We start from the raw sequence: 55,215 nt of genomic DNA, 5'->3' as shown, positions 1-55,215 counted from the left end.
GGCACCTGCACGCTGACATCCCCAATCCCGGTCTGGACCGTGCGCTCGGGCAGGTAGCCGTTGCGGACCACGGCCTGACGTCCATCGTCGAGCCGCTGATCGGCATACTGCGCCAGGAAGGTGGCCAGCTCGGCCTCGACAGCCTTGGCGATCAGGTCACGGGCACCTCGTCGCAGCAGCTCGTGCAGCGGGTCAGTGACCTGGGGTTCTGGTTGTGAAAGAGCCCGGAGGGTAGAATCGGTCATGGCGTATCCACTCGTGTTGGTTGAGATCTTGGTCGTGATCAATCAACAGGATACGCCACCCTTCCTACCTCCTCCCATACACCAGACTTGAGCTTAACTCAGCCTGCTATTGAACTATCACGACTTTCGTCGCATCTTAATCATGTCGGTTTTAAAAACACTCCCGTTCCTCGCAGGCCCATTTTAGCGAGAACCTAATAACCGAGAACCTAATAACGTCGTAAAGAGGTGTGTCATGACAAACAATCATTTCAGCCCTGAGTGCCCACAATGCAGCAGCAGACTAAAACGTTTACCTGCCACACGTCGTGATAAAACCCATGTTTACTGTATGGAGTGTGGACACGACTTTGGCCGCTACGAGTACATCGTCGAGCGCTACCGCCAAGAACTTGAGACGCTGGAGGCCAAACTTGGCCTGCCCCCTTTGCAAGCAGATGAGCCGCCTCTTGCCGCTTCTCATACTTCTTAACTGGGCTTAATAGAACACGGCGGCTGAAAGCCGCCGTGACTGCGAATCGACTCGCTTAGTCCATCGCACTAGCCAATGGTTAGTTAAGCCATACACGCGCATTGCGGAATAAGCGCAACCAAGCACCATCTTCGGTCCACTCTGCAGGACGCCAGGAGTTGGTGACTGCTCGCGCCACACGCTCGGGGTGCGGCATCATAATGGTGACGCGGCCATCCGGCGTGGTCAGCCCGGTAATGCCTGAGGGCGAGCCATTAGGGTTTGCTGGGTAACGCGTGGTCACCTGGCCATAGTTGTCGATATAGCGCATGGCAATTTGGCTGCTCGACTGCATGCTGCGTAGATGAGCGCTATCGCGGAATTCTGCCCGCCCTTCGCCATGGGCCACAGCAATGGGAAGCTTAGAGCCTTCCATACCGGCCAATAGAATCGACGGGCTCTTTTCAACGCGCACCATGGAGACACGCGCTTCGAACTGCTCAGACTCATTGCGTACAAAGGTCGGCCAGTTTTCGGCGCCAGGAATCAGCGTTTTCAACTGCGACAGCATCTGGCAGCCGTTACACACGCCCAGCGAGAAGCTATCTTCACGGGCGAAGAACGCCGCGAACTGCTCACGAGCGCGCTCATTAAACAGCACCGACTTGGCCCAGCCGCCACCGGCGCCCAGCACGTCGCCATAGGAGAAGCCGCCACAGGCCACCAGGCCTTTAAACTCATCAAGCGACACACGCCCTTCCAGGATGTCACTCATGTGCACATCCACCGCCTCAAACCCAGCCTTATCGAACGCCCAGGCCATCTCCACCTGACCATTAACGCCCTGCTCACGCAGCACGGCCATGGCAGGCTTAGCAGTATTCACAAACGGCGCGCTGATATCGTCATTGATATCAAAGGTCGGTGTTGCGGAAAGACCGGGATCACGGCTATCGAGCAGATTGTCGAATTCGTTTTTAGCGCATTCCGGGTTATCGCGCAGCGCCTGCATGCGGTAGCTGGTTTCTGTCCAGGTACGCTGGGTAATCTGGCGAGTCGTTTCCAGCAGCGGCTCTTCAAACAGCGTGACGCGCACTTGATCGTCATAACGCGGGCGGGCAATCACGCCGCAGGTTTCAATACCGGCCACGGCAAATTGCGCCAGCACTTCTTCCGTGTCTTTGCGGTTGACCTGAATCACCGCCCCCAGCTCTTCCGAGAACAGGGCATTCAATGCTTCAACAGGTTCATCAATCATCCAGTCGAGCTTGATCTCTAGCCCTGCATGGGCAGCGAAGGCCATCTCCAGCAGCGTGACCAACAAGCCGCCGTCGCTGCGGTCGTGATAAGCCAATAGCTTACCGTCGCGGTTAAGACCCTGAATGACCTCGAAGAACGCTTTAATATCTTCCGGGTCGTCCACATCAGGGCAGTCATTACCCACTTGCCCGTAAACCTGCGCCAAGGCAGACCCACCTAAGCGGTTCTGGCCGTTACCTAGATCGATCAAAATCAGATCAGATTCGTCCTGATCCAGGTTGATTTGCGGCGTTAGTGTTGCCAGCGCATTGGTGACCGGTGCAAAGCCGGTGACGACTAGCGATAGCGGCGAGGTCACACTCTTCTCTTCACTTTCGCCCTCTTGCTTCTCATCCACCCAGGACGTACGCATCGACATTGAGTCTTTGCCCACGGGAATGGCAATGCCCAGCGCAGGACACATCTCCATACCCACTGCATAGACTGCGTCATACAGCGCCTGATTCTCGCCAGGGTGATCGGCCGCACTCATCCAGTTGGCAGAGAGTTTGATATCGCTAAGCTTGGCAATCGGTGCTGCTGCCAAGTTGGTAATCGTCTCAGCGACCGCCAAGCGGGCGCTGGCCGCGGGGTTAATCAACGCTACCGGCGGGCGCTCGCCCATGGCCATGGCCTCGCCCACATGGCTATCAAAACTCGCCGTGGTTACCGCCACATCGGCGACCGGCACCTGCCAGGGGCCGACCATTTGATCGCGAACCACTTGGCCGGTAATCGAGCGATCACCAATGGTAATCAAAAAGCTTTTGGAGGCCACCGTGGGCAGACGCAACACACGATCTAACGCTTCGCGTAGATCAAGGTTATCGAGCATCACGCCAGAAAGCTCGGGCTCGTTACGCTCAAACTCGCGCTGCATTTTAGGCGCTTTGCCGAACAGCACGCTCATCGGCAAATCCACCGGCTTGCTGTCAAAGTGGCCATCGCGCACTTCAAGGTGATGCGCCTCTTGTGCCTCACCGACCACCGCATAAGGGCAGCGTTCGCGTTTGCACAGGGCATCGAACGTGTCCAAATCTTCTGGGGCAACGGCAAGCACATAGCGCTCTTGGGCTTCGTTACACCAGATCTCCAGCGGACTCATGCCCGGCTCGGCATTGGGCACTGCGCGTAGGTCAAAGCAGCCACCGCGGTTACCGTCTTTCACCAGCTCCGGCAGCGCGTTGGAAAGCCCACCGGCACCCACGTCATGAATAAAGCGGATCGGGTTGTGATCACCCATTGCCCAGCAGCGGTCGATAACTTCTTGAGCGCGGCGCTCTATTTCAGGGTTTTCACGCTGTACTGAGGCGAAATCCAAATCAGCACTGGAGGTGCCAGACGCCATACTTGACGCCGCGCCGCCACCGAGACCAATCAGCATCGCCGGGCCGCCCATTACAATTAGCTTGCCGCCAACCGGAATATCGCCCTTTTGAACGTGATGGGCACGGATATTACCGTAACCACCGGCAAGCATAATCGGCTTATGGAAACCACGCCGTTCAATGCCGCCGTCGTTAAGCGACTCTTGCTCGTAAGTGCGGAAATAGCCGGTTAGGTTGGGGCGTCCAAACTCATTGTTAAATGCAGCGCCGCCAATCGGGCCGTCGAGCATAATGTTGAGCGCCGACTGCATGCGCTCGGGCTTACCGTAATCAAACGCCTCCCAGGGCTGCACAAACTCTGGAATGCGCAGGTTGGAAACGGTATAGCCTGAAAGGCCTGCTTTGGGCTTGCCACCAATACCGGTGGCGCCTTCGTCACGTATCTCACCGCCCGACCCCGTTGCAGCCCCTGGGAAAGGGGCAATCGCCGTTGGGTGGTTGTGAGTTTCGACTTTCATCAGAATATGAATCGGTTCCTGATGAGTGGCGTATAGCGCACGCTCACCCTCAGCACCCGTCAGCGGTGTTGCGAAAAACCGCCCCGCCTGGCTGCCTTTAATGACCGCCGCGTTGTCGCTATAAGCTGAAAGAACATTATCGGGAGATGACGCAAAGGTATTCTTGATCATCTTAAACAACGAGTGGCTTTGCGGCTCGCCATCGATCACCCAGTCTGCATTGAAAATCTTATGGCGGCAGTGCTCGGAGTTGGCCTGGGCAAACATCATCAGCTCAACATCGCTGGGATTACGCCCCAACTCGTTGAAAGCATCCACCAGGTAATCAATTTCGTCCTCTGCCAGCGCCAGCCCCAATGCCTGATTGGCCGTTGCCAACGCTTCTCGGCCACCCTCCAAAATATCCACACTTCCCAGCGGCGCAGGGTCGTGTTGGGCAAATAGCTTCGTGGCATCCGCGGCATCCGCCAGCACGGTTTCGGTCATACGGTCATGCAGCAGTGCGGCCAGCGCAGTCAGGCCTTCATCATCCGGGGTCGCGGTGAAACTTACCCGGTAATCGATGCCGCGCTCGATGCGGCTAATCTGACGCAGCCCACAGTTGTGGGCAATATCGGTGGCTTTCGACGACCAGGGCGACTGAGTTCCTAAACGGGGTACCACCAAAAAGCGCTGGGCATGGTCGGGAACTTCCATGCTCGTGTGCGTGCCATAAACGAGTAGCTGAGCTAAATGCTCGTGGGAGGCGTCATCGAGTTGTTCGTTGTGATCATTGGCGTGAACATCGACAAAATGAACATAGTGGGCAGACAGCGCTTCCACCTCGGGCACTCGTTCACGCAACACCGCTAATAACCGAGCATGACGGAAGGCAGAAAGGGCGGGCGCGCCTCGCAGTTCGAGCATATCCTGAAGCCTCTAGAGCAGGGAAATTCGAGCAGGGAAATCACCGGACCGCTGTGCGGCCGTACTTATATGATACCGGAAAGTCCCTATGATACTGGAAAGCGGCGGCCACACGAAATCAACAAGGTGACAGCATGCCCCTGGCTGGGTATCGTGGCAGCTTGTTTTATGCCGACAAGACGCCATGCTGACGTTGATTCGCCGACATTTTGTAGCCCGCGCCAGCGCTTATTATGCGCTAATCGCTATGACGCTCCTGGTCATGTTACCGACCTTTTCCCTTGCCCCCCCTGGCGAGCAGCTTACGCATATCAAAGCAAAAGACTTTATTACCGTTCACACCCGCAATGCTCCTACCACTTACTATGAAGGCCGCCAAGGCCCTACGGGTTTTGAATACGAGCTGATGCACCGCTTTGCCGACTATTTAGGGGTAAGTCTTAATCTTGACGCCAGCCACTACCCCGAAAGTGTGCTTCCTGCCGTGCGTGAAAAAGGTGATTTAGGTGCCGCAGCACTACCACTGCTACCGAATACGCCGGGTATCCACTACACCCGACCGATTATTCAGATGCAGCCTTTGGTGGTCTACAGACGTGGCCTTAACGGCATTCAGGCGCCCAGTGACTTGGTGGGGTTGGAAATTGGGACGCTCAGTGGCGCAGGAACAGGAGAAGCGCTGCGCAACTTACAGCGCATTCACCCTGCCCTAAGCTGGAAAGAGTCAAATGAGCTAGAGGTCGCCGAACTGCTTGCCCGGGTTGAAAACGGCACGCTGGATGCGGCGGTTATTTTCGAGCATCAGTTTCGTTTAAACCGACTATTTTTCCCTAACGTTGAGCGTGGCTTTACGCTAGGCGATCCCCTTTCCATGGCCTGGGCGCTCCCCACTGGACGGGGCCTTGGGTTACTGGAAGCCGCCAATAATTTCCTACAAGACTTACAGGAGAGTGGCACACTCGATCGACTGGTCAGCCGTTACTTTGGCCACGATGACTACCTTGAGTATGTGGGCACCCGCACTTTTTTAGCCCACCTGGACTCTCGTCTACCCGAGTACACGGAGCTATTTAAGCAAGCCGCACGAGAAACGGCATTTGATTGGCAATTGCTAGCGGCAGTGGGTTATCAAGAGTCTCACTGGGATCCGGAGGCAGTTTCCCCCACGGGTGTTCGCGGCTTAATGATGCTAACCCACCCTACTGCCAGTGAAATGGGCATTAGTGATCGCCGCGACCCAGCCCAGAGTATCGACGGTGGTGCCCGTTATCTGCGCAGCATTAAAGACCGCCTGCCGGAAAACATTACCGGTGATGATCGTCTGTATATGGCCATGGCCGCGTACAACGTCGGCCTTGGCCATCTATACGACGCGCGCAATATTGTCGAGATGCGCGGCGGCGACCCTAATAGCTGGGAAGACGTTCGCGCAGCCCTGCCCCTGTTGCAGCAGCGTGAATGGCACAGCCAGACGCGCTATGGCTACGCCCGTGGCGGGGAACCGGTCATTTATGTGTGCAATATCCGCCGCTACTACGAAATGATTCAGTACGTGGAGCGTAGTCGCCAACAGTTTTTTCAACTAGAGCAAACACCGGTCAATGATGATCCGCTGTTCCTGTTCGAACTTGTGCCACCGCTTGATTAGCAAGCCTCTGGATCAGCAAGGGTAGGCCATTACGCTCTCGGCAGTTCTCTGCGAGCGGCAAAAAAACCTTTAAGCAGCTTCTGAGAAGGCGCGGCAAGCACGCCACCGGTCACTGTCACCTGATGGTTAAACCACGGCTGTGCCAGCAGGTTAGCTTTTGATTCGACCATACCCGCGCGAGGTTCAGCAGCGCCATATACCAGACGGCTTAGCCGCGCATGCACCATCGCCCCGGCGCACATCATGCATGGCTCTAAGGTAACGAACAGCGTGCAGCCTTCTAAGCGGTAGTTGCCCAGTTTTTGACCCGCTTCGCGTAGGGCACGAATTTCGGCGTGGCCGCTGGGGTCGCAGCTGGCCACCGGGGCGTTACAGCCGGCGCCAATAATCTCGCCTAGCGGATCAACTACAACCGCTCCCACGGGGACTTCACCCGCCGCTGCGGCCAAATGAGCCTGATCAAGCGCCCGGTGCATGTAAAATTCATCGCTGCGCATAACAGCAAACTCCGCTAAGGTAGCTAAACGATCGTATGAAAGTCGCATCTGCTTTAGCGATGACCCACCTTCATCGTCAGAACCATATTGAGACAGCACCAAGGATACCGAGAATGACAGACGCGCTAAACAAACTGGTGGCGTTACTGGAGCTTGAAACGCTGGAAGAAACGCTATTTCGCGGCCAAAGCCAAGATTTAGGCTTTCCTCAGCTCTATGGCGGCCAAGTACTTGGTCAGGCACTGGCAGCGGCGGCACGTACGGTGCCTGACGAGCGCCGCCCCCACTCTCAGCACGGCTACTTTCTGCGTCCTGGCGACCCTCACCGCCCGGTTGTTTATCAGGTGGATACTATTCGCGATGGCGGTAGCTTTACCACCCGCCGCGTCACCGCTATTCAGAAAGGCCGGCCGATTTTTTTCTGCAGTGCCTCTTTTCAAAGTGACGAGCCAAGCTTCAGCCATCAGCGCGCCATGCCAGATGTGCCATCCCCCGAAGCACTGATCGAGAACGGTGACGCCACGCACGCTCGCTTCCCCGGACACCCGATTGAGTTTGTGCACATCAAGGGTAACCCAGACAACGGCACGCCTGCGGGGCAATGTTTATGGTTCCGTCTATCAGGTACCCTGCCAGACGATCCAGCCCTGCATCGCCACTTGCTCTCTTATGCCTCTGATTTCAACCTGCTGACCACCAGCTTGATTCCCCATGGCATTGAGTACCGTGACCCCAAACTGCGCATTGCAAGCCTTGATCACGCCCTGTGGCTGCACCAGGACACGCGCTTGGACGAATGGCTGCTTTACGTTATCGACTCGCCCTGGGCAGGCGGTGCCCGCGGCCTTGCGCGGGGGCATATCTACAGCCGAGATGGCCGTTTAGTGGCGTCCACCGCGCAAGAAGGACTGACGCGCTATGCAAAGCAGTAACAAGAGCCATTAGACAATCTCGTAAAACACCAACGCCCGGGGCGTTGGTGTTTATAAGCACACAGCGTTTTAGCCGCCGTAAACGTCGCTGATTGACTGCAGCGGGTAATGCGCAGGAAATGGCTTACGCGCCACGCCAGAATCAACGGCGGCCTGAGCAACTGCAGAGGTGATGCGCGCTAGCAGGCGGATATCCACCGGCGTCGGAATGATGTACTCGCGTCCAAAGCTCATTTCAGTACGCTCGTAGGCATTTAGCACTTCTTGCGGCACCGGCTCCCGAGCCAAATCTTTCAGCGCGTGTACCGCGGCCAGCTTCATCTCTTCATTAATGCGTGTAGCGCGCACATCCAACGCTCCACGGAAGATAAACGGGAAACCCAGTACGTTGTTCACCTGATTCGGAAAATCCGAGCGGCCAGTTGCCATAATCACATCGGGGCGTGCCGCTCGGGCAACGTCTGGATGAATTTCAGGGTCTGGGTTGGTGCAGGCAAAAATCACCGGATCTCGCGCCATTTTCTTAACCTGCTCAGCGGAGAGCAGCCCAGGGCCTGACAAGCCGATAAACACATCAGCATTGTCGATAGCATCATCTAAAGTGCGCATCTCGGTATCGCGGGCGAATTCTGCTTTATATTCGTTAATACCTTCGCGTTCCGTGTGGATAACACCACGACGGTCCAGCATGACCAAGTTCTCTTTTCTGGCACCACACGAGAGCAGAAGTCGCATACAGGCAATCGCCGCAGCACCGGCACCCATACAAACAATTTTGACGTTCTCAATGCTTTTACCAGCGATATCCAACGCGTTCAGCATGCCCGCCGCCGTTACAATCGCGGTGCCGTGTTGATCATCGTGGAAGACTGGGATACTGCAGCGCTCAATCAATGCTTTCTCGATTTCAAAGCACTCAGGCGCTTTAATATCTTCCAGGTTGATGCCACCCCAGGTATCTGCAATACGAGCAACGGTATCTATAAACGCCTGCGGGCTTTCCGCATCAACTTCGATATCCACCGAATTGATACCGGCAAAGCACTTAAACAGTACGCCTTTACCTTCCATGACTGGCTTACTCGCCAATGGACCAAGGTTACCCAGGCCAAGAATAGCGCTGCCATCAGTAATAACCGCTACCAAGTTTCCTTTGCCGGTATAGCGGTAAGCATTTTCCGCATCCCTGGCGATCTCAAGCACTGGCTCAGCCACGCCTGGGCTATACGCCAGTGCCAAATCCCGAGCGGTCGCGGTGGGTTTAGTCAACTCCACCGATAGCTTTCCAGGAATGGGTTTCGCGTGATAATCCAAAGCAGCCTGCTTATTTGCATCCGTCATGGTCAGAATCCAGTTAACATAAAGTAGATAAGTCATTTCAGAATATAGAAAAAACCTATGCGCCTCAAGCGCGTCGTCAACTCACAACAAAACGATCGTTTAACCGAATTTTAGCTTCACATTCGTTACTTTTAGTAGATATTTGCTGAATCTTATGCAAAAACCCTTCACCCATAACGCTTTACTTATTGCTGTATCGCAGCATTTATGGAAGGATTTTCCACAAAACCACAAGGTAGAAAACAAAAAACCCACGCCGAGACGTGGGTTTTGCGCGAGTACATAGTGTACCTGCGCGCTAGACCTATCATTAGGGATAAGCCTATGGGGTCTTAACCGCGCTTAACAGCAGCGCCGAAACGCTTGTTGAAGCGCTCTACACGGCCACCAGTAGTCGCTTGCTTCTGCTTACCAGTGTAAAACGGGTGGCAGTTGGAGCACACGTCCAGAGAGAAGTCCTGACCAGAGGTAGAACCGACCTGGAAATTTGCACCACAAGAACAAGTAGCGGTGACCGTGTTGTAATTCGGGTGGATACCTTGTTTCATCTCGAGCCTCACGAAGCTATATGCCGCCACCTGATCTCGTGCCAGGCACCGCATACGGGTTTGGAAAAAAACGACTAACCGGTTAGGCACTCTTTCGTTACGATAGTTCTTTAAGACGGTTCTTAAAGGCAGTCCTTTAAAAATACAGCCCTTAAATACAGGTCGTTAAGATTGAGCGGTCGCATATTCTAGCAAAACTAACGCCGGAGGCCAATTGCCTGATTCTGTTTCTTCGCGGCCACCGACACACGTGTCCACAAAAGTGCTCAAAGTGGCGCTGCCGTCGCCGCTGCGCCGCCTGTTTGACTACTTGCCGTGCAAAACGACTCCCTCCGGAGGCTGGCAACCGGGGTTACGCGTTCGGGTGCCCTTTGGACGCCGTGACGTTGTCGGTGTCATCGTTGAGTTGGCCGACCACAGTGAGCTTGCACCCAACCAACTGCGTGCAATTAGCGAGACCCTAGATGACGCCCCACTGCCGCAAGACTGGCTTTGGCTTTGCCGCTTTGCCGCCCGTTACTACCAGCACAGCCTAGGTGATACGCTGCACCATGCGATGCCCGCAAGGCTACGCCAGGGCCATCCCATGGCGGGCCGCACACAGACGTTATGGCTGCCCCTTGGCGAAGATGCAGACGCAACGCTCAGCAGAGCCCCCAGGCAAGCAGAGCTATATGCACTGCTACGCCAACACCCCCGCGGTTTGCCCAGCCGCGCGGTTAGCGCCCATGGCTTTACCCGTGACCAGTTATTAGCACTAGAAAAGAAAGGCTTGGCATCCAGCCAGGAGCATATTCTCACCGCCCCCAGCCCGCCAAGCGGCAGCCTACTTGCAACGCCAGCCCTGTCCCTTAATCGCGAACAGGCCACGGCGCTGGCAGGGCTGCATGAAAAGCTCGACGGCTACCATCCCTGCTTGCTTGAGGGCATCACCGGCAGCGGCAAAACGGAGGTCTACCTACAGCTTATTGAAGCCGTGGTGGCAAAAGGCAAGCAGTCGTTGGTACTGGTACCGGAAATTGGCTTAACCCCACAAACGCTTGCGCGCTTTCGCAGCCGCTTTCGCGTTCCCGTGGTGGCGCTGCATTCCGGCCTTACCGACCCCGAGCGGCTAGACGTATGGGAAGCCGCTGCCAGTGGTCGTGCGCTGATTATTATCGGCACCCGTTCGGCGATTTTCACACCGCTGGCCAACCCCGGTGCGATTATTGTCGATGAGGAGCACGACGGCTCCTATAAACAGCACGACGGCTTGCGCTACCACGCCCGCGACTTGGCCGTGGCCCGCGCCCACTATCATAAAATTCCGCTGCTGATGGGTAGTGCGACGCCTTCTTTAGAGAGTCTTCATCAAGCGCTTAGCGGTGCTTATCGCCATCTTCGCCTGACCCAGCGCCCTAGCCGCCACCCGCCGGCCAAACTGGAACTGATTGATTTACGTCACCAGCACCGCCAGGGCGGCCTGCTACCCGGTGCGATCAAGGCGATTAAAAGCACCTTGAGAGCTGGCAAACAGGTACTGATTTTTATCAACCGCCGAGGCTTTGCACCGACGCTCGCCTGCCACGCCTGCGGCTGGATGGCGGATTGTGGCCAGTGCGATGCGCGCATGACCTTGCACCGCCACCCTGCGATGCTCGCCTGCCACCACTGCGATAGTCGCCGCGCCCTTCCCGATGCCTGCCCAGAGTGTGGTAGCGGTGATTTGCGCGCCCTAGGGAGCGGTACGGAACGCACGGAAGAGACACTTCAAACGCTGTTTCCAAAAACCACCGTTTACCGCATTGACCGCGACAGCACTCGGCGGAAGGATAGCTTTGAGCAAGTGTTAAAGGAGATACAGCGAGGAGAGCCCTGCGTATTAGTCGGCACCCAAATGCTTGCCAAGGGTCACCACCTACCCCACGTAACGCTAGTGGTCGTCGTCAATGCCGATGGTGGGCTTTACGCCGCTGATTTCCGTGCCCTGGAGCACAGCGCTCAGCTGCTTGAGCAAGTAGCAGGCCGTGCCGGTCGCGCCGCCCACCCTGGCCGTGTGCTAGTGCAAACGCTGCACCCCGATGACCCACATTTGGGCCAGTTGGCGGAACACGGCTACGGGGCGCTGGCGCGCAATATGCTTGAAGAACGGCGCATCGCCCAACTGCCCCCCTTCTGCTTTATGGCACTGCTGCGTATCGAAAGCCCTAAAGAGGAGGCTGCCTTAGCCATGGCGCAACAGGCCGCACAGGCTCTGCGTCAATGGTTAAAAGAGTCAGGCGTGGCTACCCGCTGCCTTGGCCCGGTGCCCGCCCCAATGGAAAGACGCCAAAATCGCTACCATTTACACGTTATGCTGGCAGCAGATAAACGCAGCCAGTTACACCCCACCGTTAGCTGGCTGGTGCAGTGGCTAGAAGCCAATCGCGAGGCACGTAAGGTACGCTGGTCGATTGATATCGACCCTCAAACCCTGGCCTAGTCAGCCAGCAGGTAACGCCTTCACCAAGACACGGCTTTGAAACTGCGGCTCAATTGCTGATAATAGCCGCTTTATAGACGCATCCTTATAGTTGCGCGTTAGCACACGCCGCCACCGACGACACCCGGATACCTAAATGAAAGACACGATAGTTTCACTGCTCGAAGGCGCGGTTACCGCGCTCAAGCACCAAGGCGTGCTGCCGAACGACCTACAGCTCAACATCAAAGTGGACCCGACCAAAGACAAAGCCCACGGCGATTACGCCACCAATTTGGCGCTAATGCTGGCCAAACCCGCCGGCAAAAATCCGCGGGAGTTAGCAAATACCCTCGTTGCTGCGCTTCCGGAAAGCGATGCTATCCAAAAAACCGAGATTGCGGGCCCCGGTTTTATCAATTTTTTCGCGGCGACCGATGCTGCCGCACAAATCGTTGCCCAGGTGCTCGACTGCGGCGATACCTTTGGCCGTAGCTTGATTGGCAAAGGTGTCAAGGTTCAGGTGGAGTTTGTTTCCGCCAACCCCACTGGTCCGTTGCATGTGGGCCATGGCCGCGGTGCAGCGATTGGCGACTGCCTCTGTCGCCTGCTTGAAGCCACCGGATACGACGTTACCCGCGAGTTCTACTACAACGACGCAGGCGCACAAATCGCCAATCTGGCGCGCTCCGTACAGGCTCGTGTGAAAGGTTTGGGACCTGACGATGCCAGTTGGCCAGAAGATGGCTATCGTGGCGAGTATATTGTCGATGTTGCCAATGACTATCTGGTAGGCAAAACGGTGACGGCCGATGACCGCGAAGTTACCGCTAAAGCCGATCCAGAAGATTTAGACGCCATTCAAGAGTTCGCCGTGGCGTGGCTGCGCCGCGAGCAGGATTTAGATTTGAAGGCGTTCGGCGTTGAGTTTGATGTTTATTTCCTAGAGTCATCACTCTACGAAGATGGCAAAGTAGATGCCACGGTTGAAAAACTGGTGGCCGCGGGCCACACCTATGAAGACGACGGTGCTATGTGGCTACGCACGACCGACTTTGGTGATGATAAAGACCGCGTGATGCGCAAACGTGATGGTGGCTACACCTACTTCCTGCCGGATGTTGCTTACCACCTGGACAAGTGGCAGCGTGGCTTTAAAACCGTGATTAACGAGCAGGGGGCCGACCACCACTCCACGGTAACCCGCGTACGCGCTGGTTTACAGGCACTGGAAGTTGGCATTCCCAAAGGCTGGCCCGACTACGTGCTCCATCAGATGGTGATGGTGACTCGCTCAGGCGTCGAGGTAAAACTCTCCAAGCGCGCGGGCAGTTACGTCACGGTGCGTGACTTGATTGATGAAGTAGGCCGCGATGCAACGCGCTTCTTCCTTGCTGCTCGCCGTGCTGACTCCCAGCTCACTTTTGATATCGATCTGGCCCGCTCGCAGTCGAACGACAACCCGGTCTATTACATTCAGTATGCTCACGCACGGGTATGCAGCATGCTGCGCAAAGCGCAAGATGCTGATCAGCCGTTCGATCACGCGTTAGCAATGGCCAATCTTGCCTTGCTGGATAGCGATCAGGAGAAAGCGGTACTAAACCGTTTGGCAAGGTTCCCCGAAGTGGTCGAAACCGCCGCCAAGAACCGTGAGCCGCAGCAAGTCGCTCAATATTTACTTGATCTATCCGGCGATTTCCACACCTGCTATAACGCCGTTAAAGTGATGGTGGAGGACGACACCCTGCGCAATACCCGCTTAGCGCTGGGGCTTGCTACCCGTCAAGTACTGCGCAACGGGCTGGATTTAATGGGGGTTAGCGCCCCAGAGGAGATGTAATTCATGGCTAGCCCACCGCGTAAAAAGCCCACTCGCCGAGGAGCCACCTCGCAGCGCAAGTCTGCTCGTAGCTCAGGCAGCGGCTTTCGCATACCGGGTTGGATCTGGGGCATTGCTGGCATGGCAGCGGGCTTCTTTCTCGCCCAGCACCAGCACGGAACCGCACCGTGGCAGGAGCAGAGCGAACCGCCCCAGGCAACCGTGCTACCCAAGCCCTCTGGCAGTGAGGAGCGTGAGGCCGCCCGCGAAACCGAAGGCGCCGCTCAACCCTCAATGCCCACCTTTGAGTTTTATACACTGCTGCCTGAGACCGAGGTTATTGCGCCCGGCGTTACGCTGCCTTCGAACGTTGTTCGCCCTGAGGTCGCCGAGCAAATAGCGGGTAGTGATCCAGGTGACGATCCCATTGCCCAAGTCATAGCGGCCAATACGCGCCCTGAAGAGCAAGTATCTACTGCACAGGTGAGTGCGGCAAACAGTAGCACGCCTAGCCGCTATGTCCTTCAAGCCGCTTCATTTCGTGATTTAAGCGATGCTGAACAGCTGCGCGGGCGCCTGCGCAACTTAAGTTTGTTGGCCCAAATCAGCGAAGTGCAGGCTGACGGCAACACCTGGCATCGTGTTCAGGTCGGCCCTTACGAGGACACCCGGGAGCTTAATCGAGCGCAGGATTTAATGAGTACTCAAGGCATCGAGCCACTGCTTATTCAACTGCAAAATTGATAAAACCACTCCTTGATGACCTGCGGGCGGTTGATTTTTTATCAGCCGCCCGCATTTTGTTGTGAATGCTTACACAACGGTCGCTTGTTAAGCGACTTACAAGTCATAGGGAGCACGCCTCCCCATAAGGAGTTATCTCCATGACCACCATTGTCTCCGTTCGCCGCGGCAACCAGGTCGCCCTTGCTGGCGACGGTCAAGTATCGCTTGGCAACACCGTGATGAAAGGCAACGCCAGTAAAGTACGCCGTCTCTACCGTGGCAAGGTACTGGCCGGATTTGCCGGTGGCACCGCCGATGCGTTCACGCTATTTGAACGCTTTGAAGCACAGTTGGAAAAGTATCAGGGCCATTTAACCAAGGCCGCTGTCGAGCTCGCTAAAGATTGGCGTACTGACCGTGCCCTACGGCGCTTAGAAGCGCTATTAGCCGTTGCAGACCACAGCGCCTCGCTGATTATCACCGGTAATGGCGATGTGGTTGAGCCTGAACGCGGCATCATTGCGATTGGCTCTGGCGGCAACTTCGCCCAGGCTTCAGCCCGTGCACTGCTGGAAAATACGGAGCTTTCGGCACGTGAAATCACCGAGAAGTCGTTGGCCATTGCTGGTGACATCTGCGTGTTCACCAACCATCACGTGACGCTCGAAGAGCTGATGATCAACGAACGTTGAGGCTATTTTTATGACCCAGATGACACCCCGCGAAATTGTTCACGCTCTCGATCAGCATATTATTGGTCAACAGGACGCTAAGCGCGCCGTTGCTATCGCGCTACGTAACCGCTGGCGCCGTATGCAGCTTGACGACGATCTTCGCCCAGAAGTCACGCCTAAAAACATTTTGATGATTGGCCCCACTGGCGTAGGTAAAACCGAAATTGCCCGCCGCCTCGCCAAACTCGCCAAAGCGCCGTTTATCAAAGTTGAAGCGACCAAATTTACCGAAGTCGGCTATGTCGGACGTGATGTCGAGTCGATTATTCGTGATTTAATGGAAGCCGCGATCAAAATGGTCCGCGAACAGGCCAAAGAAGAAGTCAGTCATCGCGCTGCTGATGCCGCCGAAGACCGGGTGCTGGACGCTCTGCTTCCGCCGCCGCGTGGCCAGGAAGAGAAACAGCGTGAAGATAGCGGCACTCGCCAGACATTTCGTAAAAAGCTGCGCGAAGGTCAGCTGGACGACAAAGAGATCGATATCGAAATATCCTCGCAAGGCCACGGCATCGACATCATGACCCCGCCGGGCATGGAAGAGATGACCAGCCAGTTGCAGAGCATGTTCTCCAACATGGGCCAGCAAAAGCGTGAAAACCGCCGCGTTACGGTCAAAGAAGCGCTGGTACTGCTACGTGATGAAGAAGCTGGCAAATTGGTCAACGAAGAAGAGATCAAAGCCCGCGCTGTCTATGCTGTCGAACAGCACGGCATCGTGTTTCTGGATGAGATCGATAAAGTGGCTAAAGGCAGTGGCCAATCCAGCGGTGGAGAAGTGTCCCGCGAAGGTGTCCAGCGCGATTTACTACCGTTAATTGAAGGATCCACCGTGTCGACCAAGTACGGCATGGTTAAAACCGATCACATTCTGTTTATCGCCTCCGGCGCCTTCCATCTATCGCGTCCATCAGATTTGATTCCTGAGCTTCAGGGCCGCCTGCCCATCCGCGTTGAGCTGGATGCGCTCACCCCTAATGATTTCAAGCGCATTCTTACCGAACCCTCCGCTTCCTTGACCAGGCAGTATCAAGCGCTGCTGGCCACTGAAGGGCTGGACGTTGAGTTTACCCCAGACGGTATCGAGCGCATTGCGCAGATCTCCTGGCAGGTCAATGAAGGCACCGAGAACATCGGCGCTCGCCGCTTACACACCGTGATGGAGCGGTTATTGGAAGAGGCTTCCTTCAAGGGCGGTGATATGGAAAGCCCGTTAATCATTGACGGCGACTACGTCAATGCTCAGCTTGGCGAACTAGCCGTCGACGAAGACCTGTCACGCTATATTTTGTAAGCTGAACCAGTGCTATCAGCATTTCCAGGCAAGTGCCACGTCTAGCGTGGCGCTTGCCTTCACGCATTTGCTAAAGCGTAAAGCGCTGACCCAGCTGCTTTGACAATAGCATGAGTAACGAGGCCCGCTAATGAACGCCCCTACCCCTACTCGAGTGCACTACCACAAGCAGGCCCGCGAGCTGGAGCTCGGCTACGCCAGCGGCGAAACTTATCGGCTACCGGTCGAGTTTTTACGCGTCTACTCGCCGTCTGCTGAAGTGCGCGGCCACGGCGGCGATAGCGCGGTACTTCAGGTGGGTAAAAAAGAGGTCGGCCTGCAAAACATTACCCAGGCGGGCAACTACGCGCTGAAGCTGCACTTTGATGATGGTCACGATAGTGGACTGTTTAGCTGGAACTACCTTTACGATCTGGCCACGCATCAAGAGGCCTACTGGCAAAACTATTTGCAACGTTTGCAGAATGCCGGTGCTTCACGAGAGCCTGCGGGCATCCAGTTCAAGCAACTGTGACCTAACGACTCAGGTAGCCAAGCAAAGCGGGTTGAGCAGACAAACCAGGGCGGACAAGGCTACAATGTCGCTAACCTTTTAAACGCGACGACCGCTACGTCAAAAGACCTAGGTCGTTTTGCCACTGCCTCGAATTCGGGAGCTACGACCCCATGAGCCCCACAGAAAAACGCACCACCCATTTTGGTTTCCAGGAAGTCCCGGTCGACGAGAAAGCCTCTCGCGTAGCCGATGTCTTTCACTCGGTTGCCGCTCGCTACGATGTTATGAATGACTTGATGTCGATGGGTATTCATCGAGTGTGGAAACGTATGACCATTGAGCGTGCAGGCGTACGCCCTGGCCACCATGTATTGGACATTGCCGGCGGCACGGGCGACTTAACCCTTAAATTTTCCCGTTTAGTGGGTCCACGGGGCAAGGTGGTGTTGGCCGACATTAACGCTTCGATGCTCAAGGTTGGCCGCGATAAATTGATGGATAACGGCGTAGGCAGCAACGTTGAATACGTTCAGGCTAATGCCGAAAGCCTACCATTTCCGGATAACAGCTTCGATTGCATCACCATTGCCTTTGGTCTGCGCAATGTCACCGATAAAGACGCCGCTCTGCGCTCCATGACCCGCGTGCTCAAGCCAGGCGGACGCCTGCTGGTGCTGGAGTTCTCCAAGCCCAACAACCCGCTGCTCTCCAAAGCTTACGATGAGTACTCCTTCCGCTTACTGCCCAAGATGGGTGAGTGGGTGGCTGGCGATGGCGAAAGCTACCGCTACTTAGCGGAGTCGATCCGTATGCACCCGGACCAGGAGACGCTCAAAGCCATGATGGAAGCCGCAGGCCTGGAACGGGTTGAATACACCAACCTCACAGGTGGCATCGTTGCACTGCACCGCGGCATTAAATTATGAGCCTGAAGCGCAGCATGCCGCTACCGACCAAGAGGTTCGCATGCTGGTAACCCCGACCTTGTTATTGGCCGGTTGTGAACGCACGCTCAATGCCCTGCTCGCCCGCGACCCGGCAGCCCCTACTCGGCTGGCGGCGTTGGCGGGCAGTCGCCTTCTGGTGCGCTTAGAGCAACCCAACATTGAACTGGTTATTCACTATCATCACGCGGGGCTAGACCTGCTGCGCGGCGAGGGTATTAATGAAGCCGATGTGGATGCAGTAGTCGAGTTAACGCCTGAGACGTTTTCTGAGTGGATCAGTGGTGCCTCGGTTGAACGCCTGATGTTTGACGGCAAGCTGGCCGTGCGAGGTCATATCCATCTGTTGGAAGCCACCCGCCAACTACTCTTCGATTTGGACATTGATTGGGAAAGCGAACTGGCCCGCGGGCTTGGCGATGTGCCCGCACACTCGCTTGCCGAAGGCTTGCGCCGTATGGCGCGTTGGGGATTGCGCGCTAAAGATGAGCTTCTGCAGGATGTGTCTGAGTACGTGTTTGAAGAGGCTCGCCTACTGCCAGGACAGCAGCAGCGCAACGTACTACGCGAGCATTTAACGGAGCTAGAAGTGGCGACTGATCGGTTGGAGGCACGCTTTAAACGCTTACAACGACAGTTAACCCAACGGCAACCGGCATCGCAGCAGAGCCCTTTACAGGAGCCCCATCAATGAGCCTGCGACTGCTGCGGATAAGCTGGGTGATCACTCGACATCGGCTAGATACACTGCTGCCACTAGAACGCTTGCCCTGGTGGTTACGCACCCTGCTATGGCTTTCTCCACTACGCCTTGTGCCTGTCGGCAAGCGCTCACGCGGCGAGCGTCTGCGTTTAGCGCTGGAAGCGCTGGGGCCGATCTTTATCAAATTCGGCCAGATGCTCTCGACACGCAGGGACTTGCTGCCTGGCGATATCGCCGATGAGCTTAAGCGTTTACAAGATCAAGTTCCCCCTTTTCCGGGCCGCCTCGCCGCTGCCCGTGTCGAGAAAGAGTTGGAAATGTCGCTGGTGGAAGCCTTTGCTGAATTCGATAGCGAGCCCCTGGCTTCTGCGTCAATTGCTCAAGTACATGCGGCACGCTTGCACACCGGTGAAGATGTGGTGGTGAAGATTATTCGTCCCGGCATTGACCGTGTTATGCGCCAGGATATGGCACTGATGTACCAAGTTGCCAAACTGCTTTCTAAAGTGCCTGAAGCGCGCCGCCTACGCCCGGTCGAGGTTATTCGCGATTACGAAGCCACGCTGTTTGATGAACTGGATCTTTACAAAGAAGCCGCTAACACTTCACAGCTCAAACGTAATTTTAAAGACTCTCCACTGCTGTTTGTACCGACCATTTACTGGCCGTTTACTCGTCGACACGTCATGGTGCAAGAGCGCATTCGCGGCATACCGGTGGCTGACTTAGACACCCTTATTGCCCGGGGCACCAACCTGAAGAAGTTGGCCGAGCGCGGCGTCGAGCTATTTTTCACCCAGGTATTTCGCGACAACTTTTTCCACGCCGATATGCACCCGGGCAATATCTTTGTTAACTGTGATAATCCAGAAGACCCGCAGTACATTGCCATCGACTGCGGCATTGTCGGGAGCCTTACGCGAGAGGATCAAGACTATTTGGCGCGTAACCTGCTCGCATTTTTCCATCAGGACTACTATGAAGTCGCGGCGCTGCATATTGAGTCCGGCTGGGTGGGTGAGAATACCCGCGCCAATGAATTTGCAGCAGCCATTCGCACGGTATGTGAGCCTATTTTAGAAAAACCTTTGAAAGATATATCTTTCGGCCAAGTGCTGCTGGGCCTGTTTCAAACCGCTCGGCGTTTTAATATGGAAGTGCAGCCGCAGTTAGTATTACTGCAAAAAACGCTGCTGAATATTGAAGGCCTTGGGCGCCAGCTTTACCCTGATCTGGATCTATGGAGCACCGCCAAGCCCTATTTAGAGCAGTGGATGAAAGATCGTGCGGGGGTTAGCGGCTTGTGGGAATCGCTGAAACGACAGGCTCCGGAGCTTTCTCATCAGTTGCCAGAGCTACCCGTACTTGCTCACCAAGCGCTAAGCCGCATGGAGCATGAGCATCGTCAGCGCCATCAACAAGTTGACTCTATCAATGCGATGCGCCTGCACATGGCACGCCAGGGCAAGCGCCTGTATCGCCTGCGCATAGGCTTGATTCTGCTCGCCGTCGCACTCGTCTGGCAGCCGCTTAGCGGTTGGATTGCACTACAGGAGTGGCCGGTACTGGCGGCGGCTGCCATTGGCTTACTACTCTTGGTGTGGCAATAGCGTAGTATGCACTAACGACTACAAGGATTCCCATGGACAGCAAGTCAATATCGCCTAACACTTTAATGGCCGACGTTTCAACAACGAATAATGGTTATGTGCTGGATACGCTTGATGAAGTATTGAAACAGCGGCGCTATGCCAAAGCAGAAGATTCTTATGTTGCCTCCTTGCATCATAAGGGTTTGAACAAGATACTCGAGAAAGTCGGCGAAGAAGCCACCGAAACGCTACTGGCTGCAAAGGATGCTCAACACGGTGGCGAGGCTGAACGCCAAGCGTTGATTTCTGAAACTGCCGATCTGTGGTTTCATAGTTTAGTCATGCTGTCCCATTTGGACATGGGGCATCAGGATGTTTTAAATGAATTAGCACAACGCTTCGGCATTTCTGGTCACGATGAGAAAGCCGGGCGTTCGCAATAACAGGTTTAAATTCAAGCGTCACAACCAACGTTAACCAGCATCGATGAGGAAACGCATATGTTAGGTGGTATCAGTATTTGGCAGTTGCTGATTGTTCTGGGCATCATCATCCTGGTTTTCGGCACTAAAAAACTGCGCAACGTGGGCACCGACCTAGGTGGGGCGGTCAAGGGCTTCAAGAAAGCCATGCACGACGAAGAAAAGAATAAAGAGGACGAGAAAGCTGACGTTGACCAGCCGCATGCCAAAGTGGGCCACGTTGAACCTGGCAATACTTACGACGTTCGCGCCGAAGAGAAACGGGCTGCTGACGTTCACGCTGCAGATGGACGTCCTGCAGACCCCAACGAAGAGCGCAAATAAACCATGCTGGATATCGGCTTTCTTGAACTAATGCTCATTGGCGTCGTCGCTCTACTGGTACTGGGTCCGGAACGGCTGCCACGCGCAGCCCGCACGGCGGGTATGTGGATCGGCAAGATCAAGCGCACGGTATCCGGTATGCAACGTGAAATAAGTGCCCAGTTAGAAGCAGAAGAGCTACGTCAAAAACTGAACGAGCAGCAGAAGAAACTTGATGACAGTTTGAAGAAGGCGAAATTAGACGTAGAGAGTATCGCCGATGTATCACTCTCTAAACGCGCAACGTCGGCCACCCCGGCGGCTCAGAGTGAAACCGAACAGCGAGTGGCTCAGGCCAGCGCTCGCCTAGACGATGCTCTGCAAACAGTGCGAGAAGAAACGCCATCACCAACTTCCGCCCACTCTTCAGTGGATGCAAAGCTTGCTACTGCACAAAAAAATGACGCTGAGCCCGCATCTGCAAAGCCTGTGTCTAACAGTGATGAGCTTAACCAGGCTGAATCTGAAAAGGATCGTAATCACCAATGAGTATGACTGGCGATTCACAGGAGCCGCGTAACGAGCAAAGCCAAGCCCCGCTCATTGAACACCTGATTGAACTACGCACACGGCTAATACGCGCTGTGGTAGTCATTTTGGTGATTTTCCTGGGCCTTTATGCCTTTGCCAATGACATCTACACCTTTGTGGCACAACCATTAATGGATCTGCTGCCTGAAGGCTCACAGATGATCGCTACTGAAGTGGCCTCACCTTTCCTAGCCCCTTTTAAGCTGACACTGGTGGTGGCGGTGTTTATCGCCGTTCCCTTTGTGCTGCATCAGGCATGGGCATTTATCGCACCAGGGCTTTACGAAAATGAGAAGGCGCTGGCAATTCCTATCCTGGTGTCAAGTATTGCGCTCTTCTACGGCGGTGCGGCGTTTGCCTATTACGTTGTGTTTCCGTTGTTATTTGAGTTTTTCACCCAGACAGGGCCCGAAAATGTCGCGGTAATGACCGACATCAATCAGTATTTGAACTTCGTTCTTAAGCTGTTTTTTGCCTTCGGCGTGGCGTTTGAAATCCCCATAGCGACTTTCTTGCTAATACTTTCCGGCGCCACCACAGTGGAGAGTCTGTCTAAAAAGCGTCCTTACATTCTGCTCGGCTGTTTCATCGTCGGCATGCTATTAACACCGCCGGATGTGATCTCCCAGAGCCTGCTGGCCGTTCCAATGTACCTGCTGTATGAAGTGGGGCTGCTTTTTGGACGCTTTGTGCGTAAACGGAAAGACGAAAAAGAAGCTGCTGAAGAGCAAGAAGCCGACGTATAGCGACATCCTGATGCTGTCAAAAAACCGCCATCATATGAAAATATGATGGCGGTTTTTTTACCTACATTCCACCCTGCAACGTGCTACTTGATCATTTCATCAATACGATCAACCAGTTTGAAGATACCGGTGGCAGCCTCACTGATCCGCGTGGCCAGCATGTACGCGGGAGTGCTAACGACGCGATGCTCCAGATCCACGACGATATCTTCCACGCTACAGCTACGGTGCAAACCGCCCATTGCACTAATTGCCCCAGACACCGCTGGGTCATTGCCAATGGTCACCGCAATCCCGTCGCCCAGTAAACGCGGCACCATTACGGGAGCAATACACATTAAGCCAATCGGCTTGGCTTCTTCGCGAAACCCTGCCAAAGCCTCTTTTAACGCATCCAAGACCTGCATACTGTCACTTGCACTGGCAAAGTCTGAAAGATTTTTCGCCACGCCAAAACCACCTGGCACGATCACAGCATCGAAATCGTCAGCCACTAATTCGCTTAATGGGCTTATTTCCCCCCGGGCTAAACGGGCGGACTCTTGCAGCACATTACGGCGCTCACCCTCAACCACTTCCTGATTGAAGTGATTAATGACGTGGTGCTGCTCAATATCGGGAGCAAAACAGCGGTAACCAATACCCAACTGATCCAAGCGCAGCAACGTTAGCGTGGTTTCATAAATTTCTGAACCATCGAAAACGCCGCAGCCAGCTAATACCACTGCTACCTGTTTGGTCATGCCTATCTCCTTATCCCTGGGCCTGCTAATCGCAATACAGAATCAACCGCTCACTTTAGTCAGTCTGTCTTGTTGCCACAAGGCGGCTTTCGCCGTAAGGCATGACTGATATACTCAACCCAGGCCTAATGGCATTCTGGTTTTGCAATTATTAATGGAGAAAGCTTTGAGCATTCCAACTCCCCGCCACTTCCCCGCCACGCGGATGCGCCGTATGCGCCGTGATGATTTCTCACGGCGCTTGATGCAAGAAAAAAACCTCAGCCCATCAGATTTGATCCTGCCGGTGTTTGTACTGGAGAGTGAAAACCAGCGTGAAGCCGTGGCGTCGATGCCCGGTGTAGAACGGCTCTCCATCGATTTATTAATTGAGCAGGCACGCGAAGCCTATGCGCTGGGAATACCAGCACTAGCGCTATTTCCCGTGGTCGGGGCAGAGCAGAAAAGTGAGTTTGCCGAAGAGGCCTATAGCGCCAGCGGGTTAGTCCAGCGCAGCGTACGTGCCCTTAAAGAGGCACTACCTGAGCTTGGCATCATCACGGATGTAGCGCTTGACCCTTACACCAGCCATGGTCAAGACGGCATTCTTGATGAGCACGGCTATGTGCAGAACGACCGCACGGTTGAAACACTGCTCAAGCAGGCGCTCTCCCATGCCGAAGCCGGTGCTGATGTAGTAGCACCTTCCGACATGATGGATGGCCGCATTGGTGCTATACGCCAGGTGCTTGAACAAGAGAACCTGCACAACGTGCGCATCATGGCTTACAGCGCCAAGTATGCCTCACACTACTACGGCCCTTTCCGCGATGCGGTTGGCTCAGCTGCTAACCTGGGCAAAGCGGACAAGCGTACCTACCAGATGGATCCCGCCAACAGCGACGAAGCGCTGCATGAAGTGGCCATGGATATTGCTGAAGGCGCCGACATGGTAATGGTCAAACCCGGCATGCCCTACCTGGACGTAGTACGCCGGGTAAAATCTGAGCTAAAAGTACCTACCTTTGCCTATCAAGTCAGCGGTGAATACGCCATGCATAGGGCGGCCTTTGATAACGGCTGGCTGGAAGCGGAGCCGGTGATATTGGAGTCATTGATGTGCTTTAAGCGCGCAGGTGCTGACGGCATTCTGACTTACTTTGCCCTTGACGCGGCTCGCCTGCTACAGCAGCGCTAAACCATCATGACGAAGATGACAACTAGGTGACACTTGTTTGTCATCTTCTCCCCGCATACTGCACGGATATTCAAGTATCAGGCTATGATACGTTCGAGCCATCGACGCGGGGAGATCCATCATGGACGAGCAACCTTCAGATTTTTTACCTTTGTCGTCTACTGATCAAACCAGCAGCGACGGAGACATGCCGCTTCGTCTCAATCGCACCCCCACCGGGGTTCAGGCGCGTGAAGCACAGCACGAAACCGACCTCGACGATACTCAGCTCTATTTTAACCGGGAGCTCTCACACCTTCAGTTCAACATCCGGGTGCTGGAACAAGCGTTAGATGATGCTCACCCACTCCTCAACCGGCTGATGTTTCTGCTCATTTTTTCATCCAACATGGATGAATTCTTTGAGATTCGCGTGGCGGGCTTGAAACACCAGATTGCCCTGGGTGACGAAACGGTCGCCGCCGACGGACGCTTACCGAAAGCAGTGTTAGCCGAAATTTCTGACATTGCCCATGCGCAGATCGTTCGCCAATACCAAATTCTCAACGAGATGTTACTGCCTGCACTGGAAACCCAAGGATTACGTTTTCGGCGTCGCGATCAGTGGACTGACGAGCAACAAGCCTGGGCAAAGGCATTTTTCGATAATGAAATTATGCCGGTTATCAGTCCAATCGGACTTGACCCTTCACACCCCTTTCCTCGACTGGTTAATAAAAGCCTCAACTTTGTTGTTGAGCTGGAGGGTAAAGATGCGTTTGGCCGTGCCGGTGGTATGGCAATACTACCTGCGCCTCGCTCGCTACCGCGTTTAATAGCGCTGCCTAAACACTTATGTGAAGAGGGCTTTTCAGAATATGTTTTCTTATCGTCGATGATTCACGCCCATGCCGATGAGCTCTTCCCCGGCATGCGTGTACAGGGCTGCTACCAATTCCGGCTTACCCGCAATGCGGATATGAGCGTTGACCCTGAGGAGGTCTCTGACCTTGCCTCAGCGCTGCGCGGAGAGCTGTTGGCGCGTCGCTATGGTAGCGGCGTACGTCTGGAAGTTGCCGACAACTGCCCCGACGACTTAACCCGTTTCTTACTACGTCAGTTTGAGCTTGAGAGCGATGATCTATATCGCGTCAAAGGGCCGGTCAATCTAACCCGCATGATGTCCGCTTTAGGTGATGTCGATCGCCCGGATCTTTTTTATCGCCCTTTTACGCCTAGTATTCCTAAAGCATTAAAAGCGGGCAGCCTGTTTGAAGCCATCGCCAAAAACGACATTTTACTGCACCACCCTTTCCAGTCGTTTACTCCGATTGAAGACCTGCTACGTGAAGCCGCTCGGGATCCACATGTATTAGCCGTAAAACAGACGCTTTACCGCACTGGGGCAGACTCCCCGATTGTAAGCGCACTGGTGGAAGCCGCCAGTCAAGGCAAAGAGGTCACGGTGGTTATCGAGCTGCGTGCGCGATTTGATGAAGCCGACAACCTACAGCTTGCTTCACGCCTGCAAGAAGCGGGAGCCATCGTTATCTACGGCATTATGGCGTATAAAACCCACGCTAAAATGCTGCACATTGTGCGCCGTGAAAAAGGCGAACTGTGCTATTACGCTCACCTCGGCACTGGCAACTATCACTCCAAGACGGCAAAACTCTATACCGATTACAGCCTGCTAACCGCTAATAAAGCGCTATGTGCTGACGTTCATAAAGTATTTCAGCAACTGTCGGGAATGGGCCGGGCGCGCAAAATTGATACGCTGCTCCACGCGCCGTTCACCTTGCATGAAAGGCTAGTGGAAATGATTGACCGTGAAGCGCAGCTTGCGCGCAAGGGCAAACGTGGCCATATCATTATCAAATGCAATTCATTGACCGAGCCTAAGCTTATTAAAGCGCTTTATCGCGCGTCCCAAGCGGGGGTCGAGTGTGACCTAATTATTCGCGGAATGTGCTGCCTGAAACCCGGCATACCAGGAGTTTCTGACAATATTCGCGTTCGTTCAATCATTGGACGTTTTCTGGAACATACCCGCGTCTTCTATTTCCACAACGATGGTAAGTCGGAAACCTGGTGCTCAAGTGCGGACTTTATGTCGCGTAATATGTTTCACCGTGTGGAAACCTGCTTTCCGTTGCTGGACAAAAAGCTCGCTACGCGCGTACGCAAAGACCTTGAAACTTATCTGGTGGATAACTGCCAGAGCTGGCTGCTGCAGACCGACGGTAGCTATCAGCTACAAGACCCTGGTGATGGCGATGCCATCAGCGCCCAGGAAACGCTGCTCTACGCCTATGCCTCGAAAAGCTAGCGTTAAATGCCAAAACCCCGCGCACTAAGCAACGGGGTTCACTCTAATCTTTAACCGATTATGCGTAGCGTTGGCGGAGTACCTTGGCGGCTTTCACCATATTGGCCAACGCAGGTTCTACTTCCGCCCAACCACGGGTTTTTAAACCACAGTCAGGGTTGACCCACAGTCGTTCAGCGGGAATTTTCTCGAGCGCTTTTTCCATTAAATCGACCATCCAACTCACCTCAGGAATATTCGGGGTGTGGATATCGTAGACGCCTGGCCCGATCTCGTTGGGATAGGCGAAGTCCTGGAAGGCATCGAGCAGGATCATATCTGAACGCGACGTCTCAATGGTGATCACATCCGCATCCAGGGCGGCAATCGCGCCGATGATATCGTTGAACTCCGAGTAGCACATATGGGTGTGAATCTGAGTGGTATTGGCAACGCCAGCCGCACTTAGCTGAAAGCTCTCCACTGCCCAATCAAGATAGTGCTGCCATTCGTGCTGGCGTAGCGGTAGCCCCTCACGTAGTGCAGGCTCGTCAATTTGAATAATAGTGATGCCCGCTTTTTCCAGATCCAGCACTTCATCGCGCAGTGCCAGGGCAATCTGGCGACAGGTGGTTTCCCGCGGCTGGTCATCGCGCACAAATGACCACTGTAGAATGGTAACTGGGCCGGTGAGCATCCCTTTCATGGGTTTGTTGGTTAGGGTTTGAGCGTACTCACTCCAACGTACTGTCATCGGTGCTGGGCGCGAAACATCGCCAAAGATAACCGGTGGCTTAACGCAGCGTGAACCGTAGCTCTGCACCCAACCAAAACGGGTGAAGGCAAATCCTTCAAGCTGCTCGCCAAAGTACTCCACCATATCGTTGCGCTCGGCTTCACCATGCACCGGCACATCAATATCTAGTGCTTCCTGGCGCTCAACGGCATAGGCAATCTCGGCTTGCATACGCGCTTCATAATCGGCTAATGCAAGCTCCCCTGCCTTAAAAGCGCGCCGCGCGGCACGGATCTCATTGGTTTGCGGGAAAGAGCCAATGGTAGTGGTTGGGAATAACGGCAGCTTGAGGGCACGCCGCTGGGCGTTTGCGCGCACTGGATAGGGGGCTTGGCGCTGACTATCCTCGGGGCTAATGGCCGCCAAACGCGCGCTGACCGCGAGCTGATGGATGCGGTTAGATTCACGCCGAGCGTCCAGCGCCTGCGTCGCCTCATTTAAACGCTGCTCGTCGGCAGGCGTGGTACGGTTATCAATCAATCGGGTGAGCGTAACCACCTCCTCCAGTTTCTGCTGCGCAAAAGCTAACCAACTAATGAGCTCTTCCCCTAGCGCTGTTTCTTGTGCTAAATCCACCGGCACATGCAGCAGCGAACAGCTTGGCGCCAGCCATAGCCGCTGGCCCAGACGCACTTTTAACGGTAGTAAGCGTTCGCGCAGCGCAGCTAAATCGGCTCGCCAAATATTACGTCCATCGACAAAGCCAATCGATAGCACCTGATGAGGCCCAAGGCGGTCGATTACGCTTTCCACTTGCTGAGGGGCACGCACCGCATCAACGTGTAAACCCGCTACGGGTAAACGCGTAGCCAGTGAGAGGTTGTCGCCCAAGCTTCCAAAGTAAGTCGCCACCAGCAGCTTAAGCGGCGCTGACTGTAAGCGGTGATAAGCACGCTCATAGGCCTGTTGCCAAGCCAGCGGCAAATCCTGCACTAGCGCAGGTTCATCCAACTGGACCCACTCAATTCCTTGAGTAGCGAGCCTAGCGAGTATCTCACTATACACATTGAGCACGCCGTCTAATAACGTTAGACGGTCAAAGTCGCTGCCTTTCGTTTTACCCAGCCATAGCCAGGTTAGTGGCCCCGTTAGCGTTACTTTGGGTGTATAGCCTGCCCGCAAGGCTTCATCCACTTCATCAAACAGTCGATTCGATGCCAGGGTAAATGTTTGCCCCGCATGCAGCTCAGGGACTAAATAGTGATAATTGGTATCGAAGTATTTGGTCATTTCGCACGCCGCGGCAGGTTCGCCGCTAGGTGCACGGCCACGGGCCATACGAAAAGCGGTGTCAAGGTCAATGTCGCCAGCGGTCACTTCATCTTGGGCATTGAAGCGAGCGGGCACGGCCCCTAACGCCACAGAAACGTTAAGCACTTGATCGTAAAAGGCGAAATCACCCACACTAACAAAGTCTAAGCCCGCGTCCTGTTGAGCCTGCCAGTGGCGCAAGCGTAGCTCCCGTCCAGTGCTTTCAAGCTCACTACGCGAGCAATCACCGCTCCAGTAAGCTTCTGTCGCTTTTTTAAGTTCGCGCTGGGCGCCAATGCGGGGATAGCCGAGAATATGAGAAACTGTCATGATGAAATCTACCAACGTGAATGATTTCACACAGTCTGGGCATCACTCACCAATGAATCAAACTAAAGTTTTTAATACCGAAGATGAATAATATTCACCATTACCGAGCTAATCCATGATTGAACTGCGCCATCTACGCACGCTGCTTGCCTTGCGTGAAACAGGCTCTCTAGTAGAGGCGGCTGACCGAGTTCACCTCACCCAATCAGCCTTGTCCCATCAGCTTAAAGACCTGGAAAGCCGAGTGGATAGCGCGCTTTTTGTGCGTAAAACCAAGCCGGTAGAGTTCACCCGTGCCGGGCTTCGCTTACTTGCGTTAGCCGACCAGATCCTGCCAGAAGTGCGTAAGGCGGAGCGTGATTTAGCGCGCCTAGCAGGCACTGAACAGGGCCGTTTACACATGGCCATTGAGTGCCACAGCTGCTTTCAGTGGTTAATGCCAACGGTGGATTACTTTCGTGACCATTGGCCGGAAGTGGAGATTGATATTCCCAGCGGCCATCACTTCGACCCGCTCCCGGCTCTTTCTCGCGAGCAGCTTGATCTGGTAATCACCGCCGACCCTCAACCGATTGAGGGGATCCATTACGCACCACTATTTCGCTATGAGGGGTTATTGGCCGTTGCCCGTCAGCATGAGTTTGCGGGCCGCGGGTTTATTACCCCACAGGATCTGGTCGATGAAACCTTAATCACTTATCCGGTGGAGCAGGCACGCCTGGATATTTTCACGCAATTTTTGCAGCCGGCGAACGTACGTCCTAGAGAAATTCGCACCGCAGAGTTAACCATTATGATGATGCAGTTGGTGGCTAGCGGGCGTGGTGTCTGCGCACTGCCCAACTGGGCGCTCACCGAGTATCTGGAGCGCGACTATGTTAGCGCCGTAAAGCTAGGCGAGCATGGTGTGTGGAGCACGCTGTACGCCGCGATACGTGAAGAGACTCAGGAAGCGCCATGGATGCAGGACTTCTTACGCACCGCGCGAGAGACCTCCTTTGCAGTGCTGTCGGGGGTTAAACCAGCGGATCGCGACGCGGAACCAGCAGCGTAAACCGCGCGCCGCCTAAGGTGGGGCTTGTGTCAATGGTGACGCTGCCCCTATGCCCAGCCATTATTTTTTGGACAATCGAAAGCCCCAATCCATAACCGCCAGAACTTCGCGCGCGGCTATCGTCAAGGCGTGCAAAGGGTTTGAAGATATCTGTCCGCGCTTCGAGTGGGATGCCAGGGCCATCATCCTCAACATCAATGCGCACCAGATTAGGCTCATCCCAGAGCTGAATCACCACACTAGTCTTGGCATGGCGGCAGGCGTTACCGACTAGGTTCTGTAGCGCTCTTTGCAAGTAGCGTGGCTCTGCCAACAGTTCAATTTCGGGGCCAGGGGCTAGCGTAAGGGTTAACCCTTTATGTAGTGGTGACAGCGTATCAATCACCCGCTCTGCCATCGCTCGGCACTCTACCAGGGCAGTTTCAAGCTCCGCACCGTTCACCGTCTCCCCGCCTAAGCGCGCATAGGTGAGAATTTCATCAACGAGCTCATCAAGTTCTGCAATATCTGCATCGATACCCTGCAGCTGGCGACGAATGGCTGGCTGGTCGGTCATATCTTCGACCATTTGCACGGCAAAGCGAATGCGCGCCACCGGCGTGCGCAATTCGTGGGAAACCGCCCTTATCATCTCTTGCTGACCGCGTAACAGGCTTTGCACCTGATTAGCCATGCCATTAAATGCCATGCCTAAACGGCCTAAAAAGTCGCCGCTTTCAACTTTTACGCGGGTTTCCAAGCGGCCGCTGGCAATCCGCGTGGCGGCCAACTCTAGCCGCGCCATGCGGGCTTCAATGCTGCGCATAATCAAATAAATAATCAGGCTGAGGACAATCATCAGCCCGACTAAGAGTGGTAGGTGCAGGTTCAGCGGTAGCGTATCACCCCGTGAAATCGGCCCTGCCTGCAGCCATTCGGATTCGCCCGGCAATTGATAAAGTAGCGTAATTGACAACTTATCGGAAACTAGCCGAGTCACCACATTACCGCTAGCCAACTGTACCTGTTGCTCAGCGGTCAGGGAGGCAGGAAGCGTAGATAAAAGCTCTAATGGCCAACTACCAGAACGCAGTTCTTGCAGGCGGCTGGTACGCTGTTCAAGAGGTTGGCCTGCTAGCCATTCTCCTACAAGAATAATGCTTCCATACCATTGATGCTCGCTCCAATCATCTAGCCTGGCTTGCAGCAGCCATGTTTCTCCAGGTAAACGCTGCTGCAATAGCCAAGGGTTCTCTGCAACTAACACCTTGCCTTGTTCTAAACGTGCGCGCTCAAAATAACCCAAATCAGCGTCGTTAATCGGTAGCAGTGTCAGCTGAATATCCAGCCGCTCAGCCAGACTATTGAGTAACGCTTCACGCTGATCTACCGCTGTATCAGCTAATTGACGCGACATGAGCGACATCGGCAAGGTGGCAAGCTGCTCGCGGTAGTCTTCGCGGCGCACCTGCTCGATAAACGAGCGCCCCGCTAATGCAATCGCGAACACCACCACCAGCGCAAGACCCAGTAACACATAAAAACGCAAAAAAGAGCCGTTACTGAGCACCCGCCGCATGATGCCGACCCTCTTAATAATCAACTATCTTTGACGAATAAATAACCCTTACTGCGCACGGTTTTGATCCTGTGCGGCTGGTTCGGATCATCGCCAATTTTGGGCCTTATACGCGATACACGAACGTCAATGGAGCGATCTTGTCCGTCGTACTTAATGCCCCGTAAATCACTGAATATCTCTTCACGGGTTAGCACGCGACCTGCGTTACGAGCCAGTAGCCATAACAGGTCAAATTCGGCGCTGGTTAAATCAATCCGCTCACCGGCTAACCACGCTTCACGAGTAGCATTATCTATTTCTAGGTTTTCAAACTTTAAGCGCATTTCACCATTAGGTGCTGGGCCATCGGCGCGGCGTAGCAGGGCTCGCATACGAGCAAGCAGGACCCGTGGCTGAACAGGCTTTGGCACGTAATCGTCAGCGCCCATTTCTAACCCCAGCACTTGATCCAAATCATCAGTTCGTGCAGTTAACATCATGATGGGACCAGCAAAGTTGGGCCTCACACGACGACAAATGGCTAGACCGTCTTCGCCCGGCAACATTAAATCTAAAATAACTAAATCGGGCTGCAACGTTAATATGCGGTCAACCCCCTTAGCGCCATCAGCCTCCAGCGTTACTTGGAAGCCATTTGCTTCCAAGTAATCCCGAGTGAGCTCAGCCAGACGTTGGTCATCCTCAATGATCAAAACATGATCTTGATCGGGATAGTCAGGCATTACAGGCTCTTGCGACTCAAGCGCCTGAAATTGCTGTTCCAAATGATCTACCATCCTCTTTATGCACTCCGCTTAGGCAGTTTGATATCTCACCCGCTCACCCATACTCAACGCAGGTGCCCTATTGTTGGCCCACAGGATAACTCAAAACCATCAAAACACCTGCTTCTGTCGTTACAATTAAACGCGCGATGGTATGAACTATTCCTTTGCACTTGATTCTTACCCTAGCGAGAGCTAATGTAAAAGCGCTGACTGTCGACAATCTGACAGGAGAAACCTGCCATGGAAAGTAGCAAAACGAAAAGTGTCATTAAACGTGTTTATGTTCCTACTCAAGTGCGCGACCTGCCGAACGGAGAGAAGTTAAAAATTCCCGGACACTACAAAGCGCCACCCAATGAGTGAAAAACTCAGTTGCATAACCCACGTTTGCATAAAGCGTCCTTTAACCACCTGTAAGTACGGCATCGGTGTAGTTACAGCTACTGTTTTGCTGGATATATATTTGCGAAATTAAGGCTTAGTACTATTACCACGCTTACTAGTGTTACCACGCAAGTTATCAAAAAGGCAGGCCAAGAGGCCTGCCTTTTTTGATCAACTGCGCTTTTTAATTCGTCATCCCTTGGGTCCAAATAAGAACCAAGCGATTAAGCCAACGAGCGGGAAGATTAATAACACCAGTATCCACACTAGCTTAGCAAGGCTGCCAGCAGAGCTTTTAGCCACTTTTACAATGGCCCAGACCACGATGATCAGCCAAATTAACCCTAATAAACCACCTACTTCAATGCCCATAGTAACTCCTTTTAGCGTGTTGGCATGTGTATGTATTTAGCTAATCATATCTGCTATTGGTTCACAAGCGACACTCACTGCTCGGGGAGACTAAGCACCATTTCCCCCGCCTGCATTTCAATCGCCAGCAGGTTTAAAAAGCTCATACCGAGCAGTACGGTGCCGCTTTCCATCCCAGGGCTTATCGAGCCCTGAACATTTTGCACTGTTAAGCCGCCCAGTGAAACCTCTTCAAGCTCGGTTAGGGTGCCTTCTACTCTTCCGTTAGCAGTGTTAAACCAGGCACTTCGACCTGGTTCCAAGCCTAACTCATTGGCTAGCTCAGCAGGCACCGCCACATAAGTGGCACCAGTGTCGAGTAAAAATGTTACCGGTTGACCGTTAATTCTTCCCGGTGCCTCATAGTGACCAGCTCGATTACGCTGCAAAGTGACCGGCTCACCTGCCGGAAGGGTATAAACAATATTGGCATTGGGACGCAACATGTCTTCAAGCCCCCCATGTATCCACCATGTCCCTACCGCCATCAGCAATATCCAAAATAGCAGCATCATAAAGACACCACCGTGCTGCGCTGCTTTAATGACTAGGCGAGTTCCTTTTTGCGTTGCCATGTTTCACCCCACTCAGGTAAGGGCATACTGATATGATTTATGATTGCCCTTCCCAGGCAATCGCGGCCTCTCGACCGCGGCGTTCGTTAACCCGTGCGCAAATCAGCATCGCAATCACGAATAAGGCAACACATAATAGAATAGACGCTTGTAAGCCAATCAGGGTTTGTAATACGCCTAACATCACAATACCCAATACGCCTGCCAATTTATTAGCCAGCCCCCAAAAGCCGAAAAATTCCGCTGATTTAGCCAAGGGTGAAAATAACCCGACTAATGCCCTACTTGCTGACTGGCTAGACCCTAAACTAACCCCCGCTAAGCAGCCTACGATTAAAAACACATACTGGGCTTGCCACTGAACATCAAAACTCCTATTCACCCAGTTGGTGACTTCAGGGGTTGCCCAAATCGCAATAATGGCCACCACCCAAAGTGCCAGCGTCATTTGATAAGTGCGCTTGGCGCCTAACCGATCCTGCAACCAGCCAAATCCCAAGGCCCCCGCCGCCGCGGTCACTTGCACAATAATGAACATAATATTGCGCACCCCTGCGTCCCAACCAATCACTTGGGCACCATAAATAAACGCGAACGCGATGATGATATAAACGCCCGCCATCGAGAACAGCAGCGAAATCAAGAATACAGTCAAGTCTTTGAAGTGGCGTAACTCATGAAACGTACTGGTAACGCGAGATAACGCTATATGGCGATAGGATACGCCGCGCGGTTCAGGTGTTCCGCGCTCTTTTAGCCATAGAAAAGTGGGAATAGCGGTAATCAGGAAAAAACCAGCGGCGAAGGGGCCCACCCAGCGGATGCGCTCAAAGTTTTCAGCGCTTGCCTCACCAAGCACTACTAGCGTGAAACCTGCCGCAAACAGGCCACCGATGTAGCCTAATGACCAGCCAAATCCAGAAATCTTGCCCAGCGCCTCTGGCGGCCCCAGCTCCGGCAGAAAGGCAGCAATAAACGATTCCCCCATTGAGTATGCGTAGTTAGACAGCACAATCAATAATAGGCCGACAACCACGTAGCCAGGTTCTACAAAGTAGAGCATTGCCGTGGTGGCTACCGTGGCTAAATAGCTAATCAGCAGAAAGCGTTTCTTCTCAGCCCGATAATCCATTATCGCCCCACACAGGGGCGCGGTGACCACAACCATCAGGTAACTAATGGCCAGTGCAAGGCTCCATAAAAAGTTAGCTAGCCGAAAGTTATCGCCACGATCACCCACGATAACGGTTGTAAACAGCTCGCCAAACACCACGGTAATAATCAGTAGTGTGTAGGCCTGATTGGCAAAATCAAACATCGCCCAACCGAAAATTTCACGGCGTGATGCGTAGTGCTCCGTTGTCTTGGCAGAGTTAGCAGCCAGCATTCGTTATCTCTCACAGAGGAATCAATAAGCCTAGCAGGTGATATTACCTAGTTGCCACGGCTTGCGTTAATAGATTAAAGGTGACACTGGACCAGCGTTGCACTAAGTTTGATTGATTCATAAGCAGCGTGGATAGATTTCAATGGAATTAGCCAAATCCAGGCGGTGTTTACGTTGGGGAATCCTCACCGTGATGATATTCACTTGGCTGATGCTTAAACCCACTGCTCATGCAGAGACGCCTGATACGCTAGCCCCCCTAGTGTTTATTACCGAAGAGTACCCCCCCTATAATTACCTGGCTAATCAACAGTTAACCGGCACATCCATTGATTTATTAGAGGCTATTTTTGAGGCAACCAATACGCCGCTTAATCGGCATGATATTCGCTATTACCCCTGGGTCCGCGGCTATGAGCTTACGCTAAGCCAGCCTAACACCGTGCTGTTTTCTACTACTCGCACCGCTGCGCGAGAAACTAATTTTCATTGGGTTGGACCCATTGCCCAAGACCAAGTCGTGCTGCTAGCCCACCACGACGCTCCCATCTCAATCGACGCTCTGCCACAAGCTATTGAGCGAGGCCTGACAATAGTCGTCATTCGAGAAGATATTGGTGCCCAGGCTTTGATAGAAGCAGGCTACCCTGAACACTTAATGCTATCCGCCATGGATAACCGCAGCGCATTGCATATGTTGATACGAGGGCGCGTGGACTTGTGGGCCTACAGTGCCGACGTTGCCACGTGGATTGCTGAATCGGAGGGCTATCCCCCCAACAGCTTAATGCCGGTTCATACGCTCAGTGAATCTTCCTTATACTTCGCCATTAATCAGGCTACCGATAGTCGCTTGATATCATTAATGCAGCAGGCGCTGGAAAAGGTGCAGAGTGAGCGTTCTCAAAGGTAGCTAATGATGGATAAACACATAAATCGCGGGTGGCTGAACCGCATAAGACCAGCTCTTCTCATCGCTATCGGCTTTTTCGGAGTATCGCTTCATGCCATGCCAATACACGCAATGCACCTGGTCATTAACACCGAAGAGTACCCACCGTTCAATTACTTAGATGACCAAGGGCAAATTATTGGCAGTGCCACACTACTGCTGCGTACCGCGCTACGTCAGGCTGACATTCAAGCCCGCTTCCAGCTTTTGCCCTGGGCACGCGCTTACACTGCAGCACGTTTAAGCAGTCATCACTGCGTCTACTCCACCACCCGAACACCTGAACGTGAAGCACTGTTTCAATGGGTAGGGCCACTGGTGACCAATGAATGGGCAGCGTTTAGCTTAGCCGAACGTGATCTTTCGATAACCTCACTGGCAGATTTAAACGTTTGGCGAGTAGGCAGTTTTCGTGAAGACGCCGTTGGTGATTATGTTGCCAACCATGACATTAATGTTCTGCGCGCACCGTCAGAAAGAGAAAATATTGCGCGCTTAAAGGCGGGCCTGATTGATGTGATTGTGACCGGCAAAGCGACCGGTGAGTTTATGGCAGAAGAACTCGATATCGCGCTAGCGCATTTATTTACTTTTTCCCACGCCCCGCTCTATCTCGCCTGCCACCCAAGCGTATCTGAAGTCCTGCTAGCACGGCTGCAAACACAGCTGGATACGCTACGCCCGCCTATAGCGGGGGATCAATAATGCGGTCTCGTAGCAAATTATCGTTCTCTGCAGTGGGCGCTACGCCTAGAAGGGGCAGCTTGACCTTCAAGCAAGCGCTGCTAACGCTTCTGATCGCCATGCTCATTAGTACGGTCGCGGGCAGCATCGAGTTAATTAGCCATGCCTCTAATATGCGCCAAGAGGTACAACTACGGACCGCGCAGCAGCTTGCGATTGTCAACGGCGCTGCAGCAGAGGCCGCCTTTCAACTTAACCCTGACCTTGCGCACCAAATAGCTTATGGCTTGTTTAATGATGAAGTGGCTTGGGTGGTCATTAGAGATGATTTTGGTCGCTCCTTAGCGGAATTCAACGCTGTTGGAGAAGCTAATTCGACCTGGCTTAGCCAGCGTTTGTTTGGCGATGTGTTGCATCATCAAACGGATCTTGAGTATTACATGGGCAGCGATCTGCCTGATGCCATTGTGGGCAACATTGAGCTGCGATTAGCCGAAGCTTATTTAACTCAGCAGTTTCTAGAGCGCATCTATTCAGTGGTAGGACTCAGCATACTTCAAGCCTTTATTTTAAGTATTGTGGTGATTACCTTTTTCCACTTTTTTATTACCCGTCCACTACTCAAAGTACACGCTGCGATTATCGGCACCGACCCCACCCAGCCAGGCAAATGGCCTAAGCCACGCCTTCGCGGTCACCAGAACGATGAGCTGGGCCATTTAGTCGACAGTCTTGATCATCTTTTAAACGCGTTCCAGCAAGGTCTGGAACAGCGAGATCAACTGCATCATCTTTCTAATATCGATGGCTTAACAGGAGTGCCTAATCGCCGTCTCTTCGATCAGTTTTATAAGCAGCAGTGGCATATCGCTCAACACACTCAAAAGCCGTTGTCGGTCATTTTTATCGATATCGACAATTTTAAAGAATTTAATGACCACTATGGGCATGCAATGGGCGACGATACACTGCGCGCGGTGGCCAATATACTCCATCACTGCATCGATCCATCCCAGGATTTGCTGGCACGATACGGTGGAGAGGAGTTTGTTTGTGTACTGCCCAATCAAGACCATGATGAGGCGGTCAGCATTGCTAACGGTTTACGCGAAGCAGTGCTCTCGCTGGCAATTCCGCATGCCTTTTCAAGCACTCATTCAGACTTAACCATTAGTATGGGGGTTTCTAGCATGTCTCCCGGACAAAGCATCAGTCCAGAAACGCTCATTGAACGCGCCGACCAGCAGCTCTACCAAGCTAAGAAACAGGGTCGTAACCGGGTAGCTACAAGCAAACGCCCGGCCTAAAGCCGGGCGAACGACCACTGCTTACGGAGGAGCACGAGTAGCATTAGAGTAACCAGTGGGCGAGCACCGCGGTAAGGCCAATGACCATAGCCGTTAGCACCGCCACGGTCACCACGCGATCAAGCCATCGGTCAAAGGCAACCCCTTTGGGCTGCCTTCGCGTCGCACCGTGGCGTCCATGCCGAGCCATTAGCATCCTCGCTCCATGTGTCGTTGCTCCTGGAATTGCCTGCACCCATAACAGACGCTAACGCAAGCATATTTAGACTATCTATTAATACGCCGATTGATCACATTAGGCGCGCGACGCAGGCGTTCTTCTTCACCTAATAACTCAGCTTCAAAAGCGTCAGCGCCAACAGGTGTTTCACCATGACGATGATAAAGCTGTGTCAGCATCGCCTTGCGATCTGCGCGCAGTTCACGCATTAGTACAATAATCATCATATACAGTATAAAGGTGAATGGCAGTGCTGACAGCACTGCTGCCGATTGAAGCCCTGTTAAACCTCCCGAGGCAATTAGCGTCAGGCAGATAGCCGCAATCAAAACACCCCAAATGACACGCTTATACAACGGTGGATTAATCGAACCATTATCGGTCATTTGCGCCACAATATACGAAGCCGAGTCGGCAGATGTGACCAGGAAAATAAAGATCAGCATCATGGCCACAACGGAAAGCACGCCTGAAAACGGCATCAGTTCAAACATCTCGAACAACGCCACCGTTATATTAGCCTGAGTTGCTTCGGCAAGCCCTACATCGGTGCCATTAAGCTCCATATGCAGTGCCGCACCACCAAATACACCAATCCACAGGCAGGCTAGCAGGGGGGGTACAAGTAACACCCCAAACACATACTCTTTAATGGTGCGGCCACGAGATACACGGGCAACAAAAGTCCCCACAAAGGGTGACCATGCGATGACCCATGCCCAGTAAAAGATCGTCCAGCTACTGGCCCACTCATTATCACTATAGGGCGAAATACGCAGACTCATGCCGATAAAATTTTGCAAATAATCGCCAATCCCCACGGTAATCGTTTCTAAAATGGCCAGCGTGGGCCCAGTGATGAGCACATACAGCATCAACCCAATACATAAGATCATATTAAGGTTGGAAAGGCGCTTAATGCCTTTATCCAGTCCAGACCAGGTAGATGCCATATAGGCACAGAACATCACAAAAAGAATAACAAACTGCCAAAGGCCGTTTTCAGGCAGACCAAACACGGCATTCAAACCGCCATTCATTTGCAGGACGCCCAGGCCAAGCGAAGTGGCAACCCCCATGACAGTGGCGACGACGGCAAACACATCTAACCAAGAAGCGTATGGGCGGATTCTGGGATGCTTAGCCGTTACCGAAGACAGTACCGAAGAGACCAATCCAGCCTGCCCTTTACGAAACTGAAAATAAGCAATGATCAAACCAACGATGGAGAACGCTGCCCACTGGTGAATACCCCAATTAAAGTAGCTGTACTGAATCGCGTAACGGGCTGCAGCTTCTGTTTCGGCGGTTACATCGCCATAGGGTGGTTCAATGTAGTGAAACATCGGTTCGGCCATACCATAAAACACCAAACCTACGCCAAAACCAGCCGCTAATAGCATGCTAACCCAGGAAAAAAACGAGTAGCTGGGGCGACTATCCTGTGGGCCTAAGCGTACTTTTCCATATTTACTCAGCGCAAGGCCGAACAAAAAAATCACGAACCCAAAGACAGAAAACAGATAAAACCAGCCAAACAGCTCAGTAATCGCCGTTAATGCACCTTCTGCTGCGTTAGCAAAACCGTCAGGGAACGCTGCCCCGACAACCACCAAGCCAAAGATAATCACTACTGATGCAATGAAAACCGACTTGCCTCCATGTGTAGTCATATAACCATCCTGTTAGATAAACATTGTGCATTAGGCGCTCGCTTGTACAGTTAAATACTAACATTTGAAAAACCTAACTGCATTTACAGGTACGTTTATGTCACTTAATTGAATCAAGACCTGTGATTCCACGTTTCGCTACTGCATTGCCCAAAAGTGAACTTGCTCGACCAACTATGTTCAAATGGGTGCGAATAACCGATGGAGGCTCTCATGCCACAAATGAATCGCGACCAACGCAATGCTGCATGGCAAGCCGCCAATCAATGGCGTGCACGTGCTGCGCAGACCCAACCAACCGGCCTAGCTGGCGGCTTGAAGCTGCTTTTCACGTGGTTGGCCTTTGGCGCGTTAATGATTGTAGGCGTGGTATTTGGCCTATTTTTCTTACTGATCGGCTGGGCAATGATGCCGTTTATGCGTCATAAAATGAAAAAGCGCATGGAGCAGATGCGTGCGCAGCAGGCGCAAGATATTGGTGGTGGATACGCAGCCCATCAAACATCCCACCATGAAGCTTCACACAATTCTCGTCCAGAACATCAGGACGTGCTAGAAGGCCATTACGAAGTTAAAGATGACCGCTAAGCGGCTGAAAAATGAGTAATTAATGTGTCGCCTAGCTACTGTTAATTTTACTAGATAGGTGATTTTACTAAATAGGCGCGTATATCCACGTGAATGCCGCAGCTAACGTTAGCGGCATTACTACCAAACTGCCTAAATTCCCAATCAGCACCAGCGACGCGACTTTCTGCGGCGCTAATTTATACTGTTCGGCAACCAAGTAATTCAACACGGCTGGAGGCAGCGCGGCAAACACCAGCAAAACGGCCATTTGTAGCTCGGTTAGCGGCAGTAACCACATCAGTGGCAAGGCAATAACCAATCCAGAAAGCGGGCACAGTATCGCCCCTAGCATGCCGGTACGCCAATCGCTAAAGTCGATCTCCAGCAGCCGCACCCCCAATGCAAATAGCATTAGCGGAATACATACCCCACCCAGCATATGCATGGCTTCCAATAGCCAGCCCGGTAAAGGCAACCCACTAATATTGACGGTTAGACCCGCCAGACTCGCCAACACAATCGGCATACGCAGCATTCGCCATAGCGAAGTGCGTGGGTTGAGCATATAAAGCCCAACCGAAAAGTGCAGCAGCATTTCAACAATGAACACGACCACTGCGGCGGGTAACGCATCTGGGCCGAAGGCTAATACCAATAGCGGCACCCCCATATTGCCCGCATTATTGAACATCATGGGGGGAAGAAAGGTTTTTATATCTAGCTTTAGCCACTTAGCTAGCGGCCACAGCACAATGCCAGACCCTAACACCACCGCCACGGCCGCTGTGGCAAGCCAAGCGTACTCGGCTAAGGGTGCTTGGCGATCCGCTAGCACGGCAAATACCAGCAACGGAACGAACAGCTCCATATTAAGCGTATTGAGACTGCGGATATCCGGGGTACGGTAACGCCCATAAGCAGCACCACAGCCCGCGATTAAAAATACCGGCAACAGCGTAGCCAGAATATGTCCAATCATGCGGGCAGCCCTACCTTACTCCTTGGCATCATCACATCTTCCTAGTCATTATGGGTGGTGGGTGGCTCAAGAAAGTGCTCCCAGAGCGCCGTCACAACGTCTCGATGGGTACGAAACGCATCACCATCACACAACGCTTTTTCTCCGGTGAGTGCCATTCGGTGAGTAGCACTTCGGTAGGCTAAATAAGCCTCACGCAAGCGCTCTGACTCTTCTGCAGGTAAGTGCCCACTCTCGGTTAACACCTCTAGAATACGAATATTATCGCTGTAGGTAAGCAGCGCAGGCGTTTGGTTAGCAAGCGCTAACACCGCGTACTGGCAGAGAAACTCAATATCCACCATACCGCCCGCATCGTGCTTAACGTTAAACGTTTCGCTTGCTGCTTTACTGCCAAGGTGGTCACGCATTTTATGGCGCATTTTGACGACTTCTTCGCGCAGTGCTGCTTTATTACGCTTGCCAGCTAAGATATCGCCTCGCAGTTGGTTAAATTTCTCAGCCAGCGCATCGCTGCCTGCCACCACACGGGCGCGCACCAACGCCTGATGCTCCCAAGTCCAGGCATTTTGGCGCTGATAATCAGCAAATGCTGCCAATGAAGTCACCAGCAGGCCCGAATTACCCGAAGGTCTTAAGCGCATATCGACCTCATAAAGAGAGCCTGCCGGGGTTACCGCTGTAAGCAAATGAATAATTCTTTGCCCTAAACGGGTAAAAAACAGCGGCGTATCAATAGGTCGCGGGCCGTCTGTAGCACCTTTACCGTCGCTATCATGCAGAAACACCAGATCCAAATCGGAGCTGTAGCCTAATTCGATGCCGCCTAACTTGCCGTAGCCGACGATGAGAAACGCAGCCTCGCGGGTATTGAGGCCTTCCGGCACGCCATGTTTGCGGGTGATATGTTTCCACGCCATAGCCAATACCGCGTCAAGGATCACTTCAGCGATAAAGGTTAAATAATCGCTAACTTTCATTAAAGGCCGCGTACCTGCAACATCCGATGCCGCCACATGCAACGTTTGCGCGTGCTTGAACACCCGCAGGGCTTCGAGCTGCGCCTCTTCGTCATCTTCGGGTAAACGGTTCAGCGTTTGGCGCAGTTCATCGGCCAGGCGTGCTTTATCAGCGGGGGTATATAGCGTATCCGGTGTCAGTAGCTCATCAAGCAGAATCGGGTAGCGTGCCAGTTGTTCTGCAATCCAGGGGCTCGCCACACACAGGTGCATTAAATGTTCTAACGCCTGTGGATTTTCACGCAGCAGCGCCAGATAAGCGGTGCGCCTTAGCACCGCCTCAATCAGCGGCTGCACTCTTATCAAAGCGATATCCGGTGTTTCGTTATCCGCCACGGCATCCAGCAGCAGCGGCATTAACGCGTCTAGGCGTTCAAAGCCAATGCGCTGCATGCTTTGTACTGGGCGTGAGTGGTAAAGACTTTGTAGCCTCTTGAAGGCTTTGTCGGGATCGTTAAAACCAGCCTCAGTAAGGTGCGCAATTGCCTCCTCCGTATCGAGCTCGCCGCGCCACATAAGCCGCCACTGAGCTAAACCAAGCTGGCCATCATCATTGGCTTCATCGACATCCTCTTCGGGATCGGCAATCACAGCATCAAAGTGCTGACGTACCCGTTCACGCACTTCATCAAGCTGAGCAATCAGCCCCGGCCAGTCCTCATGGCCCATGGCCAACGCTACCCGCTCACGGTCGACATCATCGCTAGGCAAGGTTTGCGTCTGACGATCTTCCAGGGCTTGAATGGCGTGTTCTACATCGCGCAAAAAGGCGTAATCGGGCAGTAGTTCATCGACGACCTCCTGCGGCAATAACCCTAAATCAGGCAAGCGCTTGAGCGCGGTGTTAAGCGACGTGACCTGCAGCTCCGTATCCCGGCCACCACGAATCAACTGAAACGCCTGCACCACAAATTCGACTTCACGGATGCCACCGGGGCCGAGCTTGATATTATTCTGCATGCCTTTGCGTTTTACTTCGCGATTGATCATCGCTTTGAGCTCACGCAGCGACTCAATCGCGCCAAAATCTAGATATTTGCGATATACGAAGGGTCGTAGTCCCGCCAGCAGTTCGTCACCCGCGTCCAAGTCCCCTGCCACCGGGCGCGCTTTCAACATGGCATAGCGCTCCCACTCGCGGCCTTGATCCTGATAGTAGCTGGAGAGCATGGCAAAACTACCCACCAACGGACCGCCATCGCCTAGCGGGCGCAAGCGCATATCAACCCGGAAGGCAAAGCCATCAGCGGTCATCGCATCCAGGGCGGCAATCAGCTTTTGGCCTAGCTTGGTAAAATACTCCTGATGCGCTAGTGGCTTGCGACCGCCTTGGGTTTCGCCTTTTTCAGGGAAGGCAAAAATAAGATCGATATCGGAGGAGAGGTTCAACTCCCCCGCCCCCAGCTTGCCCATGCCAAGGATAACAAGACGCTGCGGTGAGCCATCTTTGCGGGGGGCGGGCAACCCCCAACGCGGCGCATAAAACTGCTCAAGCCAGGTTAACGCTGCCTCTAAACACATTTCAGCAAGTTCGGAGACCGCGGCGGCGGTATCCCACATGGAATGGCCTTCGGGACGGTTAAGATCGCGCCAAATAATCCCCAGCATGCGCTTACGGCGAAAGCGCCGAATCGCCCGCTGCATGGCCTCTTCGTCTTCAGCGCTCTCCAGGGATTCATTAAGCCAGCCAGCGAGCTCTTCCCGACCCAGGTTTGCATCAAGCTCACCGGCAATATCCAGCTCGGTTAGCCAGTGGGGGTAACGCGCCAAGGTATCCAGTGCAAAGGTGGAGATGGCCAGCACTTTGGCTAACGCTTCACGTCGCTGAGCGGAGAGCGCCTGCCAATTACTCGAAGGCAGCTCCTGTTTAGTCATGGAAGCGATATTGTCGGCTTGAGATAGCGCGTCACTTAACCGCTGCCAAGCTTTATTGGTCGCTTTATGTAACGACGCTGGCAGCGCCGTCAGGGGCAGAAAATCGACGTCCATTTGCATACCACCTCGCTGCCAAGCGTTTTAAAACATATTTAAAATTGTCGGCGTTTAAAAAAACTTAAGCAAAGAATTTTTGCCAGCCCAACAAGCCCCACGTGAGTCCGGCCATGATCAGCGACAGCATAACCGCCGCCGAACCAATATCCTTCGCCCGACCAGAAAGCTCGTGGTGCTCAGTCCCAATCCGGTCGACCACGTTCTCGATAGCACTGTTGAGAAGCTCCACGATCAGCACAAAAAACAGGCTACTTACCAGTAATAGCCAACTGATGATGCTATCCCCTATCCACCAGGCGAAAGGCAGCAGCAGCGCGGTAATAACCACTTCTTGGCGAAAGGCCGTTTCGTTTCTAAATGCTGCTTTTAAGCCTTTCAGCGAATAGCGCGTGGAGTGAACTAAATGTGTTAAGCCGGTATGCCCAGGTTTCATGCACGTCGCCTCAGCTTGTGAGCGTGGAGTTAAATTAATTCGCTAAAATCATCGCATCTAGATCCAGTGACAATGGATCCAGCACCTCAGGCCAGCTCAAATAGGGCGTACTGCTGCTGCCATTCACCATGACACTAAACACCCCCCAGCGCCCTTGCGCAGTGCGGAAATAGCCTGCGGCGGCGCGCACAGCAAACGGCTGGTTCAGCGTACCGGTTTTCAGCATGACATTGTTCTGGAACATGGGTGAGCCACGGCGAATAAAGCGCATTACGCCATTGGCGGGGGATTGAAAAGAGGCGACGAAGCTTGGAAACAGCGCACTCTGGTGGAACATATTTTCAAGCATCACGTTAACACCTTGGGCGGAGGTGCGGTTTTCAGTGGTCAATCCACTGCCACTGTACATGGTCAACGGGCCGTGACCGGGTAAGCCTTGAGCATAAGTTTCAATGGCCTGACCAGCTTGACGTAGCTGCGCCTGTGGAGTGTTCACAAGATCCAGCGCCAGCACATCGGCCATATAGTTATTGGAGTAATTCATGATACGCAGTAACAGTTCTTGCAGCGGCTGACTATCCACCGCGGCCAAGCGCCGTGCGTTACTGGGTGGCTGTGTTGAGCTGACCCGCCACGGCTCACGCACCTGAATTCCCGCTTGATTCAACATGCCCATCAACACCTGCGCCGTTTTATCTGCGGCATCGCCTGCGCCGCGATAGATATCTTGAGCGGAAGCATTGGTCGAAATTTGCCCGGTTAAGCGCATTACATCACCGCGTTCGTCGGTGAGCCGTTCAGCGCTAATTTCAGTGCCACTGTTAGCTGGTCGGGTAACCACTTGGTTATCAATGGTGATTAGCGATGTCTGGCTATCGCACACACCTACTCTGGCGGGTTCACCGGCAGTTGCAGCCGGCGCTACGTTAACGCACCAACTGCCGAAGTTGACCCCCGCCGACGAGAGCGGCGCGCTATACGCATTGGCAACTCGCGTTCGGGCATTGCAACGGTCAGTGGTAATGCACTCTACCGGGCCAAAACGCCACTGGCTCACCACCAACGCACCATCCACTTCACGCACACCTGCCAAATGCAAGCGCTGCACCAAGCGCCACAGGTTTTCAGTGGTCAGTCCTGGATCACCGCCGCCTTCAAACACCAAATCGCCGCGCAACATGCCGCCATCGACACTGCCTAAGCTAACAAGTTGACTGGTAAAGCGGTGCTGCGGGCCAAAACGCTCTAGCGCTGCCGCCGCTAAGTAAGCCTTGGTTACCGATGCAGGCGACAGCTGTCGCTCAGGATTTAGGCTACCCAGTAATGGATTTGAACCCGAGTCTGCGTCTAACAGGCGTGCCTCAGCGCTAATCGAAAACCCTTTGTCCTGCAACTGACCTAAACGATTGAAATCGGCGAACAGGCTAGAACTGGCACATAGCGCCGCTGTGGCCAATCCGGCCACCAGTGACCAGCGTCGTACGCGGCCAGAGCTAAACATAGAACTCATAAAAGAAGCGTGAAGAAAATCCATTACGTCAACCTACCTCAATGCACATTTATTTAGGAAAAACATCGCTTTATAAATCAACTGCAGCATTAGTACCTGCGTCCGTGTCTCTCCAACAAACGCTATATCCGCTGCAAATCAACGCACAATTTCCAGAGCGCTTGCCCGCTTTGAGCATACTTAGCTTCAAACGGGGTTAAGTAGTTATCTTTAGGCGCAATTTCGTTAATCACTGCCTGCTTGCCGGTTACCTGAGCAACCGCCAAGGAAAACTCTTCAACGTAAATCGCCCAGTTTGATCGCAGCTCAAGTCGACCACCAAGCGCCAACAGTGTGGGTAAAACAGCATGGCCATGCCAGCGCATTTTTAAGTGCCCCGCTTTGGGATACGGGTTCGGATAGAGCAAATAGTGCCGTTCGGGCGCCCATCCGGCCTGCTCGGCCAAGCGCCAGAAGTCGACGAGATCAGCCCGCACCAGTAGCGCATTAGATGGCAACTCGCCGTGGTCACGTGCCAAGCGATCCTCACTGCGATCCACACCAATGATCACATGGGTAGGGAACTGCACCGCCAGTTGGCGTGTCGATATCCCCACGCCACAGCCTGAATCAAGTATTAATGGGGCTTGGCGGGACTGGAGCCACTCTGCTGCAAACGTAAAGTTATGCCTGGTATGTTCAGCGATCGGCTTGCGCAGTGGATGCGCCAGCGCTCGGTTTACACGGCGGATCAAATCCTGATGCGGACCTGGCTGATTTGAGATCACTGGTCGAGAATTATGCTGCATGCCATCACTCGGCTGAAAAGCATGATTCTATCAGTCTCGAACGCTTGCGGCATGACGCCGTTACGCGCCCGGTGCTATGATCACGCCTGACGAACTTATTAATGTACTTATTAAGCGCATGGTACTAGCCCTAATCTGCTCATACCGTTGCCGATAATTGTTACCACCACCGCATTACGAGGAACCCGGCTTGTCACACTTACCGGTGATTGTCGGCATGGGCGGCATCAATCCCGCTGGCAGAACCTCTGGCCATCAGGCCTTCCGCCGCACTGTGCTTGATGCCCTTCCTGCCGACCAGCAACGCCAGACACTGGAAGGCTTGGCGGCGCTTATGCGTCTTGTTGAGCATTCAGAAAATGGCTGGCACGACACTTCTGGCCAGCCTGTAGACGCTCCGGCCGATTCGCTTCGTGAACGGGTGCTTAATCACACCCTGATCCGTCGCAATGAAGACCCGCGTTTTCTCGCCCCTGGCCTACCGTCTAACCGTCAGGCCAGCATGCAGTTTGCTGAGCCGCTGCGTTTTACGCTGCGCCGCCGTCAATTGCCTGAACACCTGCCCACTGATTGGCAAGTGCGCGATATCGATGCCCGCGAGGTAGAGGTCAGCGTGCCTGCTGGGATATTAGACGTACTGCTACCGGACGCGCAGGTCTCCAAAGTGCGCGCTGCTGCCCAGTTACCCAGCGGCTTTGATCCTGCGGGCCTTTACCGCAGCGTGCACCATCCCCGTGGCCTATCACTGGCGGTATTCGGTGCCAGCGACTGTCTAGGTGCCAGCGGTTTGTCTTGGGAGACACTGCGTCAGCAGTTAAACCCGGATCATATTGCCGTTTACGCTGGGAACTCCATCGGTCAGTTGGATGATCAAGGCTGGGGTGGCTTACTGAAAAGCTTAGTCAGTGGTCAACGCGCCACTTCAAAGCAGATGCCGCTGGGATACGGCCAAATGCCCGCGGATTTTTTGAATGCGTATGTGCTTGGCAGCGTAGGCGGCACGGGCGCGGCACTGGGTGCTTGCGCCAGCTTTCTTTATAACCTGCGTTTAGGCATTGATGATATTCGCGCTGGCCGTCGCCGGGTAGTGATGGTGGGCACTGCGGACGCCCCCATCACGCCAGAAATTATCGAAGGTTTCCGGGCCATGGGCGCCCTGGCAGATGACGCGGGGTTGAAAGCATTAGATGCCCTGGAACTGCTCACCGATAGTGACTACCAGCGCGCTTGTCGCCCCTTTGCCCGCAACTGCGGTTTTACCATGGCCGAAGCCAGCCAGTTCGTCCTATTAATGGACGACGCTTTAGCGCTGGAAGTTGGCGCTGACATTCTCGGCGCAGTGCCGGAAGTATTTGTGAATGCTGACGGCTATAAGCGCTCAATTTCTGCACCGGGTATTGGCAATTACATCACGCTGGGTAAAGCGGCTGCTTTTGTGCGCGAGATGTTGGGTGAAAAAGCGCTTAAAGAGCGTACTTTTTTGCATGCCCATGGCACCAGCACGCCAAAAAACCGTATTACCGAATCCCACGTGTTTGATGAGATAGCTCGTGCTAACGGCATTACCGATTGGCCAGTGGTAGCAATTAAAGCGTTTATTGGCCACTCCCAAGGCTCTGCCGCGGGTGACCAACTGGCAAGCGCCCTGGGCAGCTTTGCCCACGATTTACTTCCGGGCATCCCCACCCTGGATGCCGTCGCTGACGATGTATATGCAGACCGCTTATGTTTTTCGCAAACGGCGCAGTCATTTCGGGCCGATGCCGCCTTTATCAATGCCAAAGGCTTTGGCGGCAACAATGCCACCGGCGTGGTGCTCTCACCCGCAGTCACCGAGCGCTTGCTGACTCAGCGCCACGGAGCCGACGCCATCAGTGCCTGGAAAGAGCGTCGCGAAGCAGTACGCGAAGCCGCCGCCGCCTTTATCCAACAAGCAGATCGTGGGCACTATGCCCCCCGCTATCAGTTTGGTGAAGCGGTACTTGAAGGGCCAGAGCTCGATATTCATGCCGATCGGATTCACATACCTGGTTACAATCATGCCGTTTCGTTAACCAGCGATAACCCCTTTGGCCGTCTGGATGAGGAAACGTCGCGATGAGCGCTAATAAAGTGAATATCGCCGTCTACCCCGGCACCTTCGACCCCATTACCAATGGTCACTTTGACCTGATTGAGCGCGGCGCGCGCATGTTCGACAAGGTGGTCATTGCGGTGGCAGCAAGCCCAGGCAAAAGTCCCAGCCTCGACCTGGAAACGCGCATGGCCTTAGCGAAAGCGGTCTGCGCATCGCTGCCTAACGTTGAGGTTATCGGCTTTTCAACGCTGCTCACTACGATGATGCATGAGCAAGGGGCGACGATAATTCTACGCGGTCTGCGCGCCGTCTCCGACTTTGAGTACGAACTACAGCTTGCCAATATGAATCGTGCTCAAAACCCAGAGCTTGAAAGCGTGTTTTTAACTCCAGCGGTAGAAAATTCGTATATTTCCTCAACCATTGTGCGTGAAATTGCCAAGCTCGGCGGTGATATTTCCCCCTTGGTACATCCACAGGTCGCCGAGGCGCTGCGTAAACACTACACTAGCTAGCCTAACGCCATCCGCGAGGTATGCCCATGGCCCTGATGATTACCGACGAATGCATTAATTGCGACGTCTGTGAGCCCGAATGCCCCAATGATGCCATCTCTCCTGGTGAGGAGATTTATGTCATCGACCCGAATCTATGCACCGAGTGCGTCGGTCACTACGACGAGCCGCAGTGTCAGCAGGTCTGTCCGGTAGATTGTATCCCGCTTGACCCTGAACGCCACGAGACCCAAGAGCAGTTGATGAAGAAGTACCGCATCATCACTGCCGCCTAAGCCTAATGCGGATTTGGGCCCTCGCCTGGCCAATCATCCTCTCCAACATCACCGTCCCGCTACTCGGGCTGGTGGATACCGCCGTGGTCGGCCACCTGCCCGACTCTCGCTATCTCGCCGGCGTTACCTTAGGCGCCACACTATTTAGCTTTCTCTATTGGGGTTTTGGCTTTTTGCGTATGGGCACCACGGGATTGGTCGCTCAAGCCATGGGGCGCGAAAGCGACGCTGATGTACGCAACCTGCTGGGGCAATCGTTGATCATGGCGCTGGTGATTGGCACGTTGCTTATTTTGTTTTCCTCACCGCTGATTACGCTAGGCTTGTGGCTGTTAGATGGTAGCGACGTAGCTACTAACATAGCGTGTGAATACGCTCATATACGTCTCTGGTCAGCGCCAGCGGTGCTGGCCAATTATGCCATCCTGGGCTGGTTTCTGGGTCAGCAAAATTCGCGTGTCACGTTAATGATTTTGCTGCTAACCAACGGCGTTAATATCGTGCTGGATTTATGGTTTGTCGTCGGGCTAGGAATGACCAGCAACGGCGTAGCCTGGGCAAGCGTAATCGCTGACTACAGCGCGTTAGCGTTCGGCAGCTACTTAGTGGTGCGCCAGCTAGCCCGATTAGAAGGCCATTTCTTACGCGAGCGCCTGCTAGCACTGGCGGCTTACGCAGCACTGTTTAACGTCAACGCCAATCTATTTGTACGCACCCTCGGCCTGCTGTTTGCGATGGCATTCTTTACCGCCCAGGGCGCCCGCCAGGGAGATACAGTATTAGCTGCCAATGCGGTGCTACTGCAATTTATCATGCTGACCAGCTATGCCCTGGATGGCTTTGCCCACGCCGCCGAATCACTGATTGGTCGCGCTTACGGTCGTAAAGACTGGCGTGAGTTTGCCGCTACGGTGCGCGCTGCCGCCCGTTTCTCATTCTGGACGGCGGGTGCTGCCGCCGTGCTGTTTGCGCTAGGCGGCAATGGCCTGATCGCATTGCTCACCGGGCTTGAAGAGGTGCGCACTACAGCGGCGCAGTACCTGCCGTGGATGGTGGTCATGCCGCTGATAGCCGTATGGAGCTACCTACTTGATGGGGTGTTTATTGGCACCACCGCCGTGCGCGAAATGCGCAATAGTATTTTTATTGGGCTCGCGGCCTACCTGCCCGCTTGGTGGTTTACCCAAGGGCTAGGCAATCATGGCCTTTGGCTTGCGTTTATGCTGTTTACCCTCGTTCGCTCTGCCGTACTGATTCATTACTATCGCCGCTATCGCCTTACCCACTGGCAATAAAACGGGCACGATGAGCAGTAAGGGCGCTAACGTGAGATGAAGTGGATACCTTCAACGTGAAAAAAGCCGCGCTCCCCCGTATATTAGCCATGCACTTGCACTCCCTATGCACAGCCAAGGCACTGCTTAGCCATTTCCTAATAATGAATAAAGAGAGCATCCCATGCTTAAAATGATATCAAAACCGGCGGTTAAGCTGGTTGAGCGCTATCTACCCGATCCCTATATTTTCGTGCTACTGCTGACGTTAATCGCGGCGGTCGCTGCCATTGCTGTTGAGCGCCAAACGCCGCTGGCGGTGCTGCGCTTCTGGGGCGATGGCTTCTGGGGACTGCTTACCTTCTCGATGCAGATGCTGCTGGTGCTGGTCACTGGTTTTATGCTGGCAAGCTCACCGCCAGTAAAACGTATTCTGCAAAAAATCGCTGGCACTGCCAAAACACCTGGCGGCGCGATCATCTTAGTGACGCTGGTTTCATTGGCAGCAAGCTGGATCAACTGGGGCTTTGGCCTTGTGGTCGGCGCGCTGTTCGCTAAAGAGCTGGCTCGCCTGATTCGCGTGGACTACCGACTACTGGTGGCCAGTGCCTACTCAGGCTTTGTGGTGTGGCATGGTGGTTTAGCGGGATCTATTCCGCTAACGATCGCCACCGAAGGCCATTTTTCCGCCGACCAAATAGGCGTGGTTAGCACCGGTTCAACAATTTTCGCTTTCTTTAACATCGCTATCGTCGCCTGCCTGTTTATCGCTATTCCCTTAGTAAACCGTATGATGCTGCCGGATGAGAAAGATAGCGTCTACGTTGACCCTAGCGTGCTGAACGATGAGCCAGAGCCTGTAGGTCGAATTACTCGCCCCGCAGAACGCCTTGAAAACAGCATGGCGCTTGCGCTGCTGGTCGGCATTCCAGGCCTGCTGTTTTTGCTCGACCACTTTTTAATACGGGGCGGCAGCTTGAACCTCAACGTGGTTAACTTTCTGTTTCTGTTTTTAGCTATTGTGCTGCACCGTACCCCCCGCAACCTGCTTAACAGCTTGAACGAAGCGATTAAAGGCGGCGCGGGTATCGTCATTCAGTTTCCGTTTTATGCGGGCATCATGGCGATCATGGTTCAGTCAGGGTTGGCTGAGAGCATGTCTGAGTGGCTGGTATCGTTTGCCACTGCGACTTCTTTACCCTTCTGGTCATTCCTCAGTGCAGGCATTGTGAACCTGTTTGTGCCTTCCGGCGGTGGCCAGTGGGCCGTGCAAGCTCCGGTTATGTTGCCTGCGGCAGAGGCACTGGGCGCCGATATCGCTCGCGTTGCCATGGCGGTTGCCTGGGGTGATGCATGGACTAACTTGCTGCAGCCTTTCTGGGCACTGCCAGTACTCGCGATTGCCGGGCTGAAAGCCAAAGATATTATGGGCTTCTGCCTGATTCAGCTATTTATTACCGGTGCTATTATCTCCGTCGGGCTTGTGTGGTTTTAAAGCAGCCTCTCATTCACTGCCTGCCGCTCAGTTTGACACTACGCTGGGGCAGGCAGTGATCACAGAAGGAAGATGGTATGTCAGACACTGACATTAGCGAACACACCGCCCTCCCTGGGCAGCATGAACTATCGATGACAGTGCTGATGACGCCCGACATGGCAAACTTCAGCGGCAAAGTGCACGGTGGCGCGATTCTTAAAAAGCTAGACGAAGTCGCCTTCGCCTGCGCCAGCCGCTATTCAGGCCATTATGTGGTGACCTTGTCGGTGGATCAGGTGCTATTTAAACAACCGATTCACGTGGGTGAACTGGTTACTTTTTTAGCCAGCGTTAACCATGTTGGCCGCTCTTCAATGGAAATTGGCATTAAGGTTGTCGCCGAAGATATCCGCAACAAATTGATTCGGCATACCAATAGCTGCTACCTGACCATGGTGGCAGTGGATGCTGACGGTAACCCAGCCAGCGTACCGCCACTCACCCTGGCAACATCACTGCAAAAATTGCGTTTTGAAAAGGCAGCCCTGCGCAAAAAATTACGCAAGCAAGCGGAGCAACAAGAGCTGCTAACGCAGCAACAGCATCAGTCTCAGAGCCAATAGTCAGCCCCGCACGTCCCAACGACAAGGAGTTCGTATGCCCGCCAGGGAACGTTATCCGCATCTGCCTAAAGCGGTTGAATTTGCCCATCTTGGCTGGGACTTTTTCATTCTCACGGCAGTGATAATCAACCTTTCACTGCTGCTGTTTGATTCACTGTTTCTGTTCGATCCCATCAATCAGGGCATCGCCAACATCGCGCCTGGCTTTCATGCATTCTACGACGAGGCGATTCACAGTCGCTTTTTCAGCATTGACCTGGTATTTGTGGCCATTTTTGTGGTCGATGTACTGCTGGGCTGGTCAGTGGCTATTGCCGAGCGACGCTACCACCGCTGGTTCTTCTACCCCTTTGTGCACTGGTATGACGTGCTCGGCTGTATTCCCCTGGCGGGCTTCCGTTGGCTACGCCTCCTCCGGGTATTCTCGCTCATCAACCGCCTACACCGCTTGGGTATCATTAACGTTACGCGCTGGTCAGCCTACCAATTTGCCGCTAAGTACTACGATATTTTATTGGAAGAGCTCTCTGATCGCATTGCCCTTCGTTTGCTGGGCAACGTACAGCAACAGATCCGTGCCAGCGATTCGCTAACGGAGCGTGTTATTGACCGAGTTGTCATGCCGCGCAAAGCACAGTTGATTCATGAAATCACCCAACGTTTAGAAGCGACCGTTGGTACATCTTACCAACGCAACCGGCCTGAGATTATGGCGTATATTCGCGAGCTGGTTAGCCGCAGTCTCCGCGAAAGCCCCGAAATTCAGCGCTTACGGCGGCTACCCATGGGGCAGCCCGCCGCCAGTGCCATGGAGGAATCGCTAAGCGGTATCGCCCAACGGCTGGTCGATGAACTAGCACTCGGCATCCACTCAACGGAATTTCGCCAGCTGGTAGAACGCACTGCCGACAGTGGCTTTGATACCTGGCTGACCGTTGATGAAGGCAGCCACCATGTGACCGAACAGGTTCTCTACGACATTCTTGAAATGCTCAAGGAACAGGTCAACCGCCAACGCTGGAAAGATCGCTATGAGTAGTGAGTGGTTAATTCCCTGGGCATATTCAGCTCGGTTGTCGTTTCAATAATGGCACCATTAAAGCTATCAAGTCCGCTTTAGAACCGTTTAACGCCATGAGTGCTGAGCCAGAAAATAGACTTATTTCTTAAAATTATACAACAACTTGCTTTGGCCAGCGTGGAAGTAACGAGAAGACGAACAGCCTGCTACGACACTACTCCAGTACTTACCAAAAGCGTAGGCTTTCGGTAAGCTGCCAATACCCAACTGCCCAAAGTAGTGAAAAAGCTGAATGAACATCCGAAAAAGCATCTTAGCCCCCTTGGTGTGTTTTTAAGCGGATAATAAGGAGCTCTAATCACTGAGGCAATGTCTTTATTGCTTGAATTCAGAGCTAGAGGATAATTTTGGCTATAGCAAATTCCTGAATCCGTGAAGCCGGCGCCGACACTTTCCCTATCACCGCCAGCGAGCACTTTTTGATCCTTCGCCCCGTGCAAGTTGGCTTTCGCAAGCC

Annotated in this window: 50 protein-coding genes and 1 pseudogene; 31 read left to right on the top strand and 20 right to left on the bottom strand. The window is 53.7% G+C overall.

The window, feature by feature from the left end:
• Window positions 1-245: pseudogene (locus tag ACQKE4_RS15285) on the bottom strand (IS256 family transposase); the annotation flags it as partial.
• A gap of 235 nt (window positions 246-480) precedes the next feature.
• Between ACQKE4_RS15285 and ACQKE4_RS15280 the strand changes: the two are divergent.
• Entirely contained in the window at window positions 481-717 is a 237-nt protein-coding gene (locus tag ACQKE4_RS15280; protein WP_427389216.1) for a hypothetical protein, read from the top strand.
• A 79-nt stretch (window positions 718-796) separates the two neighbouring features.
• On the opposite strand, the gene purL is transcribed toward ACQKE4_RS15280, so the two are convergent.
• Entirely contained in the window at window positions 797-4,747 is a 3,951-nt protein-coding gene (gene purL / locus ACQKE4_RS15275) for a phosphoribosylformylglycinamidine synthase (protein ID WP_427389215.1), read from the bottom strand.
• Between the two features lie 184 nt (window positions 4,748-4,931).
• Here purL and mltF point away from each other — a divergent pair, with 184 nt between their 5' ends.
• Window positions 4,932-6,395 (top strand): membrane-bound lytic murein transglycosylase MltF, encoded by a 1,464-nt coding sequence (gene mltF / locus ACQKE4_RS15270; protein WP_427389214.1) that lies wholly within the window; start codon window positions 4,932-4,934, stop codon window positions 6,393-6,395.
• 29 nt (window positions 6,396-6,424) lie between these two features.
• On the opposite strand, the gene tadA is transcribed toward mltF, so the two are convergent.
• Entirely contained in the window at window positions 6,425-6,892 is a 468-nt protein-coding gene (gene tadA / locus ACQKE4_RS15265; protein WP_427389213.1) for a tRNA adenosine(34) deaminase TadA, read from the bottom strand.
• A 113-nt stretch (window positions 6,893-7,005) separates the two neighbouring features.
• On the opposite strand from tadA, the gene ACQKE4_RS15260 reads away from it, so the two are divergent.
• Entirely contained in the window at window positions 7,006-7,824 is an 819-nt protein-coding gene (locus ACQKE4_RS15260) for an acyl-CoA thioesterase (protein ID WP_427389212.1), read from the top strand.
• Window positions 7,825-7,893: 69 nt separating this feature from the next.
• On the opposite strand, the gene ACQKE4_RS15255 is transcribed toward ACQKE4_RS15260, so the two are convergent.
• Together ACQKE4_RS15255 and rpmE are read right to left on the bottom strand one after the other, a co-directional pair.
• Window positions 7,894-9,165, bottom strand: coding sequence for a malic enzyme-like NAD(P)-binding protein (locus ACQKE4_RS15255; protein ID WP_427389211.1), 1,272 nt, complete (start codon window positions 9,163-9,165; stop codon window positions 7,894-7,896).
• Window positions 9,166-9,497: 332 nt separating this feature from the next.
• Window positions 9,498-9,713, bottom strand: coding sequence for a 50S ribosomal protein L31 (gene rpmE, locus ACQKE4_RS15250; protein WP_009099080.1), 216 nt, complete (start codon window positions 9,711-9,713; stop codon window positions 9,498-9,500).
• Between the two features lie 214 nt (window positions 9,714-9,927).
• Between rpmE and ACQKE4_RS15245 the strand changes: the two genes are divergently transcribed.
• From ACQKE4_RS15245 to tatC, 13 genes are all read left to right on the top strand, one after another.
• Window positions 9,928-12,174 carry a primosomal protein N' gene (locus ACQKE4_RS15245; RefSeq protein ID WP_427389210.1) on the top strand — a complete coding sequence of 749 codons (2,247 nt, stop codon included), beginning with the start codon at window positions 9,928-9,930 and terminating at the stop codon, window positions 12,172-12,174.
• Between the two features lie 136 nt (window positions 12,175-12,310).
• The gene (gene argS, locus ACQKE4_RS15240; protein WP_427389209.1) at window positions 12,311-13,996 is read left to right on the top strand and encodes an arginine--tRNA ligase; all 1,686 of its coding nucleotides are present in this window, start codon (window positions 12,311-12,313) and stop codon (window positions 13,994-13,996) included.
• Window positions 13,997-13,999: 3 nt separating this feature from the next.
• Window positions 14,000-14,719, top strand: coding sequence for an SPOR domain-containing protein (locus ACQKE4_RS15235; RefSeq protein WP_427389208.1), 720 nt, complete (start codon window positions 14,000-14,002; stop codon window positions 14,717-14,719).
• Between the two features lie 140 nt (window positions 14,720-14,859).
• On the top strand, window positions 14,860-15,393 hold the full coding sequence (gene hslV, locus ACQKE4_RS15230; protein ID WP_290834687.1) for an ATP-dependent protease subunit HslV: 534 nt from the start codon (window positions 14,860-14,862) through the stop codon (window positions 15,391-15,393).
• A 10-nt stretch (window positions 15,394-15,403) separates the two neighbouring features.
• Entirely contained in the window at window positions 15,404-16,726 is a 1,323-nt protein-coding gene (gene hslU, locus ACQKE4_RS15225) for an ATP-dependent protease ATPase subunit HslU (RefSeq protein ID WP_290834688.1), read from the top strand.
• Between the two features lie 130 nt (window positions 16,727-16,856).
• Complete coding sequence (locus tag ACQKE4_RS15220; RefSeq protein ID WP_427389207.1) at window positions 16,857-17,240, top strand: gamma-butyrobetaine hydroxylase-like domain-containing protein; 384 nt, start codon at window positions 16,857-16,859, stop codon at window positions 17,238-17,240.
• A 152-nt stretch (window positions 17,241-17,392) separates the two neighbouring features.
• Complete coding sequence (gene ubiE, locus ACQKE4_RS15215) at window positions 17,393-18,148, top strand: bifunctional demethylmenaquinone methyltransferase/2-methoxy-6-polyprenyl-1,4-benzoquinol methylase UbiE (protein WP_427389206.1); 756 nt, start codon at window positions 17,393-17,395, stop codon at window positions 18,146-18,148.
• Window positions 18,149-18,188: 40 nt separating this feature from the next.
• Window positions 18,189-18,860 (top strand): ubiquinone biosynthesis accessory factor UbiJ, encoded by a 672-nt coding sequence (locus ACQKE4_RS15210; RefSeq protein ID WP_427389205.1) that lies wholly within the window; start codon window positions 18,189-18,191, stop codon window positions 18,858-18,860.
• The gene (ubiB, locus tag ACQKE4_RS15205) at window positions 18,857-20,479 is read left to right on the top strand and encodes a ubiquinone biosynthesis regulatory protein kinase UbiB (protein ID WP_427389204.1); all 1,623 of its coding nucleotides are present in this window, start codon (window positions 18,857-18,859) and stop codon (window positions 20,477-20,479) included. The genes ACQKE4_RS15210 and ubiB overlap by 4 nt, the downstream gene beginning before the upstream one ends.
• 32 nt (window positions 20,480-20,511) lie before the next feature.
• Window positions 20,512-20,904, top strand: coding sequence for a phosphoribosyl-ATP diphosphatase (locus ACQKE4_RS15200; protein WP_427389203.1), 393 nt, complete (start codon window positions 20,512-20,514; stop codon window positions 20,902-20,904).
• 57 nt (window positions 20,905-20,961) lie between these two features.
• A complete protein-coding gene (gene tatA / locus ACQKE4_RS15195) occupies window positions 20,962-21,267 on the top strand; it encodes a Sec-independent protein translocase subunit TatA (protein ID WP_427389202.1) in 306 nt (101 codons plus the stop codon).
• A 3-nt stretch (window positions 21,268-21,270) separates the two neighbouring features.
• Window positions 21,271-21,795 (top strand): Sec-independent protein translocase protein TatB, encoded by a 525-nt coding sequence (gene tatB, locus ACQKE4_RS15190; RefSeq protein WP_427389201.1) that lies wholly within the window; start codon window positions 21,271-21,273, stop codon window positions 21,793-21,795.
• Window positions 21,792-22,583, top strand: coding sequence for a twin-arginine translocase subunit TatC (gene tatC, locus ACQKE4_RS15185; RefSeq protein ID WP_427389200.1), 792 nt, complete (start codon window positions 21,792-21,794; stop codon window positions 22,581-22,583). The genes tatB and tatC overlap by 4 nt, the downstream gene beginning before the upstream one ends.
• A gap of 83 nt (window positions 22,584-22,666) precedes the next feature.
• Here the strand turns inward: tatC and elbB are convergent, their stop codons facing one another.
• Window positions 22,667-23,326: an isoprenoid biosynthesis glyoxalase ElbB gene (gene elbB / locus ACQKE4_RS15180; protein WP_427389199.1), complete on the bottom strand. Its 660-nt coding sequence runs from the start codon at window positions 23,324-23,326 to the stop codon at window positions 22,667-22,669.
• Window positions 23,327-23,492: 166 nt separating this feature from the next.
• Between elbB and hemB the strand changes: the two genes are divergently transcribed.
• Together hemB and ppk1 are read left to right on the top strand one after the other, a co-directional pair.
• Window positions 23,493-24,503 (top strand): porphobilinogen synthase, encoded by a 1,011-nt coding sequence (gene hemB, locus ACQKE4_RS15175; RefSeq protein ID WP_427389198.1) that lies wholly within the window; start codon window positions 23,493-23,495, stop codon window positions 24,501-24,503.
• A gap of 121 nt (window positions 24,504-24,624) precedes the next feature.
• Window positions 24,625-26,814: a polyphosphate kinase 1 gene (gene ppk1, locus ACQKE4_RS15170; protein WP_427389197.1), complete on the top strand. Its 2,190-nt coding sequence runs from the start codon at window positions 24,625-24,627 to the stop codon at window positions 26,812-26,814.
• 58 nt (window positions 26,815-26,872) lie between these two features.
• Here the strand turns inward: ppk1 and metE are convergent, their stop codons facing one another.
• On the bottom strand, window positions 26,873-29,170 hold the full coding sequence (metE, locus tag ACQKE4_RS15165) for a 5-methyltetrahydropteroyltriglutamate--homocysteine S-methyltransferase (protein ID WP_427389196.1): 2,298 nt from the start codon (window positions 29,168-29,170) through the stop codon (window positions 26,873-26,875).
• A 115-nt stretch (window positions 29,171-29,285) separates the two neighbouring features.
• Between metE and ACQKE4_RS15160 the strand changes: the two genes are divergently transcribed.
• Window positions 29,286-30,224 (top strand): LysR family transcriptional regulator, encoded by a 939-nt coding sequence (locus tag ACQKE4_RS15160; protein ID WP_427389195.1) that lies wholly within the window; start codon window positions 29,286-29,288, stop codon window positions 30,222-30,224.
• Here the strand turns inward: ACQKE4_RS15160 and ACQKE4_RS15155 are convergent.
• Window positions 30,187-31,782 carry an ATP-binding protein gene (locus ACQKE4_RS15155; RefSeq protein WP_427389194.1) on the bottom strand — a complete coding sequence of 532 codons (1,596 nt, stop codon included), beginning with the start codon at window positions 31,780-31,782 and terminating at the stop codon, window positions 30,187-30,189. The genes ACQKE4_RS15160 and ACQKE4_RS15155 overlap by 38 nt on opposite strands.
• Before the next feature lie 20 nt (window positions 31,783-31,802).
• A complete protein-coding gene (locus tag ACQKE4_RS15150; RefSeq protein WP_427389193.1) occupies window positions 31,803-32,561 on the bottom strand; it encodes a winged helix-turn-helix domain-containing protein in 759 nt (252 codons plus the stop codon).
• A 231-nt stretch (window positions 32,562-32,792) separates the two neighbouring features.
• On the opposite strand from ACQKE4_RS15150, the gene ACQKE4_RS15145 reads away from it, so the two are divergent.
• Complete coding sequence (locus ACQKE4_RS15145) at window positions 32,793-32,915, top strand: hypothetical protein (RefSeq protein WP_427389192.1); 123 nt, start codon at window positions 32,793-32,795, stop codon at window positions 32,913-32,915.
• A gap of 213 nt (window positions 32,916-33,128) precedes the next feature.
• Here the strand turns inward: ACQKE4_RS15145 and ACQKE4_RS15140 are convergent, their stop codons facing one another.
• The 3 genes from ACQKE4_RS15140 to ACQKE4_RS15130 form a co-directional block, all read right to left on the bottom strand.
• Window positions 33,129-33,308 carry a PLDc N-terminal domain-containing protein gene (locus tag ACQKE4_RS15140; RefSeq protein WP_427389191.1) on the bottom strand — a complete coding sequence of 60 codons (180 nt, stop codon included), beginning with the start codon at window positions 33,306-33,308 and terminating at the stop codon, window positions 33,129-33,131.
• Window positions 33,309-33,382: 74 nt separating this feature from the next.
• On the bottom strand, window positions 33,383-33,922 hold the full coding sequence (locus ACQKE4_RS15135; protein ID WP_427389190.1) for a retropepsin-like aspartic protease family protein: 540 nt from the start codon (window positions 33,920-33,922) through the stop codon (window positions 33,383-33,385).
• A gap of 37 nt (window positions 33,923-33,959) precedes the next feature.
• Window positions 33,960-35,309 (bottom strand): MFS transporter, encoded by a 1,350-nt coding sequence (locus ACQKE4_RS15130; RefSeq protein WP_427389189.1) that lies wholly within the window; start codon window positions 35,307-35,309, stop codon window positions 33,960-33,962.
• Window positions 35,310-35,502: 193 nt separating this feature from the next.
• On the opposite strand from ACQKE4_RS15130, the gene ACQKE4_RS15125 reads away from it, so the two are divergent.
• The 3 genes from ACQKE4_RS15125 (at window position 35,503) to ACQKE4_RS15115 (ending at window position 38,252) form a co-directional block, all read left to right on the top strand.
• Window positions 35,503-36,222, top strand: coding sequence for a substrate-binding periplasmic protein (locus ACQKE4_RS15125; RefSeq protein ID WP_427389219.1), 720 nt, complete (start codon window positions 35,503-35,505; stop codon window positions 36,220-36,222).
• A gap of 96 nt (window positions 36,223-36,318) precedes the next feature.
• Window positions 36,319-36,966: a substrate-binding periplasmic protein gene (locus ACQKE4_RS15120; RefSeq protein WP_427389188.1), complete on the top strand. Its 648-nt coding sequence runs from the start codon at window positions 36,319-36,321 to the stop codon at window positions 36,964-36,966.
• The gene (locus tag ACQKE4_RS15115) at window positions 36,966-38,252 is read left to right on the top strand and encodes a GGDEF domain-containing protein (RefSeq protein ID WP_427389187.1); all 1,287 of its coding nucleotides are present in this window, start codon (window positions 36,966-36,968) and stop codon (window positions 38,250-38,252) included. The genes ACQKE4_RS15120 and ACQKE4_RS15115 overlap by 1 nt, the downstream gene beginning before the upstream one ends.
• A gap of 43 nt (window positions 38,253-38,295) precedes the next feature.
• On the opposite strand, the gene ACQKE4_RS15110 is transcribed toward ACQKE4_RS15115, so the two are convergent.
• Together ACQKE4_RS15110 and ACQKE4_RS15105 are read right to left on the bottom strand one after the other, a co-directional pair.
• Window positions 38,296-38,442, bottom strand: a complete 147-nt coding sequence (locus ACQKE4_RS15110) for a hypothetical protein (protein WP_427389186.1) — start codon at window positions 38,440-38,442, stop codon at window positions 38,296-38,298.
• 77 nt (window positions 38,443-38,519) lie between these two features.
• A complete protein-coding gene (locus ACQKE4_RS15105; protein WP_427389185.1) occupies window positions 38,520-40,145 on the bottom strand; it encodes a BCCT family transporter in 1,626 nt (541 codons plus the stop codon).
• 213 nt (window positions 40,146-40,358) lie between these two features.
• On the opposite strand from ACQKE4_RS15105, the gene ACQKE4_RS15100 reads away from it, so the two are divergent.
• On the top strand, window positions 40,359-40,733 hold the full coding sequence (locus tag ACQKE4_RS15100; protein ID WP_427389184.1) for a hypothetical protein: 375 nt from the start codon (window positions 40,359-40,361) through the stop codon (window positions 40,731-40,733).
• A gap of 67 nt (window positions 40,734-40,800) precedes the next feature.
• On the opposite strand, the gene ACQKE4_RS15095 is transcribed toward ACQKE4_RS15100, so the two are convergent.
• The 5 genes from ACQKE4_RS15095 to trmB all read right to left on the bottom strand — a co-directional run bounded on the left by ACQKE4_RS15095 (window position 40,801) and on the right by trmB (window position 47,436).
• Window positions 40,801-41,694 (bottom strand): AEC family transporter, encoded by an 894-nt coding sequence (locus tag ACQKE4_RS15095; RefSeq protein WP_427389183.1) that lies wholly within the window; start codon window positions 41,692-41,694, stop codon window positions 40,801-40,803.
• Between the two features lie 41 nt (window positions 41,695-41,735).
• Window positions 41,736-44,708 (bottom strand): bifunctional [glutamate--ammonia ligase]-adenylyl-L-tyrosine phosphorylase/[glutamate--ammonia-ligase] adenylyltransferase, encoded by a 2,973-nt coding sequence (gene glnE, locus ACQKE4_RS15090; RefSeq protein ID WP_427389182.1) that lies wholly within the window; start codon window positions 44,706-44,708, stop codon window positions 41,736-41,738.
• Between the two features lie 58 nt (window positions 44,709-44,766).
• Window positions 44,767-45,138, bottom strand: a complete 372-nt coding sequence (locus tag ACQKE4_RS15085) for a diacylglycerol kinase (RefSeq protein WP_427389181.1) — start codon at window positions 45,136-45,138, stop codon at window positions 44,767-44,769.
• 34 nt (window positions 45,139-45,172) lie between these two features.
• Complete coding sequence (dacB, locus tag ACQKE4_RS15080; RefSeq protein ID WP_427389218.1) at window positions 45,173-46,639, bottom strand: D-alanyl-D-alanine carboxypeptidase/D-alanyl-D-alanine endopeptidase; 1,467 nt, start codon at window positions 46,637-46,639, stop codon at window positions 45,173-45,175.
• Window positions 46,640-46,770: 131 nt separating this feature from the next.
• A complete protein-coding gene (trmB, locus tag ACQKE4_RS15075) occupies window positions 46,771-47,436 on the bottom strand; it encodes a tRNA (guanine(46)-N(7))-methyltransferase TrmB (RefSeq protein ID WP_427389180.1) in 666 nt (221 codons plus the stop codon).
• Between the two features lie 217 nt (window positions 47,437-47,653).
• Between trmB and ACQKE4_RS15070 the strand changes: the two genes are divergently transcribed.
• The 7 genes from ACQKE4_RS15070 (at window position 47,654) to ACQKE4_RS15040 (ending at window position 54,716) form a co-directional block, all read left to right on the top strand.
• On the top strand, window positions 47,654-49,537 hold the full coding sequence (locus ACQKE4_RS15070) for a beta-ketoacyl synthase (protein WP_427389217.1): 1,884 nt from the start codon (window positions 47,654-47,656) through the stop codon (window positions 49,535-49,537).
• The gene (gene coaD / locus ACQKE4_RS15065) at window positions 49,534-50,028 is read left to right on the top strand and encodes a pantetheine-phosphate adenylyltransferase (protein ID WP_427389179.1); all 495 of its coding nucleotides are present in this window, start codon (window positions 49,534-49,536) and stop codon (window positions 50,026-50,028) included. Before ACQKE4_RS15070 ends, coaD begins: the two co-directional genes overlap by 4 nt.
• Before the next feature lie 26 nt (window positions 50,029-50,054).
• Window positions 50,055-50,303, top strand: coding sequence for a YfhL family 4Fe-4S dicluster ferredoxin (locus ACQKE4_RS15060; RefSeq protein WP_035585565.1), 249 nt, complete (start codon window positions 50,055-50,057; stop codon window positions 50,301-50,303).
• A 5-nt stretch (window positions 50,304-50,308) separates the two neighbouring features.
• Window positions 50,309-51,598, top strand: coding sequence for an MATE family efflux transporter (locus ACQKE4_RS15055; protein ID WP_427389178.1), 1,290 nt, complete (start codon window positions 50,309-50,311; stop codon window positions 51,596-51,598).
• Between the two features lie 163 nt (window positions 51,599-51,761).
• Window positions 51,762-53,072, top strand: a complete 1,311-nt coding sequence (locus tag ACQKE4_RS15050; RefSeq protein WP_427389177.1) for a short-chain fatty acid transporter — start codon at window positions 51,762-51,764, stop codon at window positions 53,070-53,072.
• A 77-nt stretch (window positions 53,073-53,149) separates the two neighbouring features.
• Window positions 53,150-53,677: an acyl-CoA thioesterase gene (locus ACQKE4_RS15045; RefSeq protein ID WP_427389176.1), complete on the top strand. Its 528-nt coding sequence runs from the start codon at window positions 53,150-53,152 to the stop codon at window positions 53,675-53,677.
• 34 nt (window positions 53,678-53,711) lie between these two features.
• Window positions 53,712-54,716, top strand: coding sequence for an ion transporter (locus ACQKE4_RS15040; protein ID WP_427389175.1), 1,005 nt, complete (start codon window positions 53,712-53,714; stop codon window positions 54,714-54,716).
• Window positions 54,717-54,904: 188 nt separating this feature from the next.
• Here the strand turns inward: ACQKE4_RS15040 and ACQKE4_RS15035 are convergent.
• On the bottom strand, window positions 54,905-55,215 hold a 311-nt coding region (locus tag ACQKE4_RS15035; RefSeq protein ID WP_427389174.1), incomplete at its 5' end, for a hypothetical protein.

Origin of the sequence: Halomonas sp. NPDC076908, from assembly GCF_050269715.1 — a bacterium.
GTDB lineage: Bacteria > Pseudomonadota > Gammaproteobacteria > Pseudomonadales > Halomonadaceae > Vreelandella.
Note: the sequence above shows the minus strand (reverse complement) of the source record. Positions and strands in the feature narration are given on the sequence as shown.

What these genes read in the sequence shown, in the direction of transcription:
- ACQKE4_RS15280 (WP_427389216.1), top strand. Translation starts at nt 481, where the DNA reads ATGACAAACAATCATTTCAGCCCTGAGTGCCCACAATGCAGCAGCAGA.
- purL (WP_427389215.1), bottom strand. Translation starts at nt 4,747, where the DNA reads ATGCTCGAACTGCGAGGCGCGCCCGCCCTTTCTGCCTTCCGTCATGCT.
- mltF (WP_427389214.1), top strand. Translation starts at nt 4,932, where the DNA reads ATGCTGACGTTGATTCGCCGACATTTTGTAGCCCGCGCCAGCGCTTAT.
- tadA (WP_427389213.1), bottom strand. Translation starts at nt 6,892, where the DNA reads ATGCGCAGCGATGAATTTTACATGCACCGGGCGCTTGATCAGGCTCAT.
- ACQKE4_RS15260 (WP_427389212.1), top strand. Translation starts at nt 7,006, where the DNA reads ATGACAGACGCGCTAAACAAACTGGTGGCGTTACTGGAGCTTGAAACG.
- ACQKE4_RS15255 (WP_427389211.1), bottom strand. Translation starts at nt 9,165, where the DNA reads ATGACGGATGCAAATAAGCAGGCTGCTTTGGATTATCACGCGAAACCC.
- rpmE (WP_009099080.1), bottom strand. Translation starts at nt 9,713, where the DNA reads ATGAAACAAGGTATCCACCCGAATTACAACACGGTCACCGCTACTTGT.
- argS (WP_427389209.1), top strand. Translation starts at nt 12,311, where the DNA reads ATGAAAGACACGATAGTTTCACTGCTCGAAGGCGCGGTTACCGCGCTC.
- ACQKE4_RS15235 (WP_427389208.1), top strand. Translation starts at nt 14,000, where the DNA reads ATGGCTAGCCCACCGCGTAAAAAGCCCACTCGCCGAGGAGCCACCTCG.
- hslV (WP_290834687.1), top strand. Translation starts at nt 14,860, where the DNA reads ATGACCACCATTGTCTCCGTTCGCCGCGGCAACCAGGTCGCCCTTGCT.
- hslU (WP_290834688.1), top strand. Translation starts at nt 15,404, where the DNA reads ATGACCCAGATGACACCCCGCGAAATTGTTCACGCTCTCGATCAGCAT.
- ACQKE4_RS15220 (WP_427389207.1), top strand. Translation starts at nt 16,857, where the DNA reads ATGAACGCCCCTACCCCTACTCGAGTGCACTACCACAAGCAGGCCCGC.
- ubiE (WP_427389206.1), top strand. Translation starts at nt 17,393, where the DNA reads ATGAGCCCCACAGAAAAACGCACCACCCATTTTGGTTTCCAGGAAGTC.
- ACQKE4_RS15210 (WP_427389205.1), top strand. Translation starts at nt 18,189, where the DNA reads ATGCTGGTAACCCCGACCTTGTTATTGGCCGGTTGTGAACGCACGCTC.
- ubiB (WP_427389204.1), top strand. Translation starts at nt 18,857, where the DNA reads ATGAGCCTGCGACTGCTGCGGATAAGCTGGGTGATCACTCGACATCGG.
- ACQKE4_RS15200 (WP_427389203.1), top strand. Translation starts at nt 20,512, where the DNA reads ATGGACAGCAAGTCAATATCGCCTAACACTTTAATGGCCGACGTTTCA.
- tatA (WP_427389202.1), top strand. Translation starts at nt 20,962, where the DNA reads ATGTTAGGTGGTATCAGTATTTGGCAGTTGCTGATTGTTCTGGGCATC.
- tatB (WP_427389201.1), top strand. Translation starts at nt 21,271, where the DNA reads ATGCTGGATATCGGCTTTCTTGAACTAATGCTCATTGGCGTCGTCGCT.
- tatC (WP_427389200.1), top strand. Translation starts at nt 21,792, where the DNA reads ATGAGTATGACTGGCGATTCACAGGAGCCGCGTAACGAGCAAAGCCAA.
- elbB (WP_427389199.1), bottom strand. Translation starts at nt 23,326, where the DNA reads ATGACCAAACAGGTAGCAGTGGTATTAGCTGGCTGCGGCGTTTTCGAT.
- ppk1 (WP_427389197.1), top strand. Translation starts at nt 24,625, where the DNA reads ATGGACGAGCAACCTTCAGATTTTTTACCTTTGTCGTCTACTGATCAA.
- metE (WP_427389196.1), bottom strand. Translation starts at nt 29,170, where the DNA reads ATGACAGTTTCTCATATTCTCGGCTATCCCCGCATTGGCGCCCAGCGC.
- ACQKE4_RS15160 (WP_427389195.1), top strand. Translation starts at nt 29,286, where the DNA reads ATGATTGAACTGCGCCATCTACGCACGCTGCTTGCCTTGCGTGAAACA.
- ACQKE4_RS15155 (WP_427389194.1), bottom strand. Translation starts at nt 31,782, where the DNA reads ATGCGGCGGGTGCTCAGTAACGGCTCTTTTTTGCGTTTTTATGTGTTA.
- ACQKE4_RS15150 (WP_427389193.1), bottom strand. Translation starts at nt 32,561, where the DNA reads ATGGTAGATCATTTGGAACAGCAATTTCAGGCGCTTGAGTCGCAAGAG.
- ACQKE4_RS15145 (WP_427389192.1), top strand. Translation starts at nt 32,793, where the DNA reads ATGGAAAGTAGCAAAACGAAAAGTGTCATTAAACGTGTTTATGTTCCT.
- ACQKE4_RS15140 (WP_427389191.1), bottom strand. Translation starts at nt 33,308, where the DNA reads ATGGGCATTGAAGTAGGTGGTTTATTAGGGTTAATTTGGCTGATCATC.
- ACQKE4_RS15135 (WP_427389190.1), bottom strand. Translation starts at nt 33,922, where the DNA reads ATGGCAACGCAAAAAGGAACTCGCCTAGTCATTAAAGCAGCGCAGCAC.
- ACQKE4_RS15130 (WP_427389189.1), bottom strand. Translation starts at nt 35,309, where the DNA reads ATGCTGGCTGCTAACTCTGCCAAGACAACGGAGCACTACGCATCACGC.
- ACQKE4_RS15125 (WP_427389219.1), top strand. Translation starts at nt 35,503, where the DNA reads ATGATATTCACTTGGCTGATGCTTAAACCCACTGCTCATGCAGAGACG.
- ACQKE4_RS15120 (WP_427389188.1), top strand. Translation starts at nt 36,319, where the DNA reads ATGCCAATACACGCAATGCACCTGGTCATTAACACCGAAGAGTACCCA.
- ACQKE4_RS15115 (WP_427389187.1), top strand. Translation starts at nt 36,966, where the DNA reads ATGCGGTCTCGTAGCAAATTATCGTTCTCTGCAGTGGGCGCTACGCCT.
- ACQKE4_RS15110 (WP_427389186.1), bottom strand. Translation starts at nt 38,442, where the DNA reads ATGGCTCGGCATGGACGCCACGGTGCGACGCGAAGGCAGCCCAAAGGG.
- ACQKE4_RS15105 (WP_427389185.1), bottom strand. Translation starts at nt 40,145, where the DNA reads ATGACTACACATGGAGGCAAGTCGGTTTTCATTGCATCAGTAGTGATT.
- ACQKE4_RS15100 (WP_427389184.1), top strand. Translation starts at nt 40,359, where the DNA reads ATGCCACAAATGAATCGCGACCAACGCAATGCTGCATGGCAAGCCGCC.
- ACQKE4_RS15095 (WP_427389183.1), bottom strand. Translation starts at nt 41,694, where the DNA reads ATGATTGGACATATTCTGGCTACGCTGTTGCCGGTATTTTTAATCGCG.
- glnE (WP_427389182.1), bottom strand. Translation starts at nt 44,708, where the DNA reads ATGCAAATGGACGTCGATTTTCTGCCCCTGACGGCGCTGCCAGCGTCG.
- ACQKE4_RS15085 (WP_427389181.1), bottom strand. Translation starts at nt 45,138, where the DNA reads ATGAAACCTGGGCATACCGGCTTAACACATTTAGTTCACTCCACGCGC.
- dacB (WP_427389218.1), bottom strand. Translation starts at nt 46,639, where the DNA reads ATGTTTAGCTCTGGCCGCGTACGACGCTGGTCACTGGTGGCCGGATTG.
- trmB (WP_427389180.1), bottom strand. Translation starts at nt 47,436, where the DNA reads ATGCAGCATAATTCTCGACCAGTGATCTCAAATCAGCCAGGTCCGCAT.
- ACQKE4_RS15070 (WP_427389217.1), top strand. Translation starts at nt 47,654, where the DNA reads ATGGGCGGCATCAATCCCGCTGGCAGAACCTCTGGCCATCAGGCCTTC.
- coaD (WP_427389179.1), top strand. Translation starts at nt 49,534, where the DNA reads ATGAGCGCTAATAAAGTGAATATCGCCGTCTACCCCGGCACCTTCGAC.
- ACQKE4_RS15060 (WP_035585565.1), top strand. Translation starts at nt 50,055, where the DNA reads ATGGCCCTGATGATTACCGACGAATGCATTAATTGCGACGTCTGTGAG.
- ACQKE4_RS15055 (WP_427389178.1), top strand. Translation starts at nt 50,309, where the DNA reads ATGCGGATTTGGGCCCTCGCCTGGCCAATCATCCTCTCCAACATCACC.
- ACQKE4_RS15050 (WP_427389177.1), top strand. Translation starts at nt 51,762, where the DNA reads ATGCTTAAAATGATATCAAAACCGGCGGTTAAGCTGGTTGAGCGCTAT.
- ACQKE4_RS15045 (WP_427389176.1), top strand. Translation starts at nt 53,150, where the DNA reads ATGTCAGACACTGACATTAGCGAACACACCGCCCTCCCTGGGCAGCAT.
- ACQKE4_RS15040 (WP_427389175.1), top strand. Translation starts at nt 53,712, where the DNA reads ATGCCCGCCAGGGAACGTTATCCGCATCTGCCTAAAGCGGTTGAATTT.